We start from the raw sequence: 56,761 nt of genomic DNA, 5'->3' as shown, positions 1-56,761 counted from the left end.
GGTGGCGACCAAGGACGTGTTCAAGGCGCTCGGCCTGCGCGCCGGCCAGCTCAATGTCGGAATCGTCGACGTGCTGAAATCGACCGGCTGGCCCGCGGGCGATGCCTCGGCCTCCGACTGGATTGCGGCAGTGAAGCGCGGCACCAACGATCTCGAAGCGCCGGCGCTGAAGGTCGAGCCGATCGTCGGCGAGGTGCTACAGGCGCTCGCGGCGCTGCCGGGCGTGCGGCTGTCGCGGATGTCGGGCTCGGGCGCGACCTGCTTTGCGCTGTTCGCCGGCGACGACGACGCTTCGGCCGGCGCGCAGGCGCTGCAGGCCGCGCATCCCGGCTGGTGGGTCCACGCCGGCGCGCTGAGCTAGATCGTTTCATCGATCGATTGAAGCGATTGGCCCTTGCCAGATGCACTGACCCCTCATCCTGAGGAGTCCGGCGAAGCCGGGCTTCTCGAAGGATGCGGCGACGCAGTGCCACCAGCGCATGGTTCGAGACGGCGCTTCGCGCCTCCTCACCATGAGGCTGTGCCTGTGGTCAGAGTCCCTGAACGCCAGTGCTGATTCCATCGGAGACAGAACGGCTCTAGTTCCTGCCGCGCAGCCCACGCCACGACCGGACTGACCATATCCGCAGCGTGATGCTGGGCCGAGCGCCAAGACGGCGGGCTTCGGGGCACCACGCTTGCGTTGTCGGCGGATCGGCGCGCCGGCGCTTTCGATGGTGGTTGAACTAATACAATCTAAATTACCAAGGCGTTGGTCATGTTTACCCGCCATGGTGGTCGTCGGAGGAAACTCCGGCGCATGACAAGGCCAGCCCGAGATAGGCGGCTGCGCGCCGACGACAGACGACCGGACAATTCGCGATCTCGGCATCCCGCATTCAGGGATGACGCGGGCGGATTCGCCGCTCTGAGTTGAGACCCGGCGACTGCGGGCGCCGTTTCGGACATCCGCAGCACGACCCCGCTCAAATCCAATGGAGGCTTGTCATGACCAATCGTGTTCTCTCGCCGCGCGCTGTTCTCGCCGCTCTCACTTTGTCGATGCTCGGCCTCGTCGCCGTCGATGCCAGGCCGGCGGAAGCCGTGGTGGCCTGCGGACCGCGCGGCTGCGCCGCAGCTAACGTCGGCGCACCCGTCGCGCGCGCCGCGGTGGCCGGGCCGGTCGGTGTCGGTCGCGTCGGTGTCGGTCGGGCTGGCGTTGGTCGTCCGGGCGTCGGTGTCGGCGGCGTCGGGCGCAATATGGGCGGTCCGGTCAATCGCGTCGGCCGTCGCTAAATCGCCGTCGACGGCGCGCCGCGTCGGATGAGCAGCGCGCCCTACGGGGCGCGCGTCTCGATGGATCGTGATGCCGGTGACGGGCTGGCAGTCCCAGCGCCGCTGCAGCCTAGTGCGACCTGGCCAGGCAGAACGCCACGACCTGCTCCAGCGCGGTCTTCATCGGCGACGGCGGGAACAGCGCCAGCGCGTCGACCGCCATCGCGCCGTAATGATGCGCGCGCTGGATGGTGTCTTCGAGGGCGCGGTGCTTGGCCATCAGGGCGATCGCCTGATCGAGATCGGCCTCGGTGATTTCGCCACGCTCCAGCGCCTTGACCCAGAAGGCGCGCTCGGAATCGTTGCCGCGGCGGAACGCCAGCACCACCGGCAGCGTGATCTTGCCCTCGCGGAAATCGTCACCGACATTCTTGCCGAGCTTGGCGGCCTTGCCGCCGTAGTCGAGCACGTCGTCGACCAGTTGGAACGCGATGCCGATATTCATGCCGAACGAGCGGCAGGCCGACTGCTCGGCTTTCGGCCGCTCGGCGATCGCCGGGCCCACCTCGCAGGCTGCGGCGAACAGTTCGGCGGTCTTGCCGCGGATCACCGCGAGATATTCGTCTTCGGTCGTCGCGGTGTTCTTGGCGGCGGCGAGCTGCATCACTTCGCCTTCGGCGATCGTCGCCGAGGCCGCCGACAGAATGTCGAGCGCCCGCAGCGAGCCGACCTCGACCATCATCCGGAACGCCTGGCCGAGCAGGAAGTCGCCGACCAGCACGCTGGCCTCGTTGCCCCACAGCATCCGCGCCGACTTCTTGCCGCGGCGCATCTCGCTCTCGTCGACGACGTCGTCGTGCAGCAGCGTCGCGGTGTGCATGAATTCGACCGCGGCGGCGAGCTTGATGTGGCCGTCGCCGGCATAGCCGGTGAGGTTGGCCATCGCCAGCGTCAGCATCGGCCGCAGCCGCTTGCCGCCCGAGGAGATCAGATGGTTCGCGACCTCGGGGATCATCGTGACGTCCGAGCCGGTGCGCGACAGGATGGTGGCGTTGACCCGCTCCATGTCGGCCGCGACAAGTCCGACCAATTGGTCGATCGAGGCGGACGGGGGGCCTTCGAAGGGTACGACTACGGCCACGCTCAGTCTCCAGATTCGGGAGGTTTCCGGCACATCGAGTCCGCGCGAAAACTCCCTGATTTCGTTGCTCGGGGCGAAGTGGGACGTCGCCGCGCTGCCGGTCGGCGATTTCGCTCTTCGTCCAGGTCCCGACTATAACATGGGACCGGCCGGCTCACGAGACGAGCATTCGCCCAAGTCGGTCGCCCAAGTCGGTCGTCCAAGTCGGTCGCCCATCTCGGTCGCCGGGAGCTATAATGCAGGGATCAGGGGAGGCGCAAGGTTGCGGGAACTGGTGAGGACCAATGACGTGGTGTTGATCTCGGCGGTCGGGGCTCTGCTCGACGGCGCCGAGATCGACTATCTGGTGATGGACCAGAACATGAGCGTGCTGGAGGGGTCGGTCGGGGTGATTCCGAGGCGCGTTCTGGTCCATCCGGACGACCTCCGCTCCGCGCGTCAGGTTTTGACTGACGCGGGTCTGGCCCACGAACTCCGCACCGATGACTGATCCTGCCCCGACCACCGAGGACGGCTTTCTCGGCGGGCGATTGCGGCTACGGCAGCCGGTCTCCGGCCACCGTGCCGGCCATGACGCTATCCTGCTGGCTGCGGCGACCAGGGCCCGGCCGGATGACCGGGTCGTCGAGTTCGGCGCCGGCGTCGGCGCGGCCGGGCTGGCGCTGGCCGCGCGGGTCGGGGGTCTTGATCTGGTGCTGGTCGAGCGCGATCCGTTCCTCGCCGGTCTGGCGCGCGCAAACGCCGCAGCCAACGGCATCCGCGCCGACGCAATGGTGCTGGATGTGCAGGCCAGCGCGGACGACTTCGCGGCACTGGGCCTGTCGCCGGACAGCGTCGATGTCGTGCTGATGAATCCGCCGTTCAACGATCCCGCCCGGCATCGCGGCTCGCCCGATGGCGCGCGGCAGATCGCGCATGTGGCGACCGCCACGACTTTGGAATCCTGGGTCCATGCCGCGCGGCGCGTTCTGAAATCGGGCGGGGCGCTGACGCTGATCTGGCGGGCCGACGGACTGGCCGACGTGCTGGCGGCGCTCGGCCGCGGCTTCGGCGGCCTTTGGCTGCTACCAGTCCACGGCAAGCCGGACGAGCCGGCGATCCGGGTGCTGATACGCGCCGTGAAGGGCGGGCGGGCGCCGCTTCGAATCGACGCGGCGCTGCATCTCAACGAGGCCTCTGGAATACCGACAAATTCGGCCCGCGCGGTCCTGAACGGTGAGCAGATATTGCCGGCCGCAATCACATAATCGCGAGTGCCCGGCAAGAATTGCGCATCGGCGATTAGTGCGGCGTCGGGTTGGTTTGCCGATCCGGCTTGGCGGTGAAGTGAGCCGAGGCCAGAATGGCCCCCATCAGCAGCATCAACAAATAGATTTTCATCTTCCCCTCCGCTGCGTCGTCGAAGCCGCGTTCCTATATGAAACTCGGTCATGAAACCGCTCATGAAACTCGGTGCTGCAAAACGCGTTCCAGACCACGACGTAACAGGTAGTGAAATGATCAACTCTCGGGTGAACGCATGAACGAACCGGTGACCGCTGGTCGAAGCTCTTCGGGGCTGCTCGATACTTTCGGCAAGTGGATTCCGGACAGGTTCCGCTCCGACATCCCGGTTGTTCCCGTGGTGCGGCTGTCGGGCGTGATCGGCGCCGTGACGCCGCTGCGGCCAGGGATGTCGCTGGCGGGCGTCGCCAAATTGCTGGAGCGCGCGTTCGCGACGCGCAACGCCAAGGCGGTGGCGCTGGCGATCAACTCGCCGGGCGGCTCGCCGGTGCAGTCGCGGCTGATCTATCTGCGGATCCGCGCGCTGGCGGCCGAGAAGAAGCTGCCGGTCTATGCCTTCGTCGAGGACGTCGCGGCGTCCGGCGGCTACATGATCGCCTGCGGCGCCGACGAGATCTATTGCGACCCGTCGTCGATCGTCGGATCGATCGGCGTGGTCGGCGGCAGCTTCGGCTTCCAGGAGCTGATCAAGAAGATCGGCGTCGAGCGCCGGCTCTACACCGCCGGCGAGCACAAGGCGCAGCTCGATCCGTTCCTGCCCGAGGACCCTGGCGATGTCGCGCGCGTCAAGGCGCTGCAGCAGGAGATCCACGCGCTGTTCATCTCGCTGGTGAAGGACAGTCGCGGCGCGCGGCTGAAGGGCGACGAGGACAAGCTGTTCTCCGGCGAGTACTGGGCGGGCGGCACCTCGGTGGCGCTTGGTCTTTCCGACGCGATCGGCGACCTCCGTGCGGTGCTACGCGGAAAATTCGGCGACAAGGTCCGCACCCCGGTGATCGCGGCGCCGACCGGCCTGCTGTCGGGCTTGATGCGCAAATCGTCGGGCGCGGGCGCGGAGGCGTCGCTCGACGGCTTCGCGGCGCTGCCCGATCAACTGATCTCGGCGCTGGAAACGCGCGCCATCTGGGCGAAATACGGCTTTTAGAAGGTATCGAGCGCGCTGTTTCGCCCCGCCGGATGCGATTGCAGGGCGGGCGCGATTCAGCGAGACTATCGCCGGGGCGTGACGTGACCGAGACGAGGATCGACCAATGCCGCCGCTGCTTGTACTTGCCGGAAGTCTGGTAGGGATCGCGCTCGTGCGCTGGGCCTTCCGGACCGCCGGCCGAATCAATCAGGAACTGGACGACGCGCGCTCCGCGATCTTCGCCGAGCCGCAGCCGGCCGAAATTCCGACGCTGCGCAAGGACCCGGTGACGGGCGCGTATCGGCCCGGTTGATCGCTCGCAGCTCCGGGGGACCGGCCGGATTCCGGTGCCGGCCCTGGGGCGGGGCATCGCCCGCAAGGCCGGCACGCAACCTTGGAGGTTGCAATCGCTCGGGCGCGCTGGCGCCCCGATGCCTATCGACGGTCGCGGATTCCGCCGCTCAACAGCGGCACGATGGTGAGCGCCACCATCAGCGCGCCGATCATCTGGATGGTCGTCATTCCCGGTCCCGTCGCGTTCGCCCACGGCTCCCCAGCCGCGGGCTAATCCCATGCTCCGATCGTTACCCGGCAGTTGCTAACGAATTTCAGCGCCGCGCCCGGGCCTCCCGATCGTGGTTAACGTCGGGTAAATGCGCGGCCGCGACGCCGGTTTGGCGGCCGTCGCCTTGATTTGGCGGGGCCGCCTCGATACGGTCCGCCCGCTTTCCGAAAACCCTTGTGAATCCAAAGCCGCTCATGGACCCGACGCCTCCCCACATGCGCCCGGAACGATCGTTCCAGGGCCTGATCCTGACGCTGCAGCGTTTCTGGGCCGATTACGGCTGCGTGATCCTGCAGCCCTACGACATGGAGGTCGGCGCCGGCACCTTCCATCCGGCGACCACGCTGCGCGCGCTCGGCCCGAAGCGCTGGAATGCGGCTTACGTGCAGCCGTCGCGCCGGCCGAAGGACGGCCGCTATGGCGAGAACCCGAACCGGCTGCAGCACTATTACCAGTTCCAGGTGATCCTGAAGCCGTCGCCGCCGGACCTGCAGGACCTCTATCTGAAGTCGCTGAAGGCGATCGGCGTCGATACCGATCTGCACGACGTGCGCTTCGTCGAGGACGACTGGGAGAGCCCGACGCTGGGCGCCTGGGGGCTCGGCTGGGAGTGCTGGTGCGACGGCATGGAAGTCAGCCAGTTCACCTACTTCCAGCAGGTCGCCGGCATGGAATGCGCGCCGGTCGCCGGCGAGCTCACTTACGGCCTAGAGCGGCTGGCGATGTACGTCCAGGGTATCGACCGGGTCTACGACCTCAACTTCAACGGCCGCGGCGGCGAAGACAAGGTCACCTATGGCGACGTCTTCCTGCAGGCCGAGAAGGAATATTCGAAACACAATTTCGAGGTCGCCGACACCGAGATGCTGTTCGAGCAGTTCAAGATGGCCGAGGCCGCCTGCAAAAAGTATCTCGACGCCGGCTGGACCAGCGATAAGCGCGAAGCCCACGCCATGGCGCTGCCGGCCTACGACCAGTGCATCAAGGCCAGCCACGTCTTCAATCTGCTCGACGCCCGCGGCGTGATCTCGGTCACCGAACGCCAAAGCTACATCCTCCGCGTCCGCGAACTGGCGAAAGCCTGCGGCGAAGCCTGGGTGCACACCGAAGCGGGCGGGGCGGCGGCTTAGTTCTTTACCCTCCCCTGGAGGGGGAGGGTCGCTCGCGCAGCGAGCGGGGGCACGACAACGAGGACGCTCCTGCTCCCCTCCCCCTTGCGGGGAGGGGTCGGGGGGCAGCGAACACGACCAATCACCCTCCCCTGGAGGGGGAGGGTCGCTCGCGAAGCGAGCGGGGTGGGGTGACAGCGGTTGCGACATGGTCAAACGCCGGATCAGCGACTTCAAGCGCGCCACCGCGCACAAACTGCGGGCGAGCAGCACCGCTGCCGAAGACATCCTGTGGCGGCGTTTGCGACGAATGAATGTGGAAGGAAGTCACTTCAGACGGCAGGTGGTGATCGGGCCCTACATCGCCGATTTCGCCTGCCTCGCGAAGCGACTGATCATCGAGGTCGACGGTTCGCAGCACGGCGACGAAGACGGCCTGAAGCGTGACGAGGTTCGGACGCGATGGCTGCAGTCGGAAGGCTACCGGGTAATCCGATTTTGGAACAATGATGTGATGAGCAAGACCGAAGCCGTGTTGGACGCAATCTATAACGCGATCGCTGTCACCCCACCCCGCTCGCCGTCGGCGAGCGACCCTCCCCCTCCAGGGGAGGGTGATGCCGTGCGTGGGGAGAGCCGATAATGCCCGATCTCCTCCTCGAACTGTTCTCCGAAGAAATCCCCGCGCGGATGCAGGCCAAGGCGGCCGACGATCTGCGGCGGCTGGTGACCGACAAGCTGGTCGCCGAAGGCCTCGTCTACGAGGGCGCGAAAGCGTTCGCGACGCCGCGGCGGCTGACGCTGACGGTGCACGGGATTCCGGCGCGGCAGCCGGATCTGAAGGACGAGCGCAAGGGCCCGAAGGTCGGCGCGCCGGATGCGGCCGTGCAGGGCTTTCTGAAAGCCACCGGGCTCGCCTCGCTGGCAGAGGCCACGATCCAGAAGGACCCGAAAAAGGGCGACTTCTACGTCGCGCTGATCGAGAAGCCGGGCAAGCCCGCGATCGACGTGCTGGCCGAGATCCTGCCGGTGATCGTGCGCACCTTCCCGTGGCCGAAATCGATGCGCTGGGGCGAGCGCTCGGCCAAGCCCGGCGCGCTGCAATGGGTGCGGCCGCTGCACTCCATCGTCGCCACTTTCGGCATCGACACCGAAGAGCCGGATGTGGTGATCTTCGAGATCAGCGGCATCAAGGCCGGGCAAATGACGCGCGGCCATCGCTTCATGGCGCCGGACGAGATCAGCGTCCGCCGCTTCGAGGATTACGAGGCGAAGCTGTACGCCGCCAAAGTGGTGCTCGATCCCGCCCGCCGCAAGGACATCATCCTGGCCGACGCCAAGACGCTGGCGCAGGCGCAGAACTACGAACTGGTCGAGGACCAGGGCCTGCTCGACGAAGTCTCCGGGCTGGTCGAATGGCCGGTGGCGCTGATGGGCTCGTTCGACGAAGCCTTCCTGTCGATCCCCGGCGAAGTGATCCGCGCCACCATCCGCGCCAATCAGAAGTGCTTCGTGGTCAGCGATCCCTCAACGGGCAAGCTCGCCAACAAGTTCATCCTGACCGCGAACATCGAAGCCAGCGACGGCGGCGCCGCCATCACCGCCGGCAACGAGCGCGTGATCCGCGCGCGATTGAGCGATGCGAAGTTTTTCTACGACACCGATCTGAAGACCAAGCTCGAAGACCGGCTGCCGAAATTCGACCAGATCGTGTTCCACGAAAAGCTCGGGACGCAAGCCGAACGCATCGCCCGCATCGAACGCCTCGCCGCCGAGATCGCGCCCTTGGTCGACGCCGATGTCGAGAAGGCCAAGCGCGCCGCCAAGCTGTGCAAGGCCGACCTGCTGACCGAAGTGGTCGGCGAATTCCCCGAGCTACAGGGCCTGATGGGCAAGTACTACGCGCTGGCGCAAGGCGAAGACGCCAGCGTCGCCGCCGCCTGCGAGGAACACTACAAGCCGCAGGGCCCGGCCGATCGCGTCCCGACCGATCCGGTTTCGATTGCCGTGGCGCTCGCCGACAAGCTCGACACCCTGGTCGGATTTTGGGCGATCGACGAGAAGCCGACGGGCAGCAAGGACCCGTATGCGCTGCGACGCGCGGCGCTGGGGGTGATTAGGTTGATTGTTGAAAGCAATCTGCGACTAAGTATCTTCGATGTTTTGGCGCTGCGAGTCTTGCAACGATCACTGACCGACGTGGAGCGTTGGTATTTCACGAGTGTATCGTCGCGCTCGACGATCGATGTGGTGAAGAACGTCAAAGCACTAGAGCTAAGTAGGTTTGTTGAAGGTGATGGCAATCTCCTTTCCTTCTTCGCCGACCGCCTGAAAGTCCAACTCCGCGATCAGGGCGCCCGGCACGATCTCGTCGATGCGGTGTTCGCACTGGAAGGGCAGGACGACATCCTGATGATCGTCCGCCGCGTCGAGGCGCTGGCGGCATTCCTCGCCACCGACGATGGCAAGAATCTGCTGGCCGGCACCAAGCGCGCCGCCAACATCCTGCGGATCGAGGAGAAGAAGGACGGCCGCCCCTTCGACGGCGCGCCGGATGCGTCGCTCTACGCGCAGGACGAGGAGAAGGCGCTCGCGGCTGCGATCGATCGGGCGCGGGCGGAGGCGACCGAGGCGGTGGCGCGCGAGGACTTCGCCGCCGCGATGAGCGCGATGGCCGGCTTGCGGCCGGCGGTCGATGCGTTCTTCGAGCACGTGACTGTCAACGCCGACGACAAAGCCGTCCGCGAAAACCGCCTGAAGCTGCTGGGCGAAATCCGCGCCGCGACGCGTGCGGTGGCGGACTTCTCGAAGATCCAAGACTAACAGCTCGTCATTCCGGGGCGCTCGCGTCAGCGAGCGAACCCGGAATCTCGAGATGTCCCTGAACCTCTGGATTCCGGGTTCGCGCGTTTCACGCGCGCCCCGGAATGACTGCGGAGAGGTGACGCAGCGCCGCATCGGCGGCTTTCTCCTCGCCCCGCTGTTGCGGGGGAAAGGCTGGTCTGGGCGCGTCTGTCCGGCCGCAGCGCGCCCCGCATACTCTCAGTATCGCTCCGGCACGTACATCTCCGGCGGGATCGGGGTGCGGATGTAGTCCGGGTGGTGGATCCGCGGCGGCAGCACGACGCGTTCGCTCGGAACTTCCTCGTACGGCACCTGATCCAGCAGATGCGCGATGCAGTTCAGCCGCGCCTTCTTCTTGTCGACCGCCTGCACCACGTGCCACGGCGCCTCGGCGATGTGGGTGCGCTCCAGCATCTCTTCCTTCGCCTTGGTGTAGTTCTCCCAGCGCGCGCGCGATTGCACGTCCATCGGGGAGAGCTTCCACTGCTTCAGCGGATCGTTGATGCGCATCATGAAGCGCAGCTGCTGCTCGTCGTCGGTGATCGAGAACCAGTATTTGATCAGCACGATGCCGGAGCGCACCAGCATGCGCTCGAATTCCGGCACCGAGCGGAAGAACTCCTCGACCTCGGCCTCGGTGCAGAAGCCCATCACCCGCTCGACGCCGGCGCGGTTGTACCAAGAGCGGTCGAACAGCACGATCTCGCCGGCGGCCGGCAGATGTGAGACGTAGCGTTGGAAGTACCATTGGCTGCGTTCGCGCACGCTCGGCGCCGGCAGCGCCGCGACGCGGCAGATCCGCGGATTGAGCCGCTGGGTGATGCGCTTGATGACGCCGCCCTTGCCGGCGGAGTCGCGACCCTCGAACACCACCACCACCTTCAGGCCCTGATGCTGCACCCAGCTCTGCAGCTTCACCAGTTCGCCCTGCAGCCGGAACAGCTCCTTGAAATAGATGCGGCGGTCGACGGTGTCGGCGGGCGAGTGGTCGGCGAATTCGTTGGTCAGCGCGTCGAGGCGATCGTCGTCGATTTCGAGTTCCAGCTCCTCGTCGAACCCGTCGAGCATTTCCGCCTCGATCCGCTGCCGCATCGTCGGCGCGGCTGCGAGGGGCTGCTTGCGCGTCGGCCGGGAAGGCTGGGTCTGGGAAGGCTTGGTCTGGGAAGACTCTGTCCTGGAAGAATCGGTGTTGGAAGGCTTTGTCCTGGAAGGCGCTGTCCTGGAAGATTTGGGCTTGGACGGCTTCTTGGTCGCCTTGGCGGCGGGTTTGCGGGCCATTTGGTTCTCCGGGCGTGGCTTCGCCGGCAAATACCGCCCGGTGTTTGTCGTGCGTATGACGGCGCCCGGGGTGCGGTGATTTGGCACGTGTGCGCGGAAAACTGAGCGTTCGTCATTCCGGATTGCGTGCGACGCGCTCGCCGCGGATCGCTGTGCTCGCGGCGAGGCTGATTGGAGCCGTTCTGTCCCTGATGGAATCAGCACTGGCGTTCCGGGACATTCACCACAGGCACAACCTCATGGTGAGGAGGCGCGAAGCGCCGTCTCGAACCATGCGTCTCGAACCATGCGCTACGGGCCCTGCGTCGCCGCATCCTTCGAGACGCCCGGCTTCGCCGGGCTCCTCAGGATGAGGAGTCCGTACATCTGGCAACGGCCATATCGCTTCAATCAATCGATGAAGTGCTCTACTCGCGCCGCACCGAAACGCAGCACTGCATCGACCATCCGGTCGACGTCCTCGAACCGGGTGCGGTGATTGACGATCGCGGCGCGGATCGCGAGGGCGCCGTCGATCATGGTCGAGGACGGCGCGGCGATGCCGGATTCGTGCAGATCGGCGACGATCTCGGCGTTCAGCGCATCGGCGTCGCCCGAGGGTGCGCGATAGCGGAAGCAGACGATGTTGAGCGCGACCGGCGCCAGCATGTCGAGCTTCGATTCGCCCAGCACGCGCGCTTCGAGATGCCGCGCCACCGCGCAAGTGTTGGCGATCATGTCGCCGAGGCGGTCGGCGCCGTAGGTCTTCAGCGTGAACCAGGTCTTCAGCGCGCGAAAGCCGCGCGACAGGTCCGGCCCATAGTCGCACGGCCAGGGCGAGCCGCCGGCAAGCCCGCGGGTCTCGCGGCGCAGATAGGCCGCGGGCGCCGCGAAGGTCGCGCGATGCTGGTCGCCGTCGCGCACGATCAGGAAGCCGGCGTCGTAATTGACCTGGCCCCATTTGTGGAAATCCAGCGCGACCGAATCCGCTTCGCTCAGCCCCGCGAGCATCGGCGCGATCTGCGGCGACAGCATCCCGAGCGAGCCGTAGGCGCCATCGACGTGAAACCACAGCTTCTCCTCGCGGCACAGCGCGGCCAGCGCGGCGAGGTCGTCGATCGCGCCGACGTCGACGGTGCCGGCCGAACCCGTCACCAGGAACGGCGCAAAGCCCGCGGCGCGATCCTGCGCGATCCGCGCGCGCAGCGCGGCGATGTCGATGCGGTGGGCGGCGTCGAACGGAATCCGTCGCAGCGCGCCGCGGCCGAGGCCGGCGAGATCGGCGGCCTGGATCACGCAGCCATGCGCCGCCGCCGAGGCGTAGGCGGTGAGCGGCGCGCCTGATAGTCCGCCCTCGCGCACCTGCGGCCCGAGCGCGGCGGTCCGCGCCACCAGCAGCGCCATCAGATTGGCCATCGACGAGCCGGTGACGAATACGCCGCTCGCGGTCTGCGGAAAGCCGAACAGTTCGCGCACCCAGCGCACGATCTGGCGTTCGACCTCGATGCCGATGTGATCGCGGCCGCCGCAATTGGCGTTCAGCCCCGCCGCCAGCATCTCGGCGAGCATGCCGACGGCTGTGCCGCCACCGTGCACCCAGCCCATGAAGCCGGGATGCACGTTGCCGGTCGCGTAGGGCGCGATGCTGTTTGAGAACTCCTGATACACCTCGCCGAGCGGCGTTTCGCCGCGCGGCAGCGTTTCGCCGAAGCGCGCCCGCACCTCGGGAGGGATCGGCTGCCACACCGGTCGCTCGCGCACATCCGCGATGTAGTCGATAATGTCGTCGAGCATCCGATGCGCGTCGGCGCGCAGGCCGTCCCAGTCGTCGGGATCGAGGCTCGACGCGCCGGCATGCCCGCCGGCGCGCTCCGCCCCACTCACGCGACGCTCTGTCGACGCGACGCCGCGCGACGCTCCAGCATCGCCGCGAACGCCTCGAAGATCTTGATCATCTGCGGCGGCTTGTAGGGATACAGCTCCGCGCTGTCCATGTTGTGCACCACCGCGGTGTTGTCGATCTCGAACACCAGGAGATCGCCGGCCGGCGTCTGCGCGCAGTCGATGGTGAAGTAATCGAGCCCGATCCGTTCGATCATGCCGTCGAGCGCGGTGCGATGGCGCCGCGCGAAGCCGAAGTCGAAGGTGTGGAAGAACGCCGCCTCTTCCAGCCGCTTGCTGGCGCTCTGCGCCATCCCGGCGTTGAGGTACCAGATGTCCCAGCGGTCGGCGATCGCCATGTGGCAGGCATAGGGCTTGCCGTCGACCACGACGATTCGATATTTGCGAAACAGCCCGTCGTCGCTGGCGTAGTCGACATAGCGCGCGACGAAATACTCGTCCTCGGTGCGGTCCTCGAGATAGGCGGCGAGCGCGGCCTGGTCCTCGATCCGCGCCAGGCCGAAGCCGGCATGGGAGCCGCGCGGCCGCGCGATGATCGGATAGCCGACGCCGTTGGTGACGTCGGCGAGCGCCGCGTCGCCCGCCGCCACCGCGGCGAGTGCGTCGCGACCGACCGGAACGGTGGCGGGAATGTCGAGGCCTTCGACGTCGCCAATCAGCCGATACAGCTTGTCGCGGTCGAGATGGCCGATCAGTTGCGGCGGGTTGAGCAGCGGCGCCGGCCAGTCCGGCGCGCGCGCCGCGATCTTGGCCAGCGCGCCGCGGCATTCCTCGGAGTCGGAGGCGATCACGATCGCCAGATCGTGCGCCGGCAGCGGATCGGGCAGCGGCACGCCGTCGACCACATACAGCGTCAGCAGCTCGATGCCGGAGGTCTCCAGCAGAAATTCGATCGGCGTGTTGCCGCCCATGTCGATGTCGGCGGCGAGCGCCAGCACCCGCATCCGCGGATGTTCGCTCGAACACGGCGAGCGGAACAATTGATGCTGCGCCAGCGTCTCGGTCTGCACCGACAGCCCGGCCTGCTTGTGGCCGAACAATTGCGTGATCAGCGCCAGATCGAGCTGCTCGCCGGCGGTCGCGGCGCCGTCGTCGACTTTGGTCATCAGGCTCTGCCACAGCGGAAACAAATTCTCGCCGTCGAACGCCCGCTTGGTCAGGCGCGCGAAGCCGATCCGGTCGGCGATCGGCTGCGGGGCGGGCGGCTGCTGCGTCTCAGTTGGCATGTTCGTCCTTGGTCACTGCGATAGGGCCGGCTGCTGCAGCAGCGCGTCGATGCTGGCGACGATGGTCGCGGCGTCGTCGAGAATGCGGTCGAGCGCACCGTGCGCGAGGTCGGGATCCGCGGCGTAGGCGTCAATGACATGGCGGGCGCTGATGCAGATTCGCAGCGCTGCCACCGCGTCTTCGTTGACGCCGCCCCAGCCGACCGGCTGTCCGATCAGGCACGGCGTGGCGCCGGGCGCGCCGTCGCGCAGCGCCGCATGGATCGCGCGGCATTGCGCCAGCGACAGCGGCGCGCCGCCGGGCGCGAGGGTGAAGGCGAAGATCGAGGGCGCGGCGAATTCGTCGCCGCGTTCGGGATGCGGCTGCGGCGGCAACAGCCGCAGCGCCGGCGACGCCGCGATCAGCCTGGCGATGCCGTCGCCGAGCGTGCGCAGCGCGGCGCGGCGGAAGTCGTCGGGAACGGCGGTGTAGGCGCGAATTTCCTCCATCGCCGCTTCCCAGCGCAGCCATTGACCGAAATTCGGCGCGGCCGAGAATTGCGCGCGCAGGGTCCGCCAGCGCATCGGCCAGTCGCTGCGGCCGGAATAGTCGGCCAGGCCCGGGGCCAGTTGCGTCAGCGCGCCGATCTGCGCGCCGAACCGCGGCGGCACCAGCAGCGCGCCGCTGAACGCCGGGCCGGCGTAGTATTTCGAGCCGGTCAGCAGCACCAGATCGCCGCGCGCGAGACAGCGCGCGATCCGCCGGCGGCCGAGCCGCATCTGGCAGGCGTCGACCACGATCTGCACCCGGCCCGGCCAGCGCCGCGCGATCTCCGCGGTGCAGCGGTCGCTCGGCGCCTGCAGGCCGAGCTTGGAGCAATCCATGATTTCGAGCATCACCGTTTCGGCCTGGGCGACCAGCGACTCCACCGTCTCCAGCAATTCTGCATCGATCGCCGAGGGCGACCGCAGCCGGCCGTCGGCGTCGCGCAGCCGCAGCGCGAGGCTGCGCACCGGGCCGAGCCCGGTCACCGGCGTGCCTTTGGCCACCTTGCAGTCGTTGGTGCTGCGCTCGCTGAAATGATGGCCGCGCGCGGTGTGCACGGTGCCGGTGCCGGTCTGGTCGGCGGCGACGATCAGCGTCGTCACCTCGCCGCCGGCGAGCGCGCGGGTCAGCGCCAGCGCCTGCAGTTGTGCGTCGGTGCCCGATGCCGAGAACACGACGTCGGCGCCGCTGTGCTCCAGGCCGAGCAGCGCTTTCAGTTCGTCGCGCATCGCCTCGATCCGGGCGTCGAAACACTCGATCAGCCCGTGCAGCATCGCCGACGACATCAGCGCCGTGCGGGCGCGCTCGGCCGCCTCGTAGCCGCGCTGCGAGATCGTGGTCGCGGTGCAGGACGAAAAGCTCGGTATCTCGGGGGTCGGAGTCGGGCTGCAGCCATAGGCATTGCGGCCGGTGGTTCGGTCGACCGCGAGCCGGGCGTCGCCGCCGCAGGCCAGAAGCTGTTCGAGCGGAGCGAACAATTCGCGCAGCGGCGAGGGGGTACGGAGCCCTGGCTCCGTCGGGGTTCGGCGGTCGGCAGCGGTGCGCGGCAGGCTCCGGGTGTTCGACATCGCTCAGCCTCTCGCCCGGCACGCCGGGCGGTCGTCGGGCGCCGCGGCCGGATGCCGGGCGCTGTCCTCAACAAGACGTAAACGAACTTGGTTAATGCCGGCTTTACTTTTGGCCTCGGATGGTCCCGAGGCGGCCCCAAAAACAACCGGCGCCTTGCGGCGCCGGCCGGTCATGCGTGCCGCGGTCCGCTCAGGCGGCGCGGACGTTGTCGAGGAACTTCGACACTTCGAGCTTGAGGCGGTTGCTGTCCTGCGACAGCGATTTCGCCGCCGACAGCACCTGGCTCGAGGCCGAGCCGGTCTCGGTGGCGCCGCGCTGCACGTCGGTGATGTTGACCGACACCTGCTGGGTGCCGATCGCCGCCTGCTGGACGTTGCGCGAGATCTCCTGCGTGGCCGCGCCCTGTTCCTCGACCGCCGAGGCGATGGTGGAGGAGATTTCCGACATCCGCCCGATGGTCCCGCCGATCTCCTTGATGGCCGTCACCGACTGCTCGGTCGCCGACTGGATGCCGTTGATCTGCTGGCTGATCTCGCCGGTGGCCTTGGCGGTCTGCTCGGCCAGCGCCTTGACCTCGGCGGCCACCACGGCGAAGCCGCGACCGGCCTCGCCGGCGCGCGCCGCCTCGATGGTGGCGTTGAGCGCCAGCAGGTTGGTCTGGCCGGCGATGGTATTGATCAGTTCGACCACGTCGCCGATCCGCGCCGCCGCCTTGGCGAGTTCTTCCACCCGGCCGTTGGTGGTGCGGGCCTGCTCGACCGCCTCGTGGGCGATGCGGGCGGAATCCTGCACCTGGCGGCTGATCTCGTTGACCGACGAACTCATCTCCTCGGTCGCCGACGCCACCGACTGGACGTTGGTGGAGGCTTCCTCCGACGCCGCGGACACCATGGTGGCGAGGTGCTGCGAGCGCTCTGCGGTCGTGGTCAGCGTCGTCGCCGAGGCTTCCAGTTCATGCGAGGCCGAAGACACCGTCTCGACGATCTCGCCGATCGCCCGCTCGAACTCGTCGGCGAGGCGCTTGGTGTCGGCCTTGCGTTGCGCCGCCGCGCGCGCTTCCGCCTGATGTTGCTCGGCCTCGAGCCGTTGCCGCTCGATCGCGTTGTGCTTGAACACTTCGACCGCGCCGGCCATCTCGCCGATCTCGTCGCGACGCCCGATCCCGGGGATCTCGGCGTCGAGCCGGCCGGCCGCGAGATTCTTCATCGCAGCCGTGATCGCGTCGATCGGCCGGGTGATGCCGCGCGCCACGATGATCGAGACCAGGGTGATGATCAGCAGCGCGAATGCCGCGGCCATCAGCAGGCGCTGCGTCGCGCTCCAGGTCTGGGCGTCGAGGTCGTCGATATACACGCCGGTGCCGACGATCCAGCCCCACGGCGCGAAGCCGGCGACATGGGTCAGCTTCGGATAGGGCGTGTCCGAGCCCGGCTTCGGCCAGGCGTATTCGACGAAGCCGCTGCCGCTGCGGCGGACGGTGTCGACCATGTCGGTGAACAGCGGCTTGCCGTTGGGATCGCGGGCGTTCGACTGATCCTTGCCGATCAGTTGCGTCGCGATCGGATGCATCAGCATCATGCTCTGCATGTCGGTGATGAAGAAGTACTCTTTGCCGGCGTAGCGCAGCTTGGAGATGCGCGCTTGCGCGCGCTTCTGTGCCTCGTCGGCCTTGATCTCGCCGCGCTGTGCCGCGTCGTGCTCGTCCTTGACGATCGCGATCGCGAGGTCGGTGAGATGGGTGAGTTCGATCTGCTTCTGCTGCTTCAGACCCCCGCCGATTTCCTGCGAGGCCATGAAACTGGTGCCCAGCAGCCCGAGGAATCCGAGGCCGATCAGCAGGTAGATGCGGCGACCGATGGTCATGTGCATTTTCGATAGCATTCGTGATCTCCGGTTGTCGCACCCGGGGCGGCCCGCTGAGGACGGTGCGCCGTCAGGTACGATCTGCGCATCGCGTTCGGCCTTGCGACGCCCGACAGCAGGCGCCGCGCAGTCGATCGCAAGTTGTGAAGTCTCACCACACTCGGGGAGCCGAGGGCGCCGGATGAATCCCCATATTCGGCCGTGCCCGCTATGTGGAATATGAAGGTCAAATGATAGCGATTAGTAAAATTGCGTATCACCAGATATCCAGCCACGGTACCAGCGGGCATATTTTTCGCCGATTGCCTCACCGTCATACCGGCAGGGAGAGTCATTGGCCTAGTATTAGTACGTTGCGGCAACGCGCCGCAGTCCTCCGGGAAATTCAATCATTCGTCGCGAGGGGAATTTCCTCTGCCGCCGTACTCCCACTGTCGGCCGGTGCAATACGCCGGGAGTCCGGGAGCACAGCAGAAGGGATCCTCACCATGCGAACAGTTTTGACCATTGCCTTCCTCGCCGCTGCGGCGCCCGCGGCCCATGCCGCCCCGCTGGTCGCGCCGGATGCGATGCGCACCGCCATTGCGGCGGCCTCGCCGGTCGAAACCGTCGCCTGCGTCCGCGGCGGCTGGCGTGGACCGGGCGTCTATCCTGGCTGCCGCGCCTATCGGCCGGGCTATCCGGTGCGGCCGTATCGGTACTACGCGCGGCCGGTGGCGCCGTATTACGTCGCCCCGCGGGTGGTGGTGGCCGGGCCGCCGGTGGTGGTCGCGCCGCGGAGCTGCTGGATCGCGGGCGCCTGGCGGCCCTGCTGATACGATGCCTGGAGGCCCGGCGGTCGCGCGTGCACGATCGGCCAGGACGTTGGCCGGGCCAGGGGCGGCGGTGATGGACGAGGACAGCGACGAAGCGTTGATGACCGCCGTGGTGGCGCGGCGGCAACAGGCGTTTCGCGTGCTGATGACGCGCCATATGCCGCGCGCCATCCGGGTCGCGCAGCGCATCGTCCGCGATCCGGCCGAGGCCGACGATATCGGCCAGGAGGCGTTTCTGCGGGTCTGGAACAAGGCCTCGTCGTTCGATCCGCAAATCGCGCGGTTCACCACCTGGCTGTACCGCATCGTGCTCAATCTGGCGTTCGACCGCGCGCGCAAGCCGAAGCTCGCGCCGATCGAGGAAGCCGCCGAAATCGAGTCCGGCGAGGCCGGGCCGGTGGAGACGATCATCGCCGCCCAGCAGCGCCGCGTCCTGAAGCAGGCGATGGCCGCGCTGCCCGATCGCCAGCGCGGCGCGGTGGCGCTGTTCCATATGGAAGGTTTGAGCGGCGAGGAGGCGGCGCGAGCGATGAATCTCAGCGCCAAGGCGTTCGAATCGCTGCTGGGGCGCGCGCGGGCCGCGCTGCGCAAGGAAGTCGAGAAACTGGAAGGTCACAGGAGGGACGCATGAATCGCGAACAGTTCAGGCAACTGGCAGAAAGCTGGGGCGGCGACATCGGGCGCTGGCCGCCCGAATTCCGCGATGCCGCGCGGCGGCTGGCCGATCGGGACGGTGAGGCCGCGGCGATGCTGCGGGCGCAGTCGGAGTTCGATCGCCTGCTGGCGATCGCGCCCGAGGTCGACGCCGCCCGCGCCGGCCGCGCCGGACTGTCGGTGCTGCAGCGGATCGCCGCCGAAGAGGCCGAAGCGGTTCGTGAGCCCTGGTATCGCCGGTGGCTGCGGTCGGAATCGCTGCTGCCGGCCGGCAGCCTCGCCTGCTCGGCGCTGCTCGGCGTCTGGATGGCGAGCACGCTGCCGTATCATCCGGACGCGCAGGCGCTGGAAACCGTCAGCGCGGTGTTCGACGCCTCCGCCTTCACCTTGTGGAGCACACAATGAGCATCCGGTTGGGTCCGTTCACCGGCGGCCGCCTGCTGTTGCTGGCGTCGCTGTGTCTCAACGTCGCGCTCGGCGCCTATGTCGGCGTGCAATGGTCGCAACCGGAATGGAAGCCGGCGAGCCCCGGCATGCCGCTGCGGATCATGGAGCGCGTCGCGTCGCGGCTGCCGGAGCCGGATGCCGAGATCCTGCGCCGCAATTTCGAGGCGCGGCAGGCCGAACTGCGTCCGCTGCAGCAGGAGTACACCGCGGCGCTGCTGAAGACGCTCCGTCTGATCGGGCAGGCCGATCTCGACAAGCCGGCGCTGCGCGCGGCGATCGATGACGCCCGCGACAAGCGCATCAAGATGGGCAATGCGCTTGCCGAAACCTTCCTGGAAACGCTCGAGCAGGTTTCGGCGAAAGGACGGCGTCAACTCGTCGGCGGGTTTCTTCCCTGACGGACCACGCCGCAGCGAGGGATCGCGCAGTCTGGAGCGTATCATCTACATCCGTCCCCGAGACGCAATTCTCGACCGCAAGGAGCCGACATGCGAATGACTTCGAAGACCCCGCTCCGCCGCAAGGCCCTGCTGCGCGTCAGCGACGCGATGGTGCGGGCCACACTGGTCGCGGCCTGCGTGATCGCCGCGCTGGCCGTGTCGCTCTCGCTGGCGAGCGCGCAGGACCAGGGCAAGGCGCGCGAAGCCTGCAAGCCGGACTATCAGAAATTCTGCAGCGGCATGATGCCGGGCGGCGGCCGCATCAAGAAGTGCCTTGTCGAAAACCGCGACGCGCTGTCGGCCGCCTGCAAGCAGGTGCTCGATGACATGAAGTAACCGGCGCGCCTGCGACCCACAAAGGCTGCTACCCACGCGCCCGTCATCGCCGGGCTCGACCCGGCGATCCATCCTCTTCGCAAAGTGCTTTCGACGCGCTTGGCGCGATGGATGCGCGGGCCTTCGCCGCGCCGAAGGGGCTTCGGCCCCGCAGGCGGGTCAAGCCCGCGCATGACGGCTGAAAGCATTGAAGCCGCGCAGCGCTGTCTCGAACATGGCGACGAGTGCGCGGCCTCAGCTCACAGCCTGTACGCCGTCCGGAAGCCGCCCCAGTGTCGGCCGCGGACTTTCACCGGGACGTCGATCTCGCGCATCATCACCATGTTGCCGCCGCCCATGTCGCGGGCGTAGCTCTGGATCAGGAACGACCGCGTGTTGCGGCCGGCGGCGAGGCCGGCGGGATCGTTGAAGATGCGGCGGTTGCGGGCATTCGCCGTATTGAAGGTGACGTCGCCCGGGCGCTGCGGCTGCGAGTAGATCCGGTTGTGGACCGGCAGGTAGCCGTTGCGGTCGATCATCGCGCAGAACGCCATCCGCTTGTCCTTGGCGAGGAACGCTTCCTGGAACGGCGGCAGCGCCTGATCCGCCCAGGTCAGAATCCGGGTGCGATATTGCGTCGGGTTAGTGCCGGCGATCTCGACATAATTGTCGTCGAACATGTCGTCCACCGTGATCGCGCCGGAGGCGATGCCGCGCTCGAAGATGTCCGTCAAGGCGTGGCCGGCTTCCAGCGCGCGGGTGACGAATTCGGTATTCTCGTCGCGGATCGCCCACAGCCGGTCCTCGATCCGCGTCCGCAGCGCGGCGTCGGGCGCCACGAAGCTCGCCTGCGCGCCGGCGCCGGTGTGTTCGGCGATGCGGATCTTGCAGATGCCGATGTCGGGGAGTTCGGCCGCGAGCGGCTGCCGCAGCGGCAGCGTCGCGGCGCCGGGCCCGGCGATCAGCAGCCCGTCCTGCGAAATCTCGTAGACCGGCGCGTCGACCCGGCCGCGCGGCGTGTCGATCGTGATCGACAGATGGCACGGCAGCTTCTCGCGCTTGCGCGCCGCTTCGCGGTCGCCCTGCTTCAGCAGCACCGCGGTGCGCGCGCGCAGTTTCTCGGCATACATCGTCACCGCCTGGCCGGCCTTGGCGACTTCGCCGCCATGCTGTTCGGCTTCGCGGGTGGCGCTGTCGATCTCGGCGGCGCTGTCGCCGACCGAGACGATGAAGTTGCCCGCGGTCGTGGCATTGCCGGCGATGTCGCCGGTGGTGGTGTTCTGTTCGGCGACCGCGCCGTTGACGTTCTCGAACACCGGCCGGATCGCCGCGATCGCGCTGGTGATGCGGTGGACGGCGTCGGCCGAGCTCGAGGCGTCGCGCTGCAGCGTGTCGATCTTGCGCTTGATCTCCTCGGTCGCCTCCTGGGTCTGCACCGCGAGCGCCTTCACCTCGGTGGCGACCACCGCGAAGCCGCGGCCGGCGGCGCCGGCCCGCGCCGCCTCGATCGTCGAATTCAGCGCCAGCAGCGTGGTCTGCCGCGCGATCTGCGCGATCAGATTGACGACATTGCCGATCGCCCCGGAGGATTCGCGCAGCCGCTCGACATTGACGGTGGCCTCGTCGGCCGCGGCGCTGGCGTCGTCGGCGAGCCGCGCCGCCTGCCGCACCTGGGCGCCGATGCCCTGCGCCGAATGGGTGAATTTGTCGGCGGCCTGCGAGAACGACGTCGCGGTGTCATGCGCGGCGCTGGTCCGTCCGGTCAGCGCATCGGTGCGTTCGCGGATGGTGTGCAGCGTCGAGGTGGTCGATTGCACGCCGGTGGTCACCGACTGCGCGGCGCGTTCGAGCTGGCGGATCAGCGAGCCGAGTTCGAGTTCGAGCAGTTCGAGGATTTCGGACGTCGAATCGGTCTCGGCGGCGGGCAGTAGCGTCGGTTCGAGCGCCGGAGCCCGCGCGACGTCGGGCGCGGCCGTCTCCGGCTGCTGCTTTCGAAAGAGGCCGAACGCCATAAATCCTCCCGCAGAACGCGAAATTTGCCCGCTACTCTCGCAAGCCTGCGTGAAATTACGGTTAAATTTCTCGATGCGGAAATCCGGTTCCTTTGATTGATCTTGGGCCAGGTCTTTGATTTCGGCCTCTTGGCCGCTTATAACCCCGCGCCGCAGCCCGAAATTTTCCCGATCGACCGCGAGAGAGACCGCATGGCCGGACATTCCCAATTCAAGAACATCATGCACCGCAAGGGCAAGCAGGATGCCCAGAGGTCCAAGGCGTTCAGCAAGCTGGCCCGCGAAATCACCGTCGCCGCCAAGCTCGGCACGCCGGACCCGGCGATGAACCCGCGGCTGCGCGCCGCGGTGATCGCCGCGCGGCAGGAGAACATGCCGAAGGACAATATCGAGCGCGCCATCAAGAAGGCGATCGGCGGCGACAGCGAGAACTACGACGAGATCCGCTACGAGGGCTATGGCCCCGGCGGCGTCGCGGTGATCGTCGAGGCGCTGACCGACAACCGCAACCGCGCCGCCTCCGACATCCGCTCGTTCTTCACCAAATCCGGCGGCAATCTCGGCGAAACCGGCTCGGTCTCGTTCATGTTCGACCGCACCGGCGTGATCGAATACGACGCCGGCGTCGCCTCCGCCGACGACATGCTGGACGCCGCGATCGAGGCCGGCGCCGACGACGTGCTGTCGTCCGAGACCGGCCACGAGGTGTTCGCCTCGCAGGACACGTTTCGCGACGTCGCCAAGGCGCTCGAAGCCAAGTTCGGCGAGGCCCGCAAGGCGGCGCTGATCTGGAAGCCGCAGAACACCGTCGCGGTCGACGACGAGACCGGCGAGAAGCTGTTCAAGCTGATGGATCACCTCAACGACCACGACGACGTCCAGAACGTCTACGCCAATTTCGAAGTGTCGGACGCGCTGATGGCGAAGATGGCGGGGTAGGCGGCCGCCTATCCTTCCTGTTTCTGTTTCGTTCACGTCTGTATGGCGTTATCACTGCGCCATGACGCTTCCGCCGATTCGCACCGCTGTCCGTATTCTCGGGATCGACCCCGGCCTTCGCCGCACCGGGTGGGGCGTGGTCGAGAGCGAGGGCAACCGGCTGGTATTCGTCGGCTGCGGCTCGGTCGAACCGAAGGACACGCTGCCGCTGGCGGAGCGGCTGCTGGCGATCCATCATGGTCTGGAGAAGGTGCTGGTCGAGTACGCGCCCGCCGAGGCCGCGGTCGAGCAGACCTTCGTCAACAAGGACGGCGCCGCCACGCTGAAGCTCGGCCAGGCGAGGGGCGTCGCGATGCTGGCGCCGGCGATGCACGGCATTCTGGTCGCCGAATACGCGCCGAACCAGGTCAAGAAGACCGTGGTCGGCGCCGGCCATGCCGACAAGACCCAGATCCAGATGATGCTGAAGATCCTGCTGCCCAAGGCCGATCCGCGCACAGCGGATGCCGCCGACGCCCTCGCCATCGCCATCACCCACGCCCACCACCGCGTCAGCGCGCAGCGGCTGAAGGCGGTGGGGGGATGAGGATAGAGGCGCTGATCAACATGTTCATCCTCACGCCTCTCCCCGCGCACAGCGCGCTCCCTCTCCCGCTTGCGGGAGAGGGCTGGGGTGAGGGCGAGCCGAGCACGGCTCTGGTGCGTGCGACGACCTCCACAAGCTCGGTGCCCGCGGCCCCCCACCCCCGACCCCTCCCCGCAAGGGGGAGGGGAGAACAGGCGCGTCGCTGCTTTGTAAGATCGCAGCTCCCCGGAGCCCGCGCATGATCGGCAAGCTCAAAGGCGTCATCGATTCCTACGGCGAGGACTACGTCGTGCTCGACGTCCACGGCGTCGGCTATCAGGTGCATTGCGCCAGCCGCACGCTGCAGGCGCTGCCGGCGCCGGGCGAGGCGGCGACGCTGTCGATCGAGACCTATGTGCGCGAGGACCAGATCAAGCTGTTCGGCTTCCGCACCGATACCGAGCGCGAATGGTTCCGGCTGCTGCAGACGGTGCAGAGCGTCGGCGCCAAGGTGGCGCTGGCGGTGCTCTCCACGCTGCCGCCGAACGAACTCGCCAACGCCATCGCGCTGCGTGACAAGGCCGCGGTGGCGCGCACGCCCGGCGTCGGCCCCAAGGTAGCCGAGCGCATCGTCACCGAGCTGAAGGACAAGGTGCCGGCGTTGAGCAACGTCGACCCCGCGGTGGTGCATCTGTCCGGCGCGCTCGACGATAACCGCGCGCCGCGCCCGGTTACTGATGCGATCTCGGCGCTGGTCAATCTCGGCTATGGCCAGCCGCAGGCCGCCGCTGCGATCGCGGCCGCGTCCCGCGCCGCCGGCGAGGACGCCGCGACCGCGCAACTGATCAAGCTCGGGCTCAAGGAGCTGTCGAAGTGAGTATCACCGATGCCGACCGCGAACTGATCGCCAGCGCGATCGACGCGATCACCAAACGCTATCGCAACGACTGGCAGGAGGTCGGCGCCGCGCTGTTGACCCGCTCGGGTCAGCGCTTCGTCGCGGTCAATCTCGACGCCTATTTGGGCCGGATGGCGGTGTGCGCCGAAGCGGTCGCGCTCGGGCAGGTGATCACGCAGCTCGGCGAAGCCGGCATCGATACCATCGTGGCGGTGCGCCACCCCAAGCCGCACGAGACCGATCGCGAAGTCCGCGTGGTGTCGCCCTGCGGCGCCTGCCGCGAACTGATCTGGGACTACGACCGGGGCGCCCGCGTGCTGGTGCCGGGCCCGGACGGCGCCGTCGAAGCCGTCGCGATCAGCGAATTGCTGCCGAACAAATACAGCCGGGAGCGGGTGTTGTGAGTTTGTATTTGGGAGTGAGTCAGACACGCGCACGGCGAGCTCCCTCCCCCCTTGCGGGGGAGGGTTGGGGTAGGGGGTGCCACGAGGATGGCGTCCCGTTGTGGCCCCCCACCCCCACCCCCGACCCCTCCCCGCAAGGGGGAGGGGAGAAGAGCTCAGTGCGCCCCCTCTCCCGCAAGCGGGAGAGGTTGCGCCGTGCCGGTTGGCGCGCCCCCATGCTATCCTCGCGCCATGACTGATCCCTCCCGCCTCGTCACCCCCGAGCGCCGCGGCGACGATCTCGGCGATGCGGCGTTGCGGCCGCAGAATCTGTCCGAGTTCGTCGGCCAGCAGCAGGCGCGCGCCAATCTGCAGGTGTTCATCGACGCCGCCCGAAAACGCAAAGAGGCGCTCGACCACGTGCTGTTCGTCGGGCCCCCCGGCCTCGGCAAGACAACACTGGCGCAGATCGTCGCGCGCGAACTCGGCGTCGGGTTTCGCGCCACCTCCGGCCCGGTGATCGCCAAGGCCGGCGATCTCGCCGCGCTGCTCACCAATCTCGAAGAACGCGACGTGCTGTTCATCGACGAGATCCATCGCCTCAGCCCCGCAGTGGAAGAAGTGCTGTATCCGGCGATGGAGGATTTCCAGCTCGATCTGATCATCGGCGAGGGCCCGGCGGCGCGCTCGGTCAAGATCGAGCTGTCGAAATTCACGCTGGTCGGCGCCACGACGCGCGCGGGCCTGCTGACCAATCCGCTGCGCGACCGCTTCGGCATTCCGGTGCGGCTGAATTTCTACACCATCGAGGAGCTGGAGAGCATCGTGCGGCGCGGCGCCCGCGTGCTCGGCACCGGCATCACCGCCGACGGCGCCAACGAGATCGCCCGCCGCGCCCGCGGCACGCCGCGCATCGCCGGGCGCTTGCTGCGCCGCGTCCGCGACTTCGCCTCCGCGGCGGACGCCGAAGCGATCGACCGCAGGATCGCCGACCATGCGCTCGGCGCGCTCGAAGTCGACGCCGCCGGCCTCGACGCGATGGACCGGCGTTACCTGTCCACCATCGCGCTGAACTACGGCGGCGGCCCGGTCGGCGTCGAAACCATGGCGGCGGCCTTGTCGGAGCCGCGCGACGCCATCGAGGACATCATCGAGCCCTATCTGATCCAGTGCGGCTACCTGCAGCGCACCCCGCGCGGCCGCCTGCTCACGCCCCACGCCTTCAAGCACTTGGGCCTCGCCGAGCCCGCGCGCGAGCCCGGGCAGTTCGGGCTGTTCGGCGGGGAGGAGGAATAGCCATGATGGCGGCGGATCTGCTCGATCGGATGCGCCGCAATCCGGCCGCGGATGGACGATCGCCGATGTCGAGAAGGTCTGCCACGATCACGGCCTGCTGTTCCGGGCCGGCAAGGGATCGCACTGCCACGCCAAACACCCGGCCGCGACGGAAATCCTGACGATCCCGGCGCGCCGGCCGATCAAGCCGGTCTACATCCGCAAGCTGGTGCACTATATTGAGGCGCACGGAGGCTCACGATGAAACTCGAATACAGCGTGCAGATCGACCGCCTGGGCGAAGCCGATGGTGGCGGCTATCTCGCGACGGTCCCTCAACTCCCGGGCTGCATGTCCGACGGAGCGACGCCGGAGGAGGCGCTGCACAACGTTCAAGAGGCGATCGGGTCCTGGATCGAGGCCGCCAAAACATGGAATCAGGACGTTCCCCGGCCGGCGCCGCCATTGGCGCGGGCCGGGTAAAGTCTCACGGACTCACCACCCGTCATGCCCGGGCTCGTCCCGGGCATCCACGTCTTGCGGCAGACGTTGCGTGAAGAACGTGGATGGCCGGGACGAGCCCGGCCATGACGACGTTGATAGCTTCCGCTTTTGCAATACAGGTAGAACAAGTGTCCCATCCCCTCGACGGCGCCATCAGCGACGGCGCCCATCACATGCAGGTCCGCGTCTATTACGAAGACACCGACTTTTCCGGAATCGTCTATCACGCCAACTATCTGCGCTTCATGGAGCGCGGGCGGACCAATTATCTGCGGCTGCTCGGCGCGGCGCAGAGCGAATTGTTCGCGGAGGCCGAGAGCGAGACGCCGGGCTTCGCCTTCGTGGTGCGGGCGATGCAGCTCGATTTCCTGAAATCGGCCAAGATGGACGATCTGCTCGACGTGATCACCCGCCCCGTAGAAGTCCGCGGCGCGTCGATCACGATGCATCAGCAGATCAGGCGCGGCGACGTCGTCTTGATGGAAGCGAGCGTCAAGGTCGCCTTCGTCTCCGGCGGTCGCGCCCGCCCGATCCCGGTACCATTACGGGTGGCGATGAAGGCCGACGTCGCCTGATCCTGGGCGCGGCGTTAGGGCGTTGCTAGGGAGACCCGGGCTTTGATGCTACACGGAACGCACCGGCGATCCGCTAGATTTGGATGCATCATGACCGACTCCACGCCCCACAGGATCGTCATCGTCGGCGGCGGCGCCGGCGGGCTCGAGCTCGCCACCGCGCTCGGCGACAAATACGGCAACTCCGACAATGTCCGCGTCACGCTGGTCGACCGCAGCCGCACCCACATCTGGAAGCCGCTGCTGCACGCGATCGCCGCCGGCTCGCTGCGGCGTTCGCAGCACGAGCTGAACTATCTGGCGCAGGCGCATTGGCATCATTTCCATTATCGCCTCGGCGAAATGGTCGGGCTCGACCGCGCCGCGAAGACGATCACGCTCGGCCCGGTGATCGACGAGGAAGGCCGCGAGATCAATCCGGCCAGCACCCTCGGCTACGACACGCTGGTGATCGCGGTCGGCAGCGTCACCAATGATTTCGGCACGCCGGGCGCCAAGGACTATGCGGTGCCGCTGGAGACGCCGGAACAGGCGACGCGGTTCAACCGCCGCATGGTCAATGCCTGCCTGCGCGCGCAGCATCAGCACGCGCCGATCGCGCCCGGCCAGCTTCATGTCGCGATCATCGGCGCCGGCGCTACCGGCACCGAACTCGCCGCCGAACTGCATCACACCGCGCGCGAAATCATCGCCTACGGGCTCGACAAGATCGATCCCGAGCACGACCTCAAGATCGTGCTGATCGAGGCTGCCGATCGCATCCTGCCGGCGCTGCCGCCGCGGATTTCGCAGGCGACGCTGCAATTGCTGCGGGATCTCGGCGTCGAGGTGCGGACACAGGCGCGCGTGGCCGAGGTTCTGGCCGACGGCATCCGGCTCGCCGACGGCGAGGTCGTTCCATCGGAACTGGTGGTATGGGCCGCCGGCGTGCGTGCGCCTGATTTCCTCAAGGAGATCGACGGGCTCGAGACCAACCGCATCAACCAGATCGTGGTCAGGCCGACGCTGCAGTCGAGCCGCGACGATGACGTGTTCGCGCTCGGCGATTGCGCGGCTTGCGCGATTCCCGGCTACGAGAACGGCATTCCGCCGCGCGCCCAGGCGGCGCATCAGGAAGCCGAGTTCATGCTGGCGCAGATCGAGAAGCGGCTGAAAGGCGAAGCGCTCGGCGAGTTCCAGTACCGCGATTTCGGCTCGCTGGTGTCGCTCGGCAAATACTCGACCGTCGGCAGCCTGATGGGCTCGCTGGTCAGCAAGAGCTTCATGATCGAAGGCTATTTCGCCCGCTTCATGTATCGCTCGCTGTACAAGATGCACGAGGCGGCGCTGTACGGCCGCGGCCGGACGCTGCTCAGCACGCTGTCCGGCAGCACCCGGCCGACGCCGACGGTGAAATTGCATTGAAGCCTGTTGCGGCGGGCGGCTCGATGCAGGCCGCCGCAACGACCACCGGGACTTTCACGCCGCATCGCGCAGGGCGCGAATGTCCGTGGCACGCGGGACACACGCGATCCTTTGTCGCTCGGATCACAGGGGAGCCGTGGCGCGGGTCGGAATAGATTGCCCGGCGTGAGATGATTCGAGCCGAGACAACGGGGGAGGGCAGGCGCGTGGAGGCAAGCAACGAGACGCCGCGCAATTCCGCGGCCGGCCCCGGCGAACGCGATCTCCGGCTCGATTTCCTGCGCGGCGTCGGCCAGTGGATGATCTTCGTCGATCACATCCCCTACAACGTGCTGAGCTGGTTCACGCTGCGCAATTACGGCTTCTGCGACGCCGCCGAATTCTTCGTCTACATCTCCGGCTATTCGATCGGCTTCGCCTATGGCCCGGCGGTCCGGCGCGGCGAGATGGTCGCCGCAATCAAGCGGCTGTGGACCCGCGCGGCGCAGCTCTATGTCGCGCACGTCTTCCTGTTCCTGTTCTTCACCGCGCAGATCGCGCGCGCCGCGCGGCGCTTCGACAATCCGATGTACAAGGACGAGTTCAACGTCGCGCAATTCCTCGCCGCCCCCGACATCATGATCCAGCAGGCGCTGCTGCTGACCTACAAGCCGGTCAATCTCGACGTGCTGCCGCTGTACATCGTGTTCGTGGTCGCGGCGCCGCTGGTGCTGTGGGGGCTGCTGCGCCGTCCGCACTGGACGCTGGCCGCCTCCGGCCTGCTGTATCTGGTGTCGCGTCATTTCGGCTGGAACCTGCCCTCGTTCCCGGACGGGCATTGGTACTTCAACCCGTTCGCCTGGCAGTTCCTGTTCGTGTTCGGAATCTGGTGCGGCTTCGGTAACGGCCCGAAGGTGCGGCCGTGGGTGAAATCCTGGCCGAACCAGACGCTGTCCTGGGTGATCGTGCTGGTCGCGTTCGTGATCGCGATGTCGTGGAATTTCGAGGCGCTCTACGGGCTGGTGCCCGAGTCCGTCGGCAAGCTGATCTATCCGATCGACAAGACGAGTCTCGCGCCGCTGCGGCTGATCCACTTCCTGGCGCTGCTGGCGATCGTGGTGAAGCTGCTGCCGCCGGATCTGCCGGCGCTGCGGTCGCGGCGGCTGTATCCGATCATTCTGTGCGGCCAGCGCTCGCTGCCGGTGTTCTGCGTCGGCGTGATCCTGTCCTTCACCGCGCACTGGATTCTGGTGCAGATCTCCGGCGGCATCGCCATGCAGATCTTCGTCAGCGTCGCCGGCATCGGCCTGCTGGTCGCCGTCGCCTGGGTCGCGACCTGGTATCGCAGCCTGCCGACGCTGTTCACCGTGCCGGTGACGATGCCGGTGGAGGAGGAGCGGCCGCCGGCGGCGAAGGCCGGCGCGGAGGACACGGCGCGCGCTTGACTCGCTGTACCGATCGGTACAATCTCGGCGGCGTCGCAATCGCCTCGGAGAAGATCGATGTCGCGCCCGCCATTGCCGCCGTTCACCCGCGAGACCGCCGCGCAGAAGGCGCGGATGGCGGAGGACGCCTGGAATTCCCGCGATCCGGTGAAAGTATCGCTGGCCTATACGCCCGACAGCCGCTGGCGCAATCGGTCCGACTTCTTTCAGGGCCGCGACGCGATCGTCGATTTCCTCACCCGGAAATGGGCGAAGGAGCACGAATACCGGCTGATCAAGGATCTGTGGGCGTTCGACCGCAATTTCATCGCGGTGCGGTTTCAATACGAATGGCACGACGATGCCGGGCAGTGGCATCGCTCCTACGGCAACGAACAATGGGAGTTCGACGACGCCGGCCTGATGCGCCGCCGCGAGGCCAGCATCAACGACGTCGCGATCGAGGACAGCGACCGCCGCTTCCACTGGCCGGCGCCGGGGCCTCGCCCGGCCGAGGTGCCGGGACTGGCGGCTGAGCCGTTTTGAGCGCCGACGCGCAAGTGATAATAACAGCGCCTACCCCCCTTCGTCATGCCCGGGCTTGTCCCGGGCATCCACGTTCTTCGGCGCGCGCGACCGGAAAGACGTGGATGGCCGGGACGAGCCCGGCCATGACGGGGGTGGGATGACCGATCGCGCCGCGCTGCTGCCGCTGCTCGGCGAGGTGTTCCGCGCCCACGGCTACGAGGGCGCGTCGCTGGCGCTGATCTCGCAGGCGACCGGGCTCGGCAAGGGCAGCCTGTATCACTTCTTTCCGGGCGGCAAGAAGCAGATGGCCGAGGAGGTGCTGGCCGAGATCGACGGCTGGTTCGAGACCCACATCTTCGCGCCGCTGCGCGACACCGACGATCCGCGCGCCGCGATCGCCGCGATGCTCGCCGGCGTCGACGATTACTTCCGCTCCGGCGCCCGGGTCTGCCTGGTCGGCGTCATCGCGCTCGGCCACGCCCGCGACGACTTCGCCGCGCCGGTCAACGATTACTTCCTGCGCTGGCAGGAGGCGCTCGCCACAGCACTCCGCCGCCACGGCCTCGGCGCGGCCGTCGCCCGGCGGCGCGCCGAAGATGCCGTGCTGACGATCCAGGGCGCCCTGGTCCTCGCCCGCGCCCGCAACGACGCGAAGGTGTTCACCCGCGCGCTGGCGGAACTGAAAGTAAGGTTGCTAGCCTAGACGTCCCGTTCGCCTCGCCGTGAAGTCCTTCAACGAGCACCGCGCAACCTCTCCCGCCTGCGGGAGAGGTCGGATCGCGCAGCGATCCGGGTGAGGGCACTCCCATCCGCGGATCGCAGACTCCGTGCCCTGTTCAACCGGCATGATTCCCGACACTTTAGACCGGGATGATTGTCGACAGGTCTTTGTCCGCGTGTTGCGGCGCGTAGCGCAGCCCCTCTCGGGGCGGAGCGAAGCGACGGAACACGCGGAGGCGATCGATCAGGCCGATGTCGTAGTGGCAGAACCGCACGATCTGGTCGCCGTTGTCGAGTTCGGCGATGCCGATCGGTTCTCCGATCAGCGCCTCGCTGATGAAGATGCGCTCGCCGTGCCACATGATCTCGCCGGAGCTGCGGACCCGCCGCACCTCGTGGTCGGCGTCGTACCAGGGGTCCGCGATCCGGTCCGGCATCTGCCGCGTCGAGACGGTGTAGAGTTCGGCCGGCGGTCGCTGGCCGAGCGCCTCGTGCGGGCGCTCCCGATTGTAGTGATCGCGGAAGGCATCGAAGCGGGACTGCTGCTGGGTCGCCGTGGCCGCCGGCGGGCGCGAGGTCTGTGCCTTCAGGGTCCGATGCATCCGCTCGTGACGGCCGTTCTCCTGCGGCGAGGCTGGATGCACGAAATGCGGCTCGATCCCGAGCTTGAGCCACCAGGCCGACAGCCGGGTCAGCCCGCAGGCGCCGGTCGAACCGAACGGCGAGCCGTTGTCGCAGCGGATCGCCCGCGGCAGGCCATGGCGGCGGAAGGCATCGAGAAACAACGGCATCGTGGCGTCGATGGTTTGCGGCGTGATGGCGATGTCGAACAGATAGCGGCTGAAACCGTCGGTCAGCGTCAAGGGATCGATCCGGGTGCCGTCGCGGGTCCGAAACCAGCCCTTGAAGTCGGCCGCCCATTCGTCGTTCGGCGCGCTCACCGCTGCAAACGGTCGTTGCTGAGCCAGCGCCGGCCGCCGCCGCCTGACCGGCGCGATCAGCCCGGCCTGCTTCAACAATCCGCCGATCGTCGAGGCCGAAGGCCACGCGTTCTCCGGATGCTTGCGCCGCAGGATCGCCAGAAGCTTGCGCGGACCCATGTGCGGAAACCGGCGCCGCAGATCGACGATCGTCGCAACCAGTGCGGCATCGGTCCGCTGCGGGCAATGATGCGGAGCATGCGAGCGGTCCACGAACCAGTCCTCGGCCCCGCTGTCCCGACGCCGCCGCCACTCGTAGAACGTGTCTCGACTGACCCCGTAGCGCCGGCACAGATCCGACACGCTCCAATGGCCGCTCGCATGCTCCGACAGCATCCGCACCCGCTGTTCCATCCGACAGGTCTCCACAAAAGGCATCGGCGGTCCTCCCTCCGATGCAGTGTGAACTGTCGACAATCACCCCGGTCTGAACTGTCAGGAATCTATCCGGTCCGTACCCCCGGCTCGCCCTCACCCCAGCCCTCTCCCGCAGGCGGGAGAGGGGGCAGGCGGTGCCCGCGGGGGCCGCCAGAAAAAGTCGCGGCCGCTGTCGGCAGCGCCGCGCTCCGTTCGTCCTGCGGAGGCTCATCAGCCAGGAGACTCCCATGACCGCGCCCCAGATCGTCACCCCGCATCTCGTCGTCCGCGACGCCAATGCGGCGATCGAGTTCTACAAACAGGCGCTCGGCGCCAGCGAGGCGGTGCGGATGCCGGCCGAGGACGGCAAGCGGCTGCTGCACGCCGAGATCCAGGTCGACGGCGCGCGGATTTTTCTCGCCGATCATTTCCCCGAATATTGCGCCCAGCATGGCGACGAGGCGGTGATGCCGCCGAACGAGCTGAAGGGCACCGCGGTGACGATGCATCTCGAGGTGCAGGATTGCGACGCCGCGGTGGCGCGTGCGAAGGCGGCCGGCGCGATCGTGACGATGGAACCGTGGGATGCGTTCTGGGGCGCGCGCTATGCCCGCGTCGTCGACCCGTTCGGCCATTCCTGGAGCTTCGCGCATCCGCTGCCGGCGGCGACGTAATCGTCATTGCGAGCGAAGCGAAGCAATCCAGAGAAGCGGGCACTGCGCTGGATTGCCTCGTCGCTGCGCTCCTCGCGATGACGGATCCGCCAGGCTTGGCTGCTGCAACTTTGTCGGCCATGCTGGCGGGCCACGGCGACGTCGATCGTCGTGCAAAAGGGAGACTCGTCCGCATGCTCTACGCCATCCTTTGCTATCACGACGAGGACTTCGTCGGCTCCTGGAGCCGCGAGGAGGACGCGGCGGTGATGGAGAAGCTGGCCGTCGTGCACGGCAAGCTCGCCGGGCAGGGCCGGCTCGGCCCGGTGGCGCGGCTGCTGCCGACCACGGCGGCGACCACGCTGCGCAAGGATTCCGAGCCGCCCGTGGTGATCGATGGCCCGTTCGCCGAGACCAAGGAGCAGTTGCTCGGCTTCTATGTAGTCGACTGCGCCGACCTCGACGGCGCGCTCGATGTCGCGCGCGATCTCGCTTTGGCCAATCCCGGCGGCGCCTATGAAATCCGCCCGATCGGCCTGTTCATGCCCGGAGCCGCGCAGCCATGACCGACCTCGCCTGGATCGACACCGCGCTCACCGCGGCGCGGCCCCAGGCGGTCGGCGCGCTGCTGCGCTATTTCCGCGATCTCGACACCGCCGAGGAGGCGTTCCAGAACGCCTGCCTGCGCGCGCTGAAAGCCTGGCCGCAGAACGGCCCGCCGCGCGATCCGGCGGCGTGGCTGATCATGGTCGGCCGCAACGTCGCGATCGACGACATCCGCCGCAGCAAGAAGCAGCAGCCGCTGCCCGACGACGAACTGATCTCCGATCTCGACGATGCCGAGGCGGCGCTCGCCGAGCGGCTCGACGGCTCGCATTATCGCGACGACATCCTGCGGCTGTTGTTCATCTGCTGCCATCCCGAACTGCCGCCGACCCAGCAGATCGCGCTGGCGCTGCGCATCGTCTCGGGGCTGACCGTGCCGCAGATCGCGCGCGCCTTCCTGGTGTCGGACGCCGCGATGGAGCAGCGGATCACCCGGGCGAAGGCGAAAGTCGCGCGCGCGCGCGTGCCGTTCGAAACGCCCGGTGCGCCGGCGCGCAGCGAGCGGCTGGGCTCCGTGGCGGCGATGATCTATCTCGTCTTCAACGAGGGCTATTCCGCTTCGGGCGACGCCGCCGGCGTGCGCGCGCCGCTGTGCGAGGAGGCGATCCGGCTGGCGCGGCTGCTGCTGCGGCTGTTTCCGTCCGAGCCCGAGATCATGGGGCTGACCGCCTTGATGCTGCTGCAGCATGCCCGCGCGCCGGCGCGGTTCGATGCCGGCGGCGAGATCGTGCTGCTCGACGAGCAGGACCGCAGCCTGTGGAACGTCGCGATGATCGCCGAGGGCTTGGCGCTGATCGACAAGGCGATGCGCCATCGCCGCCCCGGCGCGTATCAGATCCAGGCCGCGATCGCCGCCCTGCACGCCCGCGCCAGCAGGCCCGAGGACACCGACTGGACGCAGATCGATCTGTTGTACGGCGCGCTGGAGATTTTGCAGCCGTCGCCGGTAGTGACGCTCAACCGCGCCGTCGCGGTGTCGAAGGTCCGCGGCGCCGACGCCGCGCTGGCGATGATCGCGCCGCTGGAAGACAGACTGTCGAACTACTTCCATTATTTCGGCGCCAAGGGTGCGCTGCTGCTGCAACTGGACCGCCGCAACGAGGCCCGCATCGCCTTCGACCGCGCCATCGCGCTGGCGCGAACCACCGCCGAGGCCGCGCATATCCGGATGCATCTCGACCGCTTGAAACGAGAGAGCGAGGCGGCTGGAACGTAGTCTCTGGATGTCGGTCGGACGCCCCTAGGATCGACTGCACTGCTCGCGTCGCCCTCACCCCAACCCTCTCCCGCAAGCGGGAGAGGGAGACCTGCCGAACGCGGAGAGATGCCGTGCATCAAATCGAATGATGTAGCATCGCGCATCAAACGGTTTCAGAATCTCATCTCCTTCGAGATGATCCGTCATTCTCGCCCCAAGCACAACGCGCCCCCTCTCCCGCTTGCGGGAGAGGGTTGGGGTGAGGGCGAGCCGAGCGCTGAGCTCGCGTTCGCTGACTACCCGTTCCGCCGCTCGCCGCGCAGGGTCGGCAGGCCGATGCCGGCGGCGTCGAAGCCGCCGTCGACGGCCAGAATTTGCCCGGTGATGTAGCTGGCGCGCGCGCTGCACAGGAAGTGGATCGCCTCCGCCAGCTCTTCCTCCAGCCCGTAGCGGCCGAGCGGGATCGCGTCGCGATAGTCGGCGCGGATCTCCGGCGTGTGCACCGCCTTGGCCATCGCGGTCTCGACCGGTCCGGGGGCGACGCCGTTGACGCGGATGCCGAGCGCGGCGAGCTCGACCGCGCATTGCTTGGTGAGATGCGCGAGGCCGGCCTTGCTGGCGCCGTAGGCGACCCGCAGCGTCGAGGCGCGCAGCGCCGAGATCGAGGTGATGTTGACGATCGCACCGCCGCCACTGTCGCGCAGCAGCGGCACCGCGGCCTGGATCACCAGGAACGGCCCGGTGAGATTGACCTCGATCACCCGCTGCCATTCCTCGGGCATGGTGTCCATCAGCGGCTTGAACACCGCAATGCCGGCATTGTTGACCACCGCGTCGAGCCGGCCGAACCGGGTCGCGATCGCGTCGACGCCACCCGCGACCGCGCCGGCATCGGAAACATCGCAAGGCAGCGCCAGCGTCCGCTCCGGCTCGGCCAGGTGGGCGATCGTTGCGGCCAGCCCGTCGCCGTCGATATCGAGCAGCGCGACGCGCCAGCCGTCCGCGAGAAAGCGCCGCGCCGCCGCGAGCCCGATGCCGCGCGCGGCGCCGGTGACGAGTGCGACTTTTTGCATGGAAGCGATCATGAATGGTCCTGTGATTTCCGTTGTCGAGCCGGCGGGTGCATCCGTTAGCACAGCGCCGGATGACGGAAAGTGGCGTTGTTACCGCGCAGTGGGGATTTTCCTGACGCGGCCCGCCGCCGGCCTGCGCGCGAATATCGCAGCGGGATCTCGTCAGGAACCAGTTGCTGACATCAGGATTACACCAAACTGAAATAGAGAAACCTGCGCGTTGCACGCAACGCATCTGACCGGAGGCAGCCATGGACGACGAACTGACGCAGCGTATCCGACACCGTGCCCGCGAGAAGTGGGAATTGGCCGGCTACCCGGAGGACCGCAGCGAGGAATTCTGGCTGGAAGCGGAAAAGGAAGTCCGCGGCGAGCAGGAGACCTACACCGAGATGAAGTCCGATCCGAGCGTGACGACGAATAGCTGATCAGCCGTTTCTTCGTCGGATCTTCGGCATCCGAGCCGCCAACCGCTGTCGTCGCCTGAGGCGTGACGACAGCGGTTGAGGTGTCGGCGGTTGAGGTGTCGGCGTTCGCGACGGCGGACCGGTGCCGTCCGGTCCGCATTCACTCCGCCGCGCTTTTCCCCAGTTGCGGATGCTTGCGGCCGAAATCGGCGGCGGCTTCGTCCTGACCGATCTCGACGATGCCGCGGCGGATCGTCCGGGTGCGGCTGAAATGCTCGAACAGCGCCTCGCCGTCGCCACGACGGATCGCGCGCGTCAGCTTCGACAGGTCCTCCTGGAATTCGCCGAGCATCTCCAGCACCGCGTCCTTGTTGTTCAGGAACACGTCGCGCCACATCGTCGGGTCGGAGGCGGCGATACGGGTGAAGTCGCGGAAACCGCCTGCAGAGAACTTCAGCACCTCCGAGCGCGTCACCCCTTCGAGCTCCTCGGCTGTGCCTACGATTGTGTAGGCGATCAGATGCGGCAGATGGCTGGTCACCGCCAGCACCTTGTCGTGGTGCTCCGGCGTCATGATCTCGACATTGGCGCCGAGCCCGCGCCAGAACGCGGCGAGCTTGTCGACCGCGTCCGCATTGGTGCCCTCCGGCGGCGTCAGAATGCACCAGCGGTTGATGAACAGCTCGGCGAAGCCGGAATCCGGGCCGGAATTTTCGGTGCCGGCGACCGGATGCGCGGGGACGAAGTGAACATTCGGCGGCAGATGCTCGGCCATCGCCCGCACCACCGCGGCCTTGACCGAGCCGACGTCGGAAACGATCGCGCCCGGCGCGAGATTTTGCGCGATCTCCTGCGCGGTCTCGCCGCAAGCGCCGACCGGGATGCAGAGGATGACGAGATCGGCGTCCTTCACCGCCTCGGCATTGGTCTCGACCACGCGGTCGACGACTCCCAGCTCGGCGACGCGGGCCCGCGATGCCGCCGAGCGCGCGGTGGCGACGATCTCGCCTGCGAGACCTTGCAGCCGCGCGCCGCGCGCGATCGAGCCGCCGATCAGGCCGAAGCCGATCAGCGCGACTTTCTGAAACAGCGGCGCCGTCATGGCTGGGCCATGAACTCGCGCAGCGCCGCGATCACCAGCTCGTTGGCTTCATCGGTGCCGATGGTCATGCGCAGCGCGTCCGGCAGCTTGTAGTTGCCGAGCGCGCGCAGCACGAGACCGCGCTTGGTCAGGAACGCATCCGCGTCCGCCGCGGTCTTGCCCTTGGTGGTCGGGAAATGCATCAGCACGAAGTTGCAGACGCTCGGCGTCACTTTCAGGCCGAGTTTGGTGAACTCCTCGGTCAGTCGGTCGCGCCACTTCTCGGTGTGGACGCGCGACATGTCGACATGCGCGGTGTCCTGGATCGCCGCGACCGCGGCGAGCTGCGCCGGGATCGACGTGTTGAACGGCCCGCGGATGCGGTTGACCGCGTCGACGATGTTGGCGGGCCCGAACATCCAGCCGATCCGCAAGCTCGCGAGGCCGTGGACCTTGGAGAAGGTGTGGGTCAGCACGGTGTTGTCGGTGGTCGACACCAGCTCGATGCCGATCTCGTAATCGTTCTTCGAGACGTAGTCGGCATAGGCCGCGTCCAGCACCAGCACGACGTGCGAGGGCAGGCCCGCGCGCAGACGCTTGACTTCATCGAACGGAATATAGGTCCCGGTCGGGTTGTTCGGGTTGGCGAGCCAGACCAGCTTGGTGTTCGGCGTGACCTTGCCGAGGATCGCGTCGACGTCGGTCGTCAGGTCCTTTTCCGGCGCGACCACGTTGGTGGCGCCGTTCGCCAGCGTGGCGATCGGGTAGACCAGGAAGCCGTGCTGCGACGAGATCGCCTCGTCGCCGGGGCCGAGATAAGTGTGCGCCAAGAGATTGAGGATTTCGTCGGAGCCGGCGCCGCAGATGATGCGGTCCGGATCGAGGCCGTAGGCACGGCCGATCGCCTCGCGCAGCACCCGCGAGGTGCCTTCCGGATAATCCTCGAGATGATCCGCCGCGCTCTTATAGGCCGCGATCGCGTGCGGCGACGGGCCGAACGGGGTTTCGTTGGCCGAGAGCTTGAACACCTTGCGGCCGGCTTCGGGCACGGGGCTCTTGCCGGGGGTGTAGGGCGCAATATCGAGAATGCCGGGCTTCGGCACGGGACGGGACATCGTCAACTCCGGATGGTCAGGCGGCGGCTGCAGGCCGGTCCTTCAGGTCGGGGCCTTGCCGCTCGGGGGCACCGTATAGCGCCTCGCGTGGCTGCCGACGAGGGCCGATGAGCGCACCGAGGCCCCCGCTGCGATCAGGGCAGCCTTGATATTGTCGAGGCTCCCGGGGGCGGAAATCGACACCAGCAGCGCCGCGCCGTCGAAAGCGGTATCCGGTACCGCCACGACCTCGGCCAGCGGCGAGATCGCCCGGGCGATTTCGGCGTTCCAGCCCGACACCCGGATGCTCCAGGTCTCGACCTCGGTGACCATGGCGCTGTCGGCGACCCGCGACACCACGAATACCGGCAGCGCGGCCGGATGGTCGGCGCGCTCGATGAACGGCAGCCGGGCGATGATCTTCGGGGAGCCTGCGGCCTCCAGCGCCAGCCACCACGGAGTGCTGCCGGAGGTCGCCGACACCAGCGCCAGATCGCCCTTGGAGCGCGCCACCGCCTCGACCGCGGCGGACGCCGAGAAATGCGGCACATAGGGCACCGTGAAGCCGAAATGGAACCGGGCCGAATCCCGCATCGCGGATTCGCCGAGCGACTGGTCGACGTGAACCGAAAACGGCGCCTGCACATAAGTGAACGTGGCGATGATCACCCGCCAGATGCTCTCGACGGTATCGAGCGGCAGGATGCCTTTGTGGCGCTGCACCAGCCGCCGCATCATGTCGGCCTCGCGCGCCGGCCGGAACGCCGAGCCGACCTCCTGGGTCTGCTTCACCGAAATCAGCCGGTCGATGATGTCGCCCCGCTGCATCAGCAACTGGTGCACCTGCTCGTCGATGCCGTCGATCTCCTGGCGCAGCTCGGTCAGCGACGGCGGCGAGGGCGGTTTGGTCATGGCGGGGACTTTCGCGCGGGATCGAGGCGTGGTTCGACCTTCTGCTTAAGAAACCAGACGATTGAAGGCAAAGGATTTTACCCTTCGGGGCAAGACGCTCGCTGCGAGGATCACCCTCCCCTGGAGGGGGAGGGCAATCGCATAGGGACTTCGAGGCTATTGCACCGGGCTCTCTTCACCCTCCCCTGGAGGGGGAGGGTCGGCACGCAGCCCGCATGGCGGGCTGCGTGCCGGGGTGGGGTGGGCCGCGGGCAGGGCGCTGAACTCTTCGCCACCCCACCCCGCTCGCTGACGCGAGCGACCCTCCCCCTCCAGGGGAGGGTGAGCCGCGCTGCGACTGCGAACGTTCAGATGCGATCGCCCCGGCCGGGAGGGTGAAGAGGCCGTCGCCGGGCCCAATATTGACGGCCCCGGACTTCGTGATTAGAGTCCCAGCCAGATCCCGTGGTCATTTGAGCCGGCCGGCTTGCAGCCACGTTAAACAACTCGCTAAACAGGCCGGGGACAGTTTCTGATCCCGGCCGAACCGATGTTCAGGCCGGGTTTTTTATTGGCTCGGTCGCTCTTATCTGAGGTCAGCGGGGATGCCCTCGCTGAGGCCGTTGGCAGTATGATGAATGTACACCCGGTGAAAGGTCCCGTTGCGACCGGTGGCGAGCGCCCCCACGAGGCCGATCATCCGACGTCGCTGGTGGCGTCGTTCGGCGCCGACCAGCCGCTGCGGCTGGATTGCGGCGTCGACCTCGCCCCGTTCCAGATCGCCTACCAGACCTACGGCACGCTCAACGCCGACAAGAGCAACGCCATCCTGGTCTGCCATGCGCTGACGATGGACCAGCACGTTGCCAACGTGCACCCGATCACCGGCAAGCCGGGCGGGTGGCTGACGCTGGTCGGTCCCGGCAAGCCGATCGACACCGACCGCTACTTCGTCATCTGTTCGAACGTGATCGGCAGTTGCATGGGCTCGACCGGCCCGGCCTCGACCAATCCGGCCACCGGCAAGGTCTGGGGCCTCGACTTCCCGGTCATCACCATTCCCGACATGGTCCGCGCCCAGGCGATGCTGGTCGACCGGCTCGGCATCGACAAACTGTTCTGCGTGGTCGGCGGCTCGATGGGCGGCATGCAGGTGCTGCAGTGGAGCGTCGCCTATCCCGAGCGGGTGTTCTCGGCGATGCCGATCGCCTGCGCGACGCGGCATTCGGCGCAGAACATCGCCTTCCACGAGCTCGGCCGCCAGGCGGTGATGGCCGACCCGGACTGGGCCCACGGCCGCTATGTCGAGACCGGCGCGCATCCGCATCGCGGCCTCGCGGTGGCGCGGATGGCCGCGCACATCACCTATCTGTCCGACGCCGCCTTGCACCGCAAGTTCGGCCGCAGGATGCAGGACCGCGAGCTGCCGACGTTCTCGTTCGACGCCGACTTCCAGGTCGAGAGCTATCTGCGCTATCAGGGCTCGTCCTTCGTCGAGCGCTTCGACGCCAATTCGTATCTCTATCTGACCCGCGCGATGGATTATTTCGATATCGCCGCCGACCATCACGGCGTGCTGGCTGCGGCGTTCCGCGGCACCCAGACCCGGTTCTGCGTGGTGTCCTTCACCTCGGACTGGCTGTTCCCGACGCCGGAATCGCGCGCGATCGTGCACGCGCTCAACGCCGGCGGCGCGCGGGTGTCGTTCGCCGAGGTCGAGACCGACAAGGGCCACGACGCCTTCCTGCTCGACGAGCCGGAATTCATCGACATCGCCCGCGCCTTCCTGCACTCGGCGGCGACCGCGCGCGGGCTCGACCGGGCGGGGCGCTGAGATGGCGGTGCAGGAGAGCTTGCCGCTGGAGCCGCCGGCGCGCACCACGCTGCGGGTGCATCGCGCCGATCACCTGCTGGTCGCCGACATGGTCGAGCCCGGCTCCAAGGTGCTCGACGTCGGCTGCGGCGAGGGCGATCTGATGCAACTCCTCGAATCCCGCGGCGTCGATTGCCGCGGCATCGAGCTGTCGCGCGAAGGCGTCAACCGCTGCGTCTCGCGCGGCCTTGCGGTGGTGCAGGGCGACGCCGACACCGACCTCGACAACTACACCGCCGACGCGTTCGACTACGTGATCCTGTCGCAGACGCTGCAGGCGACGCGGCAGCCGCGCGTCGTGCTGGAGAACCTGTTGCGCATCGGCCGCCGCGCGATCGTGTCGTTTCCGAATTTCGGCTACATCAACATGCGGCTACAACTGCTGATCAACGGCCAGATGCCGCGCACCGACAATCTGCCGGCGACCTGGTACGACACCCCGAACACCCACTTCTGCACCATCAAGGATTTCGTGCTGTTGTGCGACGAGATCGACGTCAAGATGGAGCGCGCGGTGGCGCTCGACCGCTACGGCCGGCCGCTGCGGCTCAACGCGCCGTGGTGGTTCTGGAACATGTTCGGCGAGCAGGGCGTGTTCCTGCTCAGCCGCGCCGAGAAGAAGCACCACGCCGCGCCGGGCGATTACATCGCGCCCTGAGCGGCCGAGTAGCAACGACGACCGACGGGCGCTGCGCCGCTGTGCTTTAACCAACGGTTAACGCACGCGCGGAGGCCGGATGCGGCGGTTCCGCTGCCACGAAATGATCATCCTATGACCGCGGAATGACAACTTCGTCGCCGCACGAGTCATTCTCTCGCCATCCCCGCTCTGTTTACGCACCGGGCCGGTCGTACTTGCCGGGTATCGATGGAGAGAGTTCTGCATGGTCGAGTTTACTGCGTTCGCGTTCGGTCGCGTAGTTGTGTTGGGTCTGGGTATCGCGGCGATCGCCGCATTGGCGTCCCCCGCATCGGCCCGGCCGTTGCATCGTCATCATGGTCACACCGTTTCTCACTACGGCGATCACAGCGCGTCGGTTCGCGGCGCTCATCGCGCGTCCCGCAGCGCGTATCGCCACCAGCGCGCCGCCAAGCGCCATCGCGCCGTGCGCCGCGCGCCGCAGGCGGCGACCGGCGGCTTTGCTCAGCCGCAGCAGTTCAGTTTCGATCAGGGGCGCAATGATCAGGGGCAGAACTATTCGTCCAGCTACGCGCAGAACCAGGCGCAGAATTTCACGCCCGGCGTCGCTTCCACGTTTTCGTCCAACTACTCCGACGGCATCCATGCGCCGCGCGTGACCAAGCCGCGCGTCTCGCGGCGGGCCGTGCGGGCTCGGGCGATGGCGCAACAGACGGAGCCGCAGCAGATGCAGACGCAGAGCTGGGCCGGTGGCGGCGGATCGGGCCTGGTGGCCGAAGCGCGCCGCTACATTGGCGGCAATCCGACCGGCCGCAGCCGGCTGTGGTGCGCGCGTTTCATGAACATGGTGCTGGAGCGCGCGGGCCATCGCGGCACCGGCTCCGACATGGCGAGTTCGTTCGCCCGTTACGGCCAGCGCATCTCCGGCCCGCAGGTCGGCGCCATCGCGGTGATGTCGCGCGGCAAGCGCGGCGGCCATGTCGGCATCGTCAGCGGCATCGATTCCAGCGGCAATCCGATCGTCGTCTCCGGCAACCACGGCCGCCGCGTCGCCGAGTCGGTGTACTCGAAGAACCGCATCTACGCCTATGTGATGCCGTCGAGCTGAGCTGTTCTGACCCCTCTCCCCTTGTGGGAGAGGGTGGCAGCCGAAGGCTGCCGGGTGAGGGGGCGCGACAACAATCGCCGTCGAGTTCTGCGCCCCCTCATCCGGCGCTGACGTCGTCAGCGCCACCTTCTCCCACGAGGGGAGAAGGGAAGAGCGCATGTTGCTGACGAGATCCGCCTACGCGACCCCCACCGCATCGCCCTTTGCGATGCGCCCGCCTTCGATCACTTCCGCATACACCCCGCAATCGGCGTGGCCGAGCTGGCGCTGCAGTGTTTCGGGAATCTTCATGTCGCGCGCGGCCGTCTGCGGGTCGACATTGGTGGCGGCGCAGCGGACGGTGCGCTTGACGATCTTCAGCCTCGCGTCGCCGATCGCCAGCGTCTGCCCGATCATGTCGAGTTCGGCCCAGGCCGGCCAGCCTTCGACATAGAGGTTGGCGCGGAAGCGCAGCGGGTCGACGGTGCACCCGGTCATCTTCTCGATCTCGGCGACGCTGGCGAGGTTGATGATCGACACCACCTTCATCGGCACGTCGGAAAAGCTGTAGCCGGCGCCGTCGAGCAGTTTCGGCGGCCCCCGCAATTCGTCGGCGAAGCGCGCCGCGAACAACGCCTCGATCGCGGCGCGTCCCTCCGCGGTGCGCAGGTCGCCGCGCGCCAGCTCGGCGCCGTCGGCCGCGATCGACAGCGTATGGGTTGCGTCGTCGAAATGCGTGCGCAGCGCCGCCAGCCGCTCGTTGCGCATCAGCATCAGGTAGTGGGTCTTGGCCTTCCACACCGGCGCGGCCGGATCGAATCCGGTCGGTCCGTTCTCGATCGCGTAGGCACGGTCGGCCGGCAGCGTCCGGCCGACGGCCAGCGAGACCTCCGGCAGCGATTCGGGGGAAAGGCCCTTGACGGGGTAGCGATAGATCGAGGCGATGGTGGCTGGAGATGGTAGGATCATGCCGTTTTGCTTAGTCGATTCCCGCGACTCTGACCTGCACGAAATTGTGACGCCGCGTCTTCCGTTTCCACCAGCAGATGCCCACATTTCCGTCAAGCCGCTGCCCCGATCGGGCAGGGTGACGACCGCCGCCGGCTGAGGAATGTCAGCGCGGCCGGTGGAACCCCAATGAAGATGCCGTCCGCGTGCTTTCGAGGCGCCGACGGCAGGCTGAGGGACACCAAAATGAACCCTGAAAAATACACCGAACGCGTGCGCGGCTTCGTCCAATCGGCGCAATCCCTGGCGGTCCGCGAGGGCCATCAGCAGTTTTCGCCGCTGCACATCCTCAAAGTGCTGCTCGACGATTCCGAAGGGCTCGCCGGCGGTCTGATCGACCGCTCCGGCGGCAATTCCCGTCTGATCCTGAAATCCACCGAAGACGCGCTGGCCAGGATGCCGAAGGTCTCCGGCTCGGGCGCGGGGCAGGTCTATCTGGCGCCGGCGACGGCGCGGGCGCTCGACGGCGCCGAGCAGGCCGCCGAGAAAGCCGGCGACAGCTTCGTCACCGTGGAGCGGCTGCTGCTGGCGCTGTCGCTCGACAAGGACTCCGAGGCCGGGCAGTTGCTCGCCAAGGGCGGCGTCACCCCGCAGAATCTCAACGCCGCGATCAACGCTCTGCGCAAGGGCCGCACCGCCGATTCCGCGACGGCTGAAAACGCCTATGACGCGCTGAAGAAATATGCCCGCGACCTCACCCAGGCCGCCCGCGACGGCAAGCTCGACCCGGTGATCGGCCGCGACGAGGAAATCCGCCGCACGATCCAGGTGCTGTCGCGCCGGACCAAGAACAATCCGGTGCTGATCGGCGAACCCGGCGTCGGCAAGACCGCGATCGTCGAGGGGCTGGCGCTGCGCATCCTCAATGGCGACGTGCCGGAGAGCCTGAAGGACAAGAAGCTGCTGGCGCTCGACATGGGCGCGCTGATCGCGGGCGCGAAATATCGCGGCGAGTTCGAGGAGCGGCTGAAGGCCGTGCTCAACGAGGTCACCGCGGCCGCCGGCGGCATCATCCTGTTCATCGACGAGATGCACACGCTGGTCGGCGCCGGCAAGGCCGACGGCGCGATGGATGCGTCGAACCTCTTGAAGCCGGCGTTGGCGCGCGGCGAGCTGCATTGCATCGGCGCCACCACGCTCGACGAATATCGCAAGCACGTCGAAAAGGACGCAGCTTTAGCGCGGCGCTTCCAGCCGGTGTTCGTGTCCGAGCCGACCGTCGAGGACACGATCTCCATTTTGCGCGGCCTGAAGGACAAATACGAGCAGCACCACGGCGTGCGAATCGCCGACTCGGCGCTGGTCGCGGCCACGACGCTGTCGAATCGCTACATCACCGACCGCTTCCTGCCCGACAAGGCGATCGACCTGATGGACGAGGCCGCGGCAAGGCTGAAGATGCAGGTCGATTCCAAGCCCGAAGAACTCGATTCGATGGACCGCGAGATCGTCCGGCTGAAGATCGAGCAGGAGGCGCTGAAGAAGGAGAGCGACGCCGGCTCCAAGTCTCGGCTGCAGACGCTGGAGAAGGAGCTCGCGGATCTCGAGGAGAAGTCGGCTGCGCTGACCCAGCGCTGGAGCGCCGAGAAGAACAAGCTCTCCGACGCCCAGAAGCTGAAGAGCGAGCTCGACGGGCTGCGGCTCGAACTGGCCGACGCGCAGCGCCGCGGCGAGTATCAGCGCGCCGGCGAATTGGCCTATGGCCGAATTCCGGATCTGGAGAAGCGCCTCGCGGACATCGAAGCCAACGAGAATTCCGGCGAGATGATGGAGGAGGCGGTCACCGCCAATCACATCGCCCAGGTGGTGTCGCGCTGGACCGGCGTGCCGGTCGACAAGATGCTCGAGGGCGAAAAAGAGAAGCTGCTGCGGATGGAAGAGCAGATCGGCAAGCGCGTGGTCGGCCAGTTCGAGGCCGTGCATGCGGTGTCGACCGCGGTCCGCCGCTCCCGCGCCGGGCTGCAGGACCCGCACCGGCCGATGGGCTCGTTCATGTTCTTAGGTCCCACCGGCGTCGGCAAGACCGAACTGACCAAGGCGCTGGCGCAATATCTGTTCGACGACGAGACCGCGATGGTCCGCCTCGACATGTCGGAATACATGGAGAAGCACTCGGTCGCCCGGCTGATCGGCGCGCCTCCGGGCTATGTCGGCTATGACGAGGGCGGCGCGCTCACCGAAGCGGTGCGGCGCCGGCCGTATCAGGTGGTGCTGTTCGACGAGATCGAGAAGGCGCATCCGGACGTGTTCAACGTGCTGCTGCAGGTGCTCGATGACGGCCGCCTGACCGATGGTCAGGGCCGCACCGTCGACTTCCGCAACACGCTGATCGTGATGACGTCGAATCTCGGCTCGGAATATCTGGTCAATCAGCCCGAGGGCGAGGACACCGGCGTAGTGCGCGAGCAGGTGATGGACATGGTGCGGGCGCATTTCCGCCCCGAGTTCCTCAACCGCGTCGACGAGATCATCCTGTTCCATCGGCTGCAGAAGAGCGAGATGGGCCGGATCGTCGACATCCAGTTCAGCCGGCTCGCGAAGCTGCTGGAAGATCGCAAGATCGTGCTCGATCTCGACCCCGCCGCGCGCGACTGGCTGGCCGAGAAGGGCTGGGACCCCGCCTATGGCGCCCGCCCGCTGAAGCGGGTGATCCAGCGCCATGTGCAGGACCCGCTCGCCGAGATGATCCTCGACGGCTCGGTCAGCGACGGCGCGAAGGTGGCGATCTCGACCGAAGGCGGCGTGCTGACCTTCAACGGCCAGCCGCCCCACACCGCCGATGTCGAGCCGTTCACCGGCCGCCCGCCGAAGCGGATGCTGAACTGATAACCCGTGTCCCGGACAAGGCGTAGCGCGAAAGCGCTGCGCCGCCGATCCGGGACCCCGGTTTCTTTAGACTAAGCACGACGAAGATTGCCGCGCCGGGACACGGGGACGGAGTGGTGCTCCATGAGTTGCGAAGAATTGCCACAAACACAGCCGTCATCGCCCGCGCAGGCGGGCGACCCAGTATTCCAGAGCGTTTGTGTTAGAGCGGTTCATCGATCGATTGAAGCGATCTGGCCCTTGCCAGATGCACTGATTCCTCGTCCTGAGGAGCCCGGCGAAGCCGGGCGTCTCGAAGGACGGGGGCGACGCAGTGCCGGTGGCGCATGGTTCGAGACGGCGCTTTGCGCCTCCTCACCATGAGGTTGTGCCTGTGGTGAGTGCCCCGGAACGCCAGTGCTGATTCCATCGGAGACAGAACGGCTCTAGGGACTGCGGATCAAACTACGAACGCTCTGGGATACTGGGTCGCCCGGTCGGAGCCGGGCGATGACGGCAGAGACTCTGGCGCCTGCTGCGCCCCCGCGCGGAGACCCGTGTCCCGGACAAGGCGTAGCGCGAAAGCGCTGCGCCGCCGATCCGGGACCCCGGTTTCTTCTTCGCGTGCAAGGCCCCAAGACACCGGGGCCCCGGATCAGCATCCTCGAGGTCGGTGCCAATACAAGTTCGCCGCCGGGCGCCCAGGGCGTCCGCGACAAATCGCGCCGGACAGATCCTTCAATTCAAGTAGTTCCCCGAAACCATCAACGGCGAACCTTGTTGGCAAGACAACGCTCGAACAAGCGCCTCGAGTGGGCCGAGCGTCAACACCCGGATCTCGAGGGGATCAATAGCCGGTGGTGCCTTGCAAGCGTCATCTATCCGGCAATGTCATCCACCCCGACGGGTCGAGTTACTTGCCAACCGAGCAGACGCAACATGAGGAGAACTCAATGAAGATGCCGACCGCAATGAAGGCCGTGACGTTGGCCACCGTGTCCGTTTTCGCCATCGCTTTGGGATCATCAGGTGCTCTTGCCCAAACCAGCAATTCGTCGGGTGCGAACTCCAATAGCGGCGTGACGACTTCCGCCGCCGGCCAGAAGATGGGGCAGAGCGATCTGAAATCCAAGCTGGAGAAGGCGGGCGTCGATGACCGCGAAGAATTCAAGGGGCATCTGGTGGTCGCACAAGCGCCGAGCGGCCAGTCCGTCCAGCTCCTGTTCGGGCCGGAAGATTTCGAAGGCGGCAAGTCTGCCGATAAATTCGATCAGGACCGGGTCCGTTCGAAGTTGACCAAAGCCGGCTTCAGCAACATCCAGTTTGGAAGCGCTGCCAGCATGGTGCGCGGCCAGATGTCGGACGACAAGCAGATCCTCGCCTTCAGCAGCGACGTCTCTCCGGCGTTCAATGTCGCGCAAAGCGATTCGCCTGCAACCAGTGACCTGAAGAAGGACATGAAGAACGTCGATCTCGGGGATCGCAGCGAATTCAAAGGAAAGCTGGTCACGGCACGAACTGATCAGGGTACGGTCAGGATCCTGATTGGGCCGAAGGAATTCGAAGGCGGCAAGTCGGTCGAGCTTTCGGCTGGCGATCTCGACAAGCTTCAGCAGAATGGCTTTTCCGACGCTCAGGTGACCCGCGACGTCACCATGGTGAAGGGCGAGATGGACGACATGCAGATCATCGCGCTCTCCGGCCAGGGGCTGAGCTCCACCACGGGCTCCGCTCGCTAGGCCACTCGACCTGAGCACTCGATGAATGGTCCCGCCTGATTCTCGATCGGGCGGGACGCCTGCTGCGCCCCCGCGCGGAGGTCCGCGTCCCGGACAAGGCGTAGCGCGACAGCGCTGCGCCGCCGATCCGGGACCCCGGTTTCTTCTTCGCGTGCAAAGCCCCTAAACACCGGGGCCCCGGATCAGCAGCGCACCACGCCGCGAAGGGCGGCGCGTTGCGCAGCATCCGGGGCACGCTGTGGATAACCTCCGCCGGCTACTTCTTCGCGATCTTGTAGATCGCGTTCTCGATGTCCGACGACACATAGATCGTGCCGCTGGCGCCGACGCCGATGCCGGTCGGCATGTTGGTCGGCGGCAGGCCGGGAGCGCCGACGAGGCCGATCGGCAGGTTGCCGGCGATTTCAGTGACCTTGCCGCTGGCCGGATCGATCGAGACCACGCGTTTGGCGCCGACTTCGGCGACGATCAACTGGCCGGACGGCGCCAGCGCCAGCCCTTCGGGCATCTTCAGATCCTTCGCCACCACGGTCTTGGCGCCGGTGGCCGGATCGATCTTGGTGACCTGTCCGGCGAACGCCTCGGTGAGATAGATCCCGCCGTCAGGCGCCGCCGCGAGGCCGACCGGGCCGGCGAGGTCGGTGGCGATGGCTTTTCGGTCCTTGCCGTGCTCGCCGCCGACCTCGATCAGCGATTTCGTCCCGAGTTCGGCGACCACCAGCTTGCCGCTCGCCAGCCGGATCGCGTCGTACGGCGCCTTGAAGCCGTGCAGCATCTCCGTCGTCTTGCCGGTCTTGCGGTCGATCAGTTGCACCGTGCCGGTGAACCAGCTCGACAGGATCACCTCGTCGCCCTTGGCGGTGGCGCTCATCGGATATTCCAGCGTGGTGCCGTCGGCATGCATCCGCGCCAGCTCGCGGACCTCGCCGGTCGCGCCGTCGACGCTGCGATAGGCGAACACGTCGGCGACATGGATGGTGTCCTTGCCGCCCTCCGACACCACGGCGATTCCGCCCGGAAATGCCAGCTTGCCGATGATCACCTGCTTGGCCGTGCCGGCTTTCGGATCGACCTCCTGGATGCCGTTGTCGGCCATGTTGGAGACGAAGATGCGGTCCTGCGCGTCGATCGCCAGATTATCGAGCGACGGCTTGAGCTGCGCCGCGACCTGCTTGTTGCCGGTCTTGATATCGACCCGGACGAGCTGGCCGAGCGCGGTGTCGAGCACGTAGAGATTGCCCTTGCTGTCGAAATTCGCCGCTGCCGGAATCTTGAAGCCGTCGGCGACGACGCTGAGTTCGCCCTTGTCGACGTCGACCGCGGCGACCTGGCCCTTGAACCACAGCGGGCCGTAAAGCTTGTCGTCGGGCCCGAATTCGAAGCCGTTCAGGCCGCCGATCTTCTCCATGATCTTGCGCGGCGGCTTTTCGCCCGCGACGTCGATTTCGTACAGCGCGTCGCCGAGAAACACCTGCGTGGCGTACAGCCTTCCGTCCTTGCGGAACGCCAGCGAATTGATGCCGGGGAGGCCCGAGGCGAGCTTCCTGATCGGGCCGTCGCCCTTGCGCGCGTACAGATCGCCGGTGAGAAACGCGGTCCACGCCATGGTGCCGTCGGGCGCAAACGCGATGTCGTCGGCCATGCCTTCCGGCGTCGGCACCGCGATCTTCGCCGTGCCCTTGTCGCGATCGACCTCGTAGAGCGCTGCGCCCGCGACCGAGCCCGCGAACAGCCGGCCGGATTTGTCGACGCCGAGGCCGTGGACGCCGTGAAACGCCGAGCCCTGCACCAATTTCGTGACTTGGTAATCGTCCGCGCGCGCGGCGGAAAAGGCCAGCAGGCCGAGCGCCATCGCGCTCGCGCCGAGCGCAAGTTTGGTCCTCATCGCATTTTCTCCCGTATGTTTGTTCTTATGCGGTGAGTATTTGGCGCTGGCCGCGCATTGGCAAGGGGAAGTTGGCAAGGGGAATCGGCAAGGGGAATCGGCAAATCCCGTGTCCCGGACGCGCCGCGGCATTCTTCATGCCGCTGCGCAGATCCGGGACCCCGGTTATTTCTTGCTTTGCAGAATTCCGGGCCCCGGATCAGCAGCGCATCGCCGCGCTCACTTCCGCGCCGCCGCCGCGCTGACGCTGCGGGCGGGCGTGGTCGCGGTCAGGTCGTCGGCGAAGCGGCCGACGCCGCGGCCGGCCAGCAGGGCGTCGAGCCGGTCGCGTTCCTTTTCGAAGCTCGCCAGCAGCGGGCCGCCCAGTGAGCGGCCGCGCGGCAGCTTCACGCGCATCGGGTCGACGAAGCGGCCGTTGACGAGAATTTCGTAGTGCACATGCGCGCCGGTCGACAGGCCGGTCGAGCCGACGAAGCCGATCACCTGGCCCTGGCGCACCCGCTTGCCGGGCTCCATGCCCTTGGCGAAGGCCGACATATGGCCGTAGGCGGTCTCATAGCCGTTGTTGTGCTTGATCCGGATGTATTTGCCGTAGCCGCCTTCCCAGCCGGCCTTTTCGATCACGCCGTTGCCGGAGGCGAAAATCGGCGTGCCGTAGGGCGTCGACCAGTCGACGCCGGTGTGCATCTTGACGTAGCCGAGGATCGGATGGCGGCGGCCGCCGAAGCCGGAGCGCATGATGGCGTTGTTGACCGGCTTGCGCACCAGGAACTTCTTCGCGCTCTTGCCGGTCTCGTCGTAGAAATCGACCACCGAATCGTCGGGGGTCTGGAAGCGGTAGTACTTCTTGGTTTCGCCGCCGACCGTGAGCGCGGCGAACAGCACGTCGTTCTTTTCGACCGCCGTGGTGGTCTCATCGTCGCCGGCGTAGAACACCTCGAACGAGTCGCCGGCCTGCACCCTGCGCTGGAAGTCGACGTCGTAGGAGTAGATCTTGATCATGTCGTCGATGATCGCCTGCGGCACCTTGTTGCGCATCGCGGTCTCGTAGATCGACTGGTAGAGGCGCACGCCGGTGCCGTCGTCCTGGTCCTCGTCGCTGTTGTCGGCGGTGTCGCTGACGGTGTTCAGGGCCTGGACGTCGACCGCGACGTAGCGGCCGAGATCGGACAGCGCCGCCACCGCTTCGACCGTCGAGTCGTTGGCGATGATCACCCGGAACGGCTGCGGCTGCTTGGCGGCGCCGGTGGGCTCCATCAGGATTTTCAGCTTCTGGCCTTCCTTCAGCCCGCCGCTGCGGCCGCGGGCGCCGAGTGCGACGGCGACCGCATTGGCGTCCTCCTCGCTGGCGCCCTGGTCGCGCAGCACCGAGATCACCGTATCGCCCTTCTTGACGATATGGACGCGCTCGCCGGTGGCGTTGCCGCCGGTCACCTGCTCCTTGGTCTTCGGCAGCAGGGTGACGTTTTCCGGCACGATCCGGGTCTCGAAGCCCGCATAGGGATCGGCGGAAGCACCCTCGGGCGCGTAGCCGAGCCGCATGTCGCCGCCGCCGCCGATATCGCCGGCGGTGGCGCTGGCGTAGCGCACGCCGCTGTTGCCCTTCCAGTTCGCGGCGTCGCGCACCCGCATCAGGATCTCGTCCGGCGGGATGAAGCCCGCGATCTTCGCCCGCGGCAGCACCTGGCCGAGATCGCGGGTGATGAACGAGACTTCGGCGTCGGGCTCGACCGCGTCGGGATTCTGCGCGTCTTCCGCGGCGGGGGTCGCGACGCCGACGTCGCTCAGCATCCGCTGGGCGTTGAACGGCGGGATCTTGGCGGACAGTTCGGTGGTCGACAGCGACAGATTGCCGGCGATCTTGATGAAGGGCCGCACCCGGACGACGTCGCGACTGCCGACGCGCGACACCGTCGAAACCTTGATGACGTTGCGCGCGGCCTGCGATTCGCTGGGCGGGGGCAGGCGGTCGCTCTTGTGCAGGGCTGCGTTCTTGTCGGCGCCGAATGCGCCGCGGAGCGCGGCCTCGACCCGCTCGGGCGCCTTGGCGAAGGTCATTTCGCCATCGAGCGACGCGAAAACGGCGCCGCCGATCAAGGCTGCGCCGCAAAGGCCGGTCAGAATCGTGCCGCTGAACCATTGGACCGAGACGCGACGGCGATCGATCACCGCGGCTTCAGTGCCATCGACGGAAAGCGGGGGCTCGTGGCCGAGGTCGATGAAACCGACCTCGCGCCCGTGGCTGCGTCCCCGTGACAACCTCTGGCTCAATCCGCAGTCCCCCAAATCTTCCCCGCCCGCGGCAGTCGCCGGCCGGCAAGTGTCCCTGACCTGTCGGACTCTCAGCGCGATCGGCTGGATCGCGAGAGCTTCCTGTCGCCCGGACCCTCGAGAACGCCGCGCGGGCGAAACTCAGGAACCGGGCTGCGCCGCGGACGTTCGACAAGAGGCGGCCAAATTGCTGGCAGCCGGCACGAACGTCAATGGCGGGAAATGTTCGATGCCGGACGCAAGAGAGGAGCTGGCGATGAAGGCGTCACGATCGCGATCCCTATCTGGCGAAATCCGGCTGCCGAAGAGGGGCAACCGGACGAATCCGGCAAATCTATTTTGGGGAGAACGACCGAGGAATGTGGCTTGAGTACGGCGTCACGGCCCGGAAAGCCTTGTGCCATCGAGAGAAAATGATTTTTCGAGGTCACACGACATTTTTCTGACGAAGGCCGTTGACAGATCCGAGGGGCCTGGCCTATAAACCAACCACTGAGCGCGGCGCCGCTGCAGCCCACCGGGCCCCAGCGAGCTTCCGCGCCTCTGAAAGCTTCATCACTACGATGAGTGATCAGCAGCCGACAGTCATCGGTTGCTAATTGCCGTCGGATGGAGAGCAAGGCTCCTATAAGTGTGGGAGCAGAAGTCGAGCCTTCGGGTTTTCGCTTCATTGGATCTTCGGATCCGGCCGAACCTTCGGGTTCGACACATATATATAGTGAGCCTTCGGGTTCACGGGACCTTCGGGTCCAACCGAACCTTCGGGTTCATGGGGTCTTCGGGCTCCGGGCTGTTTGACAAGTAAAGATGAAGAAAGAGAAACGTGGACGGCGAAGTCCTTGCGGGTCTCGATTGTAAGAAGGCTTCGGCTTTCGAGCATAGAGACCGGACGAAAGACTTCGGCGGTTACACGTTTCAAAGGTTACACCATGTCATCTTCGGATGGCGTGTCGGTCGCGATGTGAATCGTCGGCCGGCGTATATGGTGGGACCTCGTCAAAACGTTGTGATCAGCCGGTTCAAAGTTTCAAGTCCAACTTGAGAGTTTGATCCTGGCTCAGAGCGAACGCTGGCGGCAGGCTTAACACATGCAAGTCGAACGGGCATAGCAATATGTCAGTGGCAGACGGGTGAGTAACACGTGGGAACGTACCTTTTGGTTCGGAACAACTGAGGGAAACTTCAGCTAATACCGGATAAGCCCTTACGGGGAAAGATTTATCGCCGAAAGATCGGCCCGCGTCTGATTAGCTAGTTGGTGAGGTAATGGCTCACCAAGGCGACGATCAGTAGCTGGTCTGAGAGGATGATCAGCCACATTGGGACTGAGACACGGCCCAAACTCCTACGGGAGGCAGCAGTGGGGAATATTGGACAATGGGCGAAAGCCTGATCCAGCCATGCCGCGTGAGTGATGAAGGCCCTAGGGTTGTAAAGCTCTTTTGTGCGGGAAGATAATGACGGTACCGCAAGAATAAGCCCCGGCTAACTTCGTGCCAGCAGCCGCGGTAATACGAAGGGGGCTAGCGTTGCTCGGAATCACTGGGCGTAAAGGGTGCGTAGGCGGGTCTTTAAGTCAGAGGTGAAAGCCTGGAGCTCAACTCCAGAACTGCCTTTGATACTGAGGATCTTGAGTATGGGAGAGGTGAGTGGAACTGCGAGTGTAGAGGTGAAATTCGTAGATATTCGCAAGAACACCAGTGGCGAAGGCGGCTCACTGGCCCATTACTGACGCTGAGGCACGAAAGCGTGGGGAGCAAACAGGATTAGATACCCTGGTAGTCCACGCCGTAAACGATGAATGCCAGCCGTTAGTGGGTTTACTCACTAGTGGCGCAGCTAACGCTTTAAGCATTCCGCCTGGGGAGTACGGTCGCAAGATTAAAACTCAAAGGAATTGACGGGGGCCCGCACAAGCGGTGGAGCATGTGGTTTAATTCGACGCAACGCGCAGAACCTTACCAGCCCTTGACATGTCCAGGACCGGTCGCAGAGATGTGACCTTCTCTTCGGAGCCTGGAGCACAGGTGCTGCATGGCTGTCGTCAGCTCGTGTCGTGAGATGTTGGGTTAAGTCCCGCAACGAGCGCAACCCCCGTCCTTAGTTGCTACCATTTAGTTGAGCACTCTAAGGAGACTGCCGGTGATAAGCCGCGAGGAAGGTGGGGATGACGTCAAGTCCTCATGGCCCTTACGGGCTGGGCTACACACGTGCTACAATGGCGGTGACAATGGGACGCTAAGGGGCAACCCTTCGCAAATCTCAAAAAACCGTCTCAGTTCGGATTGGAGTCTGCAACTCGACTCCATGAAGTTGGAATCGCTAGTAATCGTGGATCAGCATGCCACGGTGAATACGTTCCCGGGCCTTGTACACACCGCCCGTCACACCATGGGAGTTGGTTCTACCTGAAGGCAGTGCGCTAACCCGCAAGGGAGGCAGCTGACCACGGTAGGGTCAGCGACTGGGGTGAAGTCGTAACAAGGTAGCCGTAGGGGAACCTGCGGCTGGATCACCTCCTTTCTAAGGATGGGTCTTCAAGAGCTTGCTCTTATCGACCTGTTTTAGAAACATCCGGGGTTCAAGTCATAATGAACCCCATTGGCGGGATTTCGCCGTCTTCGTTTCTCTTTCTTCGCGGACGAACACGCGCCAGGGGCGGCGCGCTAGCGTTCTATCGATCGGCCATCGTGCCGGATCGGTGTGCGCGCGCATGCTCCTCGTGTTGAGGGCTTGTAGCTCAGTTGGTTAGAGCGCGCGCTTGATAAGCGTGAGGTCGGAAGTTCAAGTCTTCCCAGGCCCACCACTTCATCGAGCGTTGCATTCGTCTTCTGGTTACGGGGCCATAGCTCAGCTGGGAGAGCGCGTGCTTTGCAAGCATGAGGTCGTCGGTTCGATCCCGTCTGGCTCCACCAGATGGATGATCATCGTGACCCTCGCTTGTGCCTCGACGCTGTCATCGGACAGCTCGATGGAATTCGTCCGCATATTGTATTCGCTTGCCGTCATTCGCATGACGGCTTGCGGGTTTTCTGACATCGTAAAGAGGAGATCGATCCGGGTTCGGATCCAGTGGAGCAATCCGCGGGAGACGAGCGCGTATCTCCAGACGGTTTTCGGTGCATGCTGATCGCAAGATCGGCGTGTTGTAAAACCGTCTTTGTTGGCGTCGCTTGACCGCATCGCCATCGGGTCGATCTTACGAAGCAATAACTGGTCTTTTCAATCAATGTCCGTTCGCGAGCCGCGTCCTTCGGGATGTGTCGCGGGCAACATTCTGCCGAGTGTGTGGACATTGATAATGAGAGCAATCAAGTGCCTTAAGGGTGTTCGGTGGATGCCTTGGCGCTGAGAGGCGATGAAGGACGTGCTACGCTGCGATAAGCCATGGGGAGCTGCGAAGAAGCTTTGATCCGTGGATTTCCGAATGGGGAAACCCACCTTCGATAGCCGGAACTCCAAGGCCTTGTGCCTTGGTGCAAACCAAGCCGCGAGGTTTTGGATTTCCGGTTATCAAGAGAAGGTATGAGACTCCTGAATACATAGGGGGTTTCAAGCGAACCCAGGGAACTGAAACATCTAAGTACCTGGAGGAAAGGACATCAACAGAGACTCCGTTAGTAGTGGCGAGCGAACGCGGACCAGGCCAGTCATCATTGGGAGACAATTGGAATCTGTCAGGAAAGCAGAGCCTTAGAGGGTGATAGCCCCGTACAAGTAATGCGACCAATGATGCTCGAGTAAGGCGGGACACGTGAAATCCTGTCTGAACATGGGGGGACCACCCTCCAAGCCTAAGTACTCCTCAGCGACCGATAGTGAACCAGTACCGTGAGGGAAAGGTGAAAAGCACCCCGACGAGGGGAGTGAAATAGTTCCTGAAACCGGACACTTACAAACAGACGGAGCCCAAGATACGTTCTGGGTGACGTCGTACCTTTTGTATTATGGGCCAGCGACTTAATTTAACGAGCAAGCTTAAGCCGATAGGTGAAGGCGCAGCGAAAGCGAGTCTGAATAGGGCGTCAAGTTCGTTGGATTAGACCCGAAACCTAGTGATCTAGCCATGAG

The 56,761-nt window shown here is 66.4% G+C and carries 50 protein-coding genes, 2 tRNA genes, 2 rRNA genes and 1 riboswitch (2 of these 55 running past the window's edge); of the genes, 39 read left to right on the top strand and 15 right to left on the bottom strand.

Annotation, left to right across the window (positions count from 1 at the left end):
* Together SR870_RS15065 and SR870_RS15060 are read left to right on the top strand one after the other, a co-directional pair.
* Positions 1–361: the final stretch of a 4-(cytidine 5'-diphospho)-2-C-methyl-D-erythritol kinase gene (locus tag SR870_RS15065; RefSeq protein WP_322514351.1), read on the top strand. It extends 530 nt beyond the left edge of the window; only the last 361 of its 891 coding nucleotides appear in the window; the start codon falls outside the window, past its left edge; its stop codon occupies positions 359–361.
* A 626-nt stretch (positions 362–987) separates the two neighbouring features.
* Positions 988–1,275, top strand: a complete 288-nt coding sequence (locus tag SR870_RS15060; protein ID WP_322514350.1) for a hypothetical protein — start codon at positions 988–990, stop codon at positions 1,273–1,275.
* A 109-nt stretch (positions 1,276–1,384) separates the two neighbouring features.
* Here the strand turns inward: SR870_RS15060 and SR870_RS15055 are convergent, their stop codons facing one another.
* Entirely contained in the window at positions 1,385–2,395 is a 1,011-nt protein-coding gene (locus SR870_RS15055) for a polyprenyl synthetase family protein (RefSeq protein ID WP_322514349.1), read from the bottom strand.
* Between the two features lie 262 nt (positions 2,396–2,657).
* Here SR870_RS15055 and SR870_RS15050 point away from each other — a divergent pair, with 262 nt between their 5' ends.
* From SR870_RS15050 to glyS, 7 genes are all read left to right on the top strand, one after another.
* Complete coding sequence (locus SR870_RS15050; RefSeq protein WP_322514348.1) at positions 2,658–2,885, top strand: DUF2007 domain-containing protein; 228 nt, start codon at positions 2,658–2,660, stop codon at positions 2,883–2,885.
* Entirely contained in the window at positions 2,878–3,642 is a 765-nt protein-coding gene (locus tag SR870_RS15045) for a tRNA1(Val) (adenine(37)-N6)-methyltransferase (RefSeq protein WP_322514347.1), read from the top strand. The genes SR870_RS15050 and SR870_RS15045 overlap by 8 nt, the downstream gene beginning before the upstream one ends.
* A 272-nt stretch (positions 3,643–3,914) precedes the next feature.
* The gene (locus SR870_RS15040; RefSeq protein WP_322514346.1) at positions 3,915–4,823 is read left to right on the top strand and encodes a S49 family peptidase; all 909 of its coding nucleotides are present in this window, start codon (positions 3,915–3,917) and stop codon (positions 4,821–4,823) included.
* Between the two features lie 106 nt (positions 4,824–4,929).
* Complete coding sequence (locus SR870_RS15035) at positions 4,930–5,118, top strand: DUF4234 domain-containing protein (RefSeq protein WP_011439991.1); 189 nt, start codon at positions 4,930–4,932, stop codon at positions 5,116–5,118.
* 446 nt (positions 5,119–5,564) lie between these two features.
* Positions 5,565–6,500: a glycine--tRNA ligase subunit alpha gene (locus SR870_RS15030; RefSeq protein WP_322514345.1), complete on the top strand. Its 936-nt coding sequence runs from the start codon at positions 5,565–5,567 to the stop codon at positions 6,498–6,500.
* Between the two features lie 187 nt (positions 6,501–6,687).
* Positions 6,688–7,122: an endonuclease domain-containing protein gene (locus SR870_RS15025; protein ID WP_322514344.1), complete on the top strand. Its 435-nt coding sequence runs from the start codon at positions 6,688–6,690 to the stop codon at positions 7,120–7,122.
* On the top strand, positions 7,122–9,302 hold the full coding sequence (gene glyS, locus SR870_RS15020) for a glycine--tRNA ligase subunit beta (protein ID WP_322514343.1): 2,181 nt from the start codon (positions 7,122–7,124) through the stop codon (positions 9,300–9,302). Before SR870_RS15025 ends, glyS begins: the two co-directional genes overlap by 1 nt.
* A gap of 219 nt (positions 9,303–9,521) precedes the next feature.
* On the opposite strand, the gene ppk2 is transcribed toward glyS, so the two are convergent.
* On the bottom strand, positions 9,522–10,415 hold the full coding sequence (ppk2, locus tag SR870_RS15015) for a polyphosphate kinase 2 (RefSeq protein ID WP_322514342.1): 894 nt from the start codon (positions 10,413–10,415) through the stop codon (positions 9,522–9,524).
* Between the two features lie 25 nt (positions 10,416–10,440).
* Between ppk2 and SR870_RS15010 the strand changes: the two genes are divergently transcribed.
* Positions 10,441–10,680: a hypothetical protein gene (locus SR870_RS15010; RefSeq protein WP_322514341.1), complete on the top strand. Its 240-nt coding sequence runs from the start codon at positions 10,441–10,443 to the stop codon at positions 10,678–10,680.
* Between the two features lie 311 nt (positions 10,681–10,991).
* Here the strand turns inward: SR870_RS15010 and SR870_RS15005 are convergent, their stop codons facing one another.
* The 4 genes from SR870_RS15005 to SR870_RS14990 all read right to left on the bottom strand — a co-directional run bounded on the left by SR870_RS15005 (position 10,992) and on the right by SR870_RS14990 (position 17,183).
* On the bottom strand, positions 10,992–12,464 hold the full coding sequence (locus SR870_RS15005) for a pyridoxal phosphate-dependent decarboxylase family protein (protein ID WP_322514340.1): 1,473 nt from the start codon (positions 12,462–12,464) through the stop codon (positions 10,992–10,994).
* On the bottom strand, positions 12,461–13,708 hold the full coding sequence (locus SR870_RS15000) for a hypothetical protein (RefSeq protein ID WP_322514339.1): 1,248 nt from the start codon (positions 13,706–13,708) through the stop codon (positions 12,461–12,463). The genes SR870_RS15005 and SR870_RS15000 overlap by 4 nt, the downstream gene beginning before the upstream one ends.
* Before the next feature lie 12 nt (positions 13,709–13,720).
* Positions 13,721–15,301, bottom strand: coding sequence for a hypothetical protein (locus SR870_RS14995; protein ID WP_322514338.1), 1,581 nt, complete (start codon positions 15,299–15,301; stop codon positions 13,721–13,723).
* A 190-nt stretch (positions 15,302–15,491) separates the two neighbouring features.
* The gene (locus tag SR870_RS14990) at positions 15,492–17,183 is read right to left on the bottom strand and encodes a methyl-accepting chemotaxis protein (RefSeq protein WP_322514337.1); all 1,692 of its coding nucleotides are present in this window, start codon (positions 17,181–17,183) and stop codon (positions 15,492–15,494) included.
* A gap of 470 nt (positions 17,184–17,653) precedes the next feature.
* Here SR870_RS14990 and SR870_RS14985 point away from each other — a divergent pair, with 470 nt between their 5' ends.
* The 5 genes from SR870_RS14985 to SR870_RS14965 all read left to right on the top strand — a co-directional run bounded on the left by SR870_RS14985 (position 17,654) and on the right by SR870_RS14965 (position 19,857).
* A complete protein-coding gene (locus tag SR870_RS14985; protein WP_322514336.1) occupies positions 17,654–17,980 on the top strand; it encodes a hypothetical protein in 327 nt (108 codons plus the stop codon).
* 4 nt (positions 17,981–17,984) lie between these two features.
* The gene (locus SR870_RS14980) at positions 17,985–18,611 is read left to right on the top strand and encodes an RNA polymerase sigma factor (protein WP_322514335.1); all 627 of its coding nucleotides are present in this window, start codon (positions 17,985–17,987) and stop codon (positions 18,609–18,611) included.
* Positions 18,608–19,039 carry a hypothetical protein gene (locus tag SR870_RS14975; RefSeq protein ID WP_322514334.1) on the top strand — a complete coding sequence of 144 codons (432 nt, stop codon included), beginning with the start codon at positions 18,608–18,610 and terminating at the stop codon, positions 19,037–19,039. Before SR870_RS14980 ends, SR870_RS14975 begins: the two co-directional genes overlap by 4 nt.
* Positions 19,036–19,479, top strand: coding sequence for a periplasmic heavy metal sensor (locus SR870_RS14970; RefSeq protein WP_322514333.1), 444 nt, complete (start codon positions 19,036–19,038; stop codon positions 19,477–19,479). Before SR870_RS14975 ends, SR870_RS14970 begins: the two co-directional genes overlap by 4 nt.
* A gap of 90 nt (positions 19,480–19,569) precedes the next feature.
* Positions 19,570–19,857, top strand: coding sequence for a cysteine rich repeat-containing protein (locus SR870_RS14965; protein WP_322514332.1), 288 nt, complete (start codon positions 19,570–19,572; stop codon positions 19,855–19,857).
* A 239-nt stretch (positions 19,858–20,096) separates the two neighbouring features.
* Here the strand turns inward: SR870_RS14965 and SR870_RS14960 are convergent, their stop codons facing one another.
* Positions 20,097–21,848: a methyl-accepting chemotaxis protein gene (locus SR870_RS14960; RefSeq protein WP_322514331.1), complete on the bottom strand. Its 1,752-nt coding sequence runs from the start codon at positions 21,846–21,848 to the stop codon at positions 20,097–20,099.
* 192 nt (positions 21,849–22,040) lie between these two features.
* On the opposite strand from SR870_RS14960, the gene SR870_RS14955 reads away from it, so the two are divergent.
* The 11 genes from SR870_RS14955 (at position 22,041) to SR870_RS14905 (ending at position 31,025) form a co-directional block, all read left to right on the top strand.
* Positions 22,041–22,787 (top strand): YebC/PmpR family DNA-binding transcriptional regulator, encoded by a 747-nt coding sequence (locus SR870_RS14955; protein ID WP_322514330.1) that lies wholly within the window; start codon positions 22,041–22,043, stop codon positions 22,785–22,787.
* Between the two features lie 61 nt (positions 22,788–22,848).
* Positions 22,849–23,373, top strand: coding sequence for a crossover junction endodeoxyribonuclease RuvC (ruvC, locus tag SR870_RS14950; protein WP_322514329.1), 525 nt, complete (start codon positions 22,849–22,851; stop codon positions 23,371–23,373).
* A gap of 238 nt (positions 23,374–23,611) precedes the next feature.
* A complete protein-coding gene (gene ruvA, locus SR870_RS14945; protein ID WP_322514328.1) occupies positions 23,612–24,229 on the top strand; it encodes a Holliday junction branch migration protein RuvA in 618 nt (205 codons plus the stop codon).
* Positions 24,226–24,654: a cytidine deaminase gene (locus SR870_RS14940; protein WP_322514327.1), complete on the top strand. Its 429-nt coding sequence runs from the start codon at positions 24,226–24,228 to the stop codon at positions 24,652–24,654. Before ruvA ends, SR870_RS14940 begins: the two co-directional genes overlap by 4 nt.
* Before the next feature lie 231 nt (positions 24,655–24,885).
* Positions 24,886–25,929 carry a Holliday junction branch migration DNA helicase RuvB gene (gene ruvB, locus SR870_RS14935; protein WP_322514326.1) on the top strand — a complete coding sequence of 348 codons (1,044 nt, stop codon included), beginning with the start codon at positions 24,886–24,888 and terminating at the stop codon, positions 25,927–25,929.
* A 240-nt stretch (positions 25,930–26,169) separates the two neighbouring features.
* Complete coding sequence (locus SR870_RS14930) at positions 26,170–26,391, top strand: type II toxin-antitoxin system HicB family antitoxin (RefSeq protein ID WP_322514325.1); 222 nt, start codon at positions 26,170–26,172, stop codon at positions 26,389–26,391.
* A 104-nt stretch (positions 26,392–26,495) separates the two neighbouring features.
* Positions 26,496–26,987 (top strand): tol-pal system-associated acyl-CoA thioesterase, encoded by a 492-nt coding sequence (gene ybgC, locus SR870_RS14925; protein WP_322514324.1) that lies wholly within the window; start codon positions 26,496–26,498, stop codon positions 26,985–26,987.
* 90 nt (positions 26,988–27,077) lie between these two features.
* Positions 27,078–28,391 carry an NAD(P)/FAD-dependent oxidoreductase gene (locus SR870_RS14920; protein WP_322514323.1) on the top strand — a complete coding sequence of 438 codons (1,314 nt, stop codon included), beginning with the start codon at positions 27,078–27,080 and terminating at the stop codon, positions 28,389–28,391.
* A gap of 206 nt (positions 28,392–28,597) precedes the next feature.
* Positions 28,598–29,815 carry an OpgC domain-containing protein gene (locus tag SR870_RS14915; protein ID WP_322514322.1) on the top strand — a complete coding sequence of 406 codons (1,218 nt, stop codon included), beginning with the start codon at positions 28,598–28,600 and terminating at the stop codon, positions 29,813–29,815.
* Between the two features lie 57 nt (positions 29,816–29,872).
* A complete protein-coding gene (locus SR870_RS14910) occupies positions 29,873–30,340 on the top strand; it encodes a nuclear transport factor 2 family protein (RefSeq protein ID WP_322514321.1) in 468 nt (155 codons plus the stop codon).
* Positions 30,341–30,479: 139 nt separating this feature from the next.
* The gene (locus tag SR870_RS14905; protein WP_322514320.1) at positions 30,480–31,025 is read left to right on the top strand and encodes a TetR/AcrR family transcriptional regulator; all 546 of its coding nucleotides are present in this window, start codon (positions 30,480–30,482) and stop codon (positions 31,023–31,025) included.
* 157 nt (positions 31,026–31,182) lie between these two features.
* Here SR870_RS14905 and SR870_RS14900 read toward each other — a convergent pair whose 3' ends face one another.
* Positions 31,183–32,376, bottom strand: a complete 1,194-nt coding sequence (locus SR870_RS14900; protein WP_322514220.1) for an IS481 family transposase — start codon at positions 32,374–32,376, stop codon at positions 31,183–31,185.
* A gap of 251 nt (positions 32,377–32,627) precedes the next feature.
* Here SR870_RS14900 and SR870_RS14895 point away from each other — a divergent pair, with 251 nt between their 5' ends.
* The 3 genes from SR870_RS14895 to SR870_RS14885 all read left to right on the top strand — a co-directional run bounded on the left by SR870_RS14895 (position 32,628) and on the right by SR870_RS14885 (position 34,854).
* The gene (locus SR870_RS14895; protein WP_322514319.1) at positions 32,628–33,053 is read left to right on the top strand and encodes a VOC family protein; all 426 of its coding nucleotides are present in this window, start codon (positions 32,628–32,630) and stop codon (positions 33,051–33,053) included.
* Between the two features lie 173 nt (positions 33,054–33,226).
* A complete protein-coding gene (locus SR870_RS14890; RefSeq protein WP_322514318.1) occupies positions 33,227–33,598 on the top strand; it encodes a YciI family protein in 372 nt (123 codons plus the stop codon).
* Positions 33,595–34,854 (top strand): RNA polymerase sigma factor, encoded by a 1,260-nt coding sequence (locus SR870_RS14885; protein WP_322514317.1) that lies wholly within the window; start codon positions 33,595–33,597, stop codon positions 34,852–34,854. The genes SR870_RS14890 and SR870_RS14885 overlap by 4 nt, the downstream gene beginning before the upstream one ends.
* A gap of 278 nt (positions 34,855–35,132) precedes the next feature.
* Here SR870_RS14885 and SR870_RS14880 read toward each other — a convergent pair whose 3' ends face one another.
* Positions 35,133–35,921: an SDR family oxidoreductase gene (locus SR870_RS14880; protein ID WP_322514316.1), complete on the bottom strand. Its 789-nt coding sequence runs from the start codon at positions 35,919–35,921 to the stop codon at positions 35,133–35,135.
* A gap of 239 nt (positions 35,922–36,160) precedes the next feature.
* Between SR870_RS14880 and SR870_RS14875 the strand changes: the two genes are divergently transcribed.
* Positions 36,161–36,337: a DUF2934 domain-containing protein gene (locus tag SR870_RS14875; protein WP_322514315.1), complete on the top strand. Its 177-nt coding sequence runs from the start codon at positions 36,161–36,163 to the stop codon at positions 36,335–36,337.
* A gap of 139 nt (positions 36,338–36,476) precedes the next feature.
* Here the strand turns inward: SR870_RS14875 and SR870_RS14870 are convergent, their stop codons facing one another.
* Genes SR870_RS14870 through SR870_RS14860 form a run of 3 tightly spaced genes read right to left on the bottom strand, consistent with a single transcriptional unit; the run spans position 36,477 to position 39,403 of the window.
* Positions 36,477–37,418, bottom strand: a complete 942-nt coding sequence (locus SR870_RS14870) for a prephenate/arogenate dehydrogenase family protein (RefSeq protein ID WP_322514314.1) — start codon at positions 37,416–37,418, stop codon at positions 36,477–36,479.
* A complete protein-coding gene (gene hisC, locus SR870_RS14865; RefSeq protein ID WP_322514313.1) occupies positions 37,415–38,512 on the bottom strand; it encodes a histidinol-phosphate transaminase in 1,098 nt (365 codons plus the stop codon). The genes SR870_RS14870 and hisC overlap by 4 nt, the downstream gene beginning before the upstream one ends.
* A 42-nt stretch (positions 38,513–38,554) precedes the next feature.
* The gene (locus tag SR870_RS14860) at positions 38,555–39,403 is read right to left on the bottom strand and encodes a chorismate mutase (protein WP_322514312.1); all 849 of its coding nucleotides are present in this window, start codon (positions 39,401–39,403) and stop codon (positions 38,555–38,557) included.
* Positions 39,404–39,837: 434 nt separating this feature from the next.
* Positions 39,838–39,917: riboswitch (SAM riboswitch) on the top strand.
* Positions 39,918–40,013: 96 nt separating this feature from the next.
* Between SR870_RS14860 and metX the strand changes: the two genes are divergently transcribed.
* The 3 genes from metX (at position 40,014) to SR870_RS14845 (ending at position 43,003) form a co-directional block, all read left to right on the top strand.
* Entirely contained in the window at positions 40,014–41,216 is a 1,203-nt protein-coding gene (gene metX, locus SR870_RS14855; RefSeq protein WP_322514311.1) for a homoserine O-acetyltransferase MetX, read from the top strand.
* Position 41,217: 1 nt separating this feature from the next.
* Positions 41,218–41,913: a methionine biosynthesis protein MetW gene (gene metW, locus SR870_RS14850; protein WP_322514310.1), complete on the top strand. Its 696-nt coding sequence runs from the start codon at positions 41,218–41,220 to the stop codon at positions 41,911–41,913.
* Between the two features lie 226 nt (positions 41,914–42,139).
* Complete coding sequence (locus SR870_RS14845) at positions 42,140–43,003, top strand: TIGR02594 family protein (protein ID WP_322514309.1); 864 nt, start codon at positions 42,140–42,142, stop codon at positions 43,001–43,003.
* Positions 43,004–43,180: 177 nt separating this feature from the next.
* Here the strand turns inward: SR870_RS14845 and SR870_RS14840 are convergent, their stop codons facing one another.
* Positions 43,181–44,221 carry an MOSC domain-containing protein gene (locus tag SR870_RS14840; RefSeq protein WP_322514308.1) on the bottom strand — a complete coding sequence of 347 codons (1,041 nt, stop codon included), beginning with the start codon at positions 44,219–44,221 and terminating at the stop codon, positions 43,181–43,183.
* Between SR870_RS14840 and clpB the strand changes: the two genes are divergently transcribed.
* Positions 44,177–46,816, top strand: a complete 2,640-nt coding sequence (gene clpB / locus SR870_RS14835) for an ATP-dependent chaperone ClpB (RefSeq protein ID WP_322514307.1) — start codon at positions 44,177–44,179, stop codon at positions 46,814–46,816. The two genes, SR870_RS14840 and clpB, sit on opposite strands and share 45 nt — an antisense overlap.
* Before the next feature lie 932 nt (positions 46,817–47,748).
* Positions 47,749–48,534, top strand: a complete 786-nt coding sequence (locus SR870_RS14830; RefSeq protein WP_322514306.1) for a hypothetical protein — start codon at positions 47,749–47,751, stop codon at positions 48,532–48,534.
* A 256-nt stretch (positions 48,535–48,790) separates the two neighbouring features.
* Here SR870_RS14830 and SR870_RS14825 read toward each other — a convergent pair whose 3' ends face one another.
* On the bottom strand, positions 48,791–50,419 hold the full coding sequence (locus SR870_RS14825; protein WP_322514305.1) for an SMP-30/gluconolactonase/LRE family protein: 1,629 nt from the start codon (positions 50,417–50,419) through the stop codon (positions 48,791–48,793).
* A gap of 219 nt (positions 50,420–50,638) precedes the next feature.
* The gene (locus tag SR870_RS14820) at positions 50,639–52,678 is read right to left on the bottom strand and encodes a M23 family metallopeptidase (protein ID WP_322518277.1); all 2,040 of its coding nucleotides are present in this window, start codon (positions 52,676–52,678) and stop codon (positions 50,639–50,641) included.
* Between the two features lie 1,046 nt (positions 52,679–53,724).
* On the opposite strand from SR870_RS14820, the gene SR870_RS14815 reads away from it, so the two are divergent.
* The 4 genes from SR870_RS14815 to SR870_RS14800 all read left to right on the top strand — a co-directional run.
* Positions 53,725–55,213 (top strand): 16S ribosomal RNA (locus SR870_RS14815).
* A 206-nt stretch (positions 55,214–55,419) separates the two neighbouring features.
* A tRNA-Ile gene (locus SR870_RS14810) sits at positions 55,420–55,496 on the top strand.
* 33 nt (positions 55,497–55,529) lie between these two features.
* Positions 55,530–55,605, top strand: a tRNA-Ala gene (locus SR870_RS14805).
* A 394-nt stretch (positions 55,606–55,999) separates the two neighbouring features.
* Positions 56,000–56,761 (top strand): 23S ribosomal RNA (locus SR870_RS14800); it runs 2,067 nt beyond the window's last position.
* The 16S and 23S rRNA genes sit together here with 2 tRNA genes alongside, the layout of an rRNA operon.

The sequence above is a fragment of the Rhodopseudomonas palustris genome, from assembly GCF_034479375.1.
GTDB lineage: Bacteria > Pseudomonadota > Alphaproteobacteria > Rhizobiales > Xanthobacteraceae > Rhodopseudomonas > Rhodopseudomonas palustris_M.
Note: the sequence above shows the minus strand (reverse complement) of the source record. Positions and strands in the feature narration are given on the sequence as shown.

Bases quoted from the DNA above. Each gene is read 5' to 3' on its own strand.
- SR870_RS15060 (WP_322514350.1), top strand. From the start codon at position 988: ATGACCAATCGTGTTCTCTCGCCGCGCGCTGTTCTCGCCGCTCTCACT.
- SR870_RS15045 (WP_322514347.1), top strand. From the start codon at position 2,878: ATGACTGATCCTGCCCCGACCACCGAGGACGGCTTTCTCGGCGGGCGA.
- SR870_RS15040 (WP_322514346.1), top strand. From the start codon at position 3,915: ATGAACGAACCGGTGACCGCTGGTCGAAGCTCTTCGGGGCTGCTCGAT.
- SR870_RS15035 (WP_011439991.1), top strand. From the start codon at position 4,930: ATGCCGCCGCTGCTTGTACTTGCCGGAAGTCTGGTAGGGATCGCGCTC.
- SR870_RS15030 (WP_322514345.1), top strand. From the start codon at position 5,565: ATGGACCCGACGCCTCCCCACATGCGCCCGGAACGATCGTTCCAGGGC.
- SR870_RS15025 (WP_322514344.1), top strand. From the start codon at position 6,688: ATGGTCAAACGCCGGATCAGCGACTTCAAGCGCGCCACCGCGCACAAA.
- glyS (WP_322514343.1), top strand. From the start codon at position 7,122: ATGCCCGATCTCCTCCTCGAACTGTTCTCCGAAGAAATCCCCGCGCGG.
- ppk2 (WP_322514342.1), bottom strand. From the start codon at position 10,415: ATGCGGCAGCGGATCGAGGCGGAAATGCTCGACGGGTTCGACGAGGAG.
- SR870_RS15000 (WP_322514339.1), bottom strand. From the start codon at position 13,708: ATGCCAACTGAGACGCAGCAGCCGCCCGCCCCGCAGCCGATCGCCGAC.
- SR870_RS14995 (WP_322514338.1), bottom strand. From the start codon at position 15,301: ATGTCGAACACCCGGAGCCTGCCGCGCACCGCTGCCGACCGCCGAACC.
- SR870_RS14990 (WP_322514337.1), bottom strand. From the start codon at position 17,183: ATGCTATCGAAAATGCACATGACCATCGGTCGCCGCATCTACCTGCTG.
- SR870_RS14985 (WP_322514336.1), top strand. From the start codon at position 17,654: ATGCGAACAGTTTTGACCATTGCCTTCCTCGCCGCTGCGGCGCCCGCG.
- SR870_RS14980 (WP_322514335.1), top strand. From the start codon at position 17,985: ATGCCTGGAGGCCCGGCGGTCGCGCGTGCACGATCGGCCAGGACGTTG.
- SR870_RS14975 (WP_322514334.1), top strand. From the start codon at position 18,608: ATGAATCGCGAACAGTTCAGGCAACTGGCAGAAAGCTGGGGCGGCGAC.
- SR870_RS14970 (WP_322514333.1), top strand. From the start codon at position 19,036: ATGAGCATCCGGTTGGGTCCGTTCACCGGCGGCCGCCTGCTGTTGCTG.
- SR870_RS14965 (WP_322514332.1), top strand. From the start codon at position 19,570: ATGCGAATGACTTCGAAGACCCCGCTCCGCCGCAAGGCCCTGCTGCGC.
- SR870_RS14960 (WP_322514331.1), bottom strand. From the start codon at position 21,848: ATGGCGTTCGGCCTCTTTCGAAAGCAGCAGCCGGAGACGGCCGCGCCC.
- SR870_RS14955 (WP_322514330.1), top strand. From the start codon at position 22,041: ATGGCCGGACATTCCCAATTCAAGAACATCATGCACCGCAAGGGCAAG.
- ruvC (WP_322514329.1), top strand. From the start codon at position 22,849: ATGACGCTTCCGCCGATTCGCACCGCTGTCCGTATTCTCGGGATCGAC.
- ruvA (WP_322514328.1), top strand. From the start codon at position 23,612: ATGATCGGCAAGCTCAAAGGCGTCATCGATTCCTACGGCGAGGACTAC.
- ruvB (WP_322514326.1), top strand. From the start codon at position 24,886: ATGACTGATCCCTCCCGCCTCGTCACCCCCGAGCGCCGCGGCGACGAT.
- SR870_RS14930 (WP_322514325.1), top strand. From the start codon at position 26,170: ATGAAACTCGAATACAGCGTGCAGATCGACCGCCTGGGCGAAGCCGAT.
- ybgC (WP_322514324.1), top strand. From the start codon at position 26,496: ATGACGACGTTGATAGCTTCCGCTTTTGCAATACAGGTAGAACAAGTG.
- SR870_RS14920 (WP_322514323.1), top strand. From the start codon at position 27,078: ATGACCGACTCCACGCCCCACAGGATCGTCATCGTCGGCGGCGGCGCC.
- SR870_RS14910 (WP_322514321.1), top strand. From the start codon at position 29,873: ATGTCGCGCCCGCCATTGCCGCCGTTCACCCGCGAGACCGCCGCGCAG.
- SR870_RS14905 (WP_322514320.1), top strand. From the start codon at position 30,480: ATGACCGATCGCGCCGCGCTGCTGCCGCTGCTCGGCGAGGTGTTCCGC.
- SR870_RS14900 (WP_322514220.1), bottom strand. From the start codon at position 32,376: ATGGAACAGCGGGTGCGGATGCTGTCGGAGCATGCGAGCGGCCATTGG.
- SR870_RS14895 (WP_322514319.1), top strand. From the start codon at position 32,628: ATGACCGCGCCCCAGATCGTCACCCCGCATCTCGTCGTCCGCGACGCC.
- SR870_RS14890 (WP_322514318.1), top strand. From the start codon at position 33,227: ATGCTCTACGCCATCCTTTGCTATCACGACGAGGACTTCGTCGGCTCC.
- SR870_RS14885 (WP_322514317.1), top strand. From the start codon at position 33,595: ATGACCGACCTCGCCTGGATCGACACCGCGCTCACCGCGGCGCGGCCC.
- SR870_RS14880 (WP_322514316.1), bottom strand. From the start codon at position 35,921: ATGATCGCTTCCATGCAAAAAGTCGCACTCGTCACCGGCGCCGCGCGC.
- SR870_RS14875 (WP_322514315.1), top strand. From the start codon at position 36,161: ATGGACGACGAACTGACGCAGCGTATCCGACACCGTGCCCGCGAGAAG.
- SR870_RS14870 (WP_322514314.1), bottom strand. From the start codon at position 37,418: ATGACGGCGCCGCTGTTTCAGAAAGTCGCGCTGATCGGCTTCGGCCTG.
- hisC (WP_322514313.1), bottom strand. From the start codon at position 38,512: ATGTCCCGTCCCGTGCCGAAGCCCGGCATTCTCGATATTGCGCCCTAC.
- SR870_RS14860 (WP_322514312.1), bottom strand. From the start codon at position 39,403: ATGACCAAACCGCCCTCGCCGCCGTCGCTGACCGAGCTGCGCCAGGAG.
- metX (WP_322514311.1), top strand. From the start codon at position 40,014: ATGATGAATGTACACCCGGTGAAAGGTCCCGTTGCGACCGGTGGCGAG.
- metW (WP_322514310.1), top strand. From the start codon at position 41,218: ATGGCGGTGCAGGAGAGCTTGCCGCTGGAGCCGCCGGCGCGCACCACG.
- SR870_RS14845 (WP_322514309.1), top strand. From the start codon at position 42,140: ATGGTCGAGTTTACTGCGTTCGCGTTCGGTCGCGTAGTTGTGTTGGGT.
- clpB (WP_322514307.1), top strand. From the start codon at position 44,177: ATGAACCCTGAAAAATACACCGAACGCGTGCGCGGCTTCGTCCAATCG.
- SR870_RS14830 (WP_322514306.1), top strand. From the start codon at position 47,749: ATGAAGATGCCGACCGCAATGAAGGCCGTGACGTTGGCCACCGTGTCC.
- SR870_RS14825 (WP_322514305.1), bottom strand. From the start codon at position 50,419: ATGAGGACCAAACTTGCGCTCGGCGCGAGCGCGATGGCGCTCGGCCTG.